The following is a 54,419-nucleotide window of genomic DNA, read 5'->3' on the forward strand; positions in this document are numbered from 1 at the left end:
ACGTGGGCGCACCAAATGAATGTCTGTGCCGTCTACCATGACTTCCGCAGGCCGTGGGCGGGTGTTGTACTGGCTGGACATGGTAAAGGCGTAAGCACCGGCCGACATAATCGCCAGTAAATCACCTTGGCGTAGCGCCAGTTGCCTATCGCGTGCCAGCCAGTCGCCACTTTCGCAAATAGGGCCTACGACGTCGTATTGGCGTACCGGCGTATCGCTGGCTGGTTTGACGACTTGTTCGACAGAGTGCCAGGCCTCGTACAATGTGGGGCGCAGCAAGTCGTTCATGGCGGCGTCGACCACGGCAAAGTTTTTGGCTTCGTTGTGCTTCAGGAATTCCACCGTAGTCAGCAACACCCCTGCGTTACCTACCAGTGAACGACCGGGTTCCAGCACAATTTGCAGCTTGCCATAACCACGTGCGTTCAGGCGCTCGAATACGGCGTCCAGCAGTTGCGTGGGGGTTAGCGGTGTTTCGTCCACGTAACGAATGCCAATGCCGCCGCCCAGATCCAGATGCTCGATGGTGATACCTAAATCTGCCAATTGGTCGATCAGGTTGATCAATTTTTCGAGGGCGTCCAGATAAGGCGAGACTTCCGTCAGCTGCGAACCGATGTGGCAGTCGACACCGACGATCTTCAAGCTGTTCAGTTGTTGCGCCCGTTGATAAACCTTGGGGGCCTCTTCGATGGCGATGCCGAATTTATTTTCTTTGAGGCCGGTGGAGATATACGGGTGCGTGTGAGCGTCAACGTCGGGGTTCACGCGCAGCGAAACACGTGCAATGGTGCCCATTTGTGCGGCAACTTCGGCTAAACGCTCGAGCTCGGCCTCGGATTCGACGTTAAAGCACTTGATGCCGGCTTGCAGGGCAGCCCGCATTTCCCATTCTTGCTTGCCTACGCCCGAAAACACGATTTTGGCGGGATCGGCGCCGATGGCCAAAGCGCGCGCCAGTTCGCCGCCGGAAACGATGTCAAAGCCCGAACCCAGGTTTTTGAACTCGTTGAGCACGGCCAGATTGGAGTTCGCCTTCATGCCAAAGCAGACCACCACGTCGCGGTCGCGCACGGCATCGGCGTAAGCTTGCCACGCATCGCGCAAGGCGCGGCGGGAATACACATACAAAGGCGTTCCGAAGCGCTCAGCCAGAGCGGTCAGGGGAACCTGCTCGGCATGCAAAACGTTGTCATGGAACTGGAATTGAGCGGCGACAGTCATGGAGTGCAACCTTGGGCAGCAGATAAGAAGAAAAAAGGGATGGGAAGCAGCTTAGTTGGCCGTGCCTGGGGCGGGGGCTTCAACAGGCATGCTGTTGGGGGGCATGACGGAAGCTTCGTCAGGCGGGGGCGGCGGCATGTGAAGTGGGCCTTTATAGCCACAAGCAGCCAATCCGGCAGTCAAGACAAAGCCCGCTACAATGCGGGACAAGCTGAAGGCATGTGCCGTGGGGCGCGATGCAAGCATGGTCGAGCAACTCCTAAGGATTCGAGTGATGAACGAGACGGAATTTTTAACCCGTAGCGAAGCGATTCTAGACAGTCTGGAACATCAGGCCGACGACTGGACTGCGCTGCACGATGTGGATATCGAGACAGAGCGCAGCGGTAATGTACTGACCATAGTCTTTAATAATACAGTATACATTATTGTCAATAGCCAAGCACCCATGAAAGAGATCTGGGTGGCTGCTCCCAGCGGTGGTTTCCACTATCGCCTAGAGGGTGATCGCTGGGAAGACACACGGGGGGGGCCTCATTTGGCTGAAGCCTTATCGCAGATTTTCTCGGAAGTTAGCGGGCAGCCTATTAAAGTCAGTATTTGAATAAAACAGCCGGGCTTTACGCCCGGCTGTTTTTAGAACTGTACACGATGGGTTTGTGCGGCGCCATCGCTTGGCACCGGCATGCTCAACTGATTGATCAGGTCGCCTATGCCGTCGCCGCCACCTTGTTGCGGATTGACTTGGCTACCATCGATATTGTCAGCGTTGAACAGTCGATCTCCGGCGACAGGCAAGCCCACACGCGCAATGGCTTTACCCGGCGGGAACTCGCTGAAATACAGATTGCTGCCTTCTTTTCTCAAACCGGAGGGAATTTCGGGCGGTGGGCTTTCGGGCACGCCTGCCAGCGCTGTTTGCATGTAGCGCATCCAGATAGGCAGCGAAGCGCCGCCACCGGTTTCGCGGGAACCCAGCGAACGAGGTTGGTCGAAGCCCATCCAGGCGATACCCACCAGTTGAGGCGTGTAGCCGGCGAACCAAGCATCACGGGAATCGTTGGTGGTGCCGGTTTTGCCCCCTACATCTTTGCGCTTGAGCGTGCCTGAGACCCGGGATGCCGTACCAATGGATGTGACGTCGCGCAGCATATCGTTCATGACATAGGCTGTGCGCGGGTCTATGGCGCGTGCTGCGGCATCGCCGGCCACTACCGGGCGGGATTGCATGATGACTTTGCCTTCGTTGTCGGTGACGCGGTCAATCAGGTAGGGCAAGACGCGGTAGCCGCCATTGGCGAACACGGCATAGCCACCTGCCAACTGCAATGGCGTGACGTCGCCTGAGCCCAAAGCCAGCGGCAGAACGGGCGGATTACGAGCAGGGTCAAAGCCAAAGCGCGTGATGTAGTCTTGCACCTGAGGTGGGCCGACAGCCTGCATGATGCGTATGGACACCATGTTCTTGGACTTATACAGCCCTTGGCGCAGCGTCAACATGGCCTCGTAATTATTGCCGTAGTTCTTTGGGTTCCACGGCTTGGAACCGGTTTGCTGCGCTGTCAGCATGAAGGGCTCATCCGAGACCTGGGTGCCGGGTGTCATGCCGCGTTCGAGCGCGGAGGCGTAAATGAAGGGCTTGAACGCCGAACCCGGTTGACGCCACGCTTGCGTCACGCGGTTGAATTGCTCTTGGAAGTCGAAACCGCCCACCATGGACAAAATGGCGCCGTCTTGGGGGCGCAGCGATACAAACGCCGCTTGTACGCTGGGGCGGTTGATGACCTCCCAGTGGTCGCCGTTCTGGTTAAGGTAGACCACTGCGCCGCGCTCGATCTTATGGGGCGCCTTGGCGTTCTTGCCCAGGCCACGCGCCACAATCTTGAGCGCATCTTTGTTTGTGACCTCGATGATTTCGTCTGCACTGCGCGCTACGACGATTTTCTCGGGGCTGGCAGACAAGACCACGCCCATCAACAGATTGTTGCGGTCGGGGTACTTCTCCTGAAGACCGTCGATGAGCGTATCAAACTGTATGGCATCGGCTTCGATACCTTCCGGCAGAGAAATGTTGTCTTCGGGACCGGGGTAAACGGCACGGCGAGTGTAGTCGAGGATGCCTTCGCGAACCGCGCTGTGAGCGGCTTCTTGGTCTTTGGAATGAATAGTGGTGTAGATGTTGAAGCCGCGCGAATAGACGTTGTCTTGGTAGACGTTGTACAACAACTGGCGTGCTAGTTCGGCTACATATTCGCCATGCACGGAATAGCCGCCGGCTGGCGTACCTGGGGCTGATTTCAGCACGATGGGCTGATTCATGGCCTCTTGGTATTCTTGCTCGTTAAGGTAGCCCAGCGTACGCATGCGGCCCAACACGTAAGCCTGGCGTGTTTTGGCACGAGGCATGTTGGCGATAGGGTTGAAGCGCGACGGCGCTTTGGGAATGCCGGCCAGCATGGCGGCTTCGGCCGTGGTGATTTCGGAAAGCGGCTTGCCGAAATAGGTGCGCGCCGCAGCGGCAAAACCGTAAGCCCTATGCCCCAGGTAGATCTGGTTCATGTACAGATCCAGAATCTGATCCTTGGTAAGGGTGGCCTCTATCTTGAAAGTCAGCAGCAGTTCGTAGAACTTGCGCATATAGGTTTTTTCAGACGACAGATAAAAATTGCGCGCTACCTGCATGGTGATGGTACTGGCGCCCTGCGTCTTGGACATGGCGGTGAGGTTGGCCAGCGTGGCACGCGCCACCCCTGCCCAATCTATGCCGCCATGCTGATAAAAACGGTCGTCTTCGGCTGATAAAATGGCCGACTTCATGACATCTGGAATTTCGTCAAAGCGCAGCACGTTGCGGCGCTCTTCGCCAAATTCGCCGATAAGCACGTTGTCGGCCGTATACACGCGCAGCGGCACGCGTGGCCGGTAGTCGATCATGGCAGACAGGTCGGGAAGATTGGGCCATGCCAGCGCAAGCGCCAGCGCGCCCAGCAAGGCCCCGCACAGACCCAGGCCGGCAAAGAAGACCGCCGACTTAACGACGAAACGGCCCAGCCAAGAACCGCGGGGCGTAGACTGGTCGGAAGGTTTGGAAGAGCTCATTGGAAGGATTGTAGATTCTGATGGGCGGACGCGGCAGCGCGACGGGGTGTCAGGTGTAACAAATCAATGCCGTCTTGTTGGGTCGATACCGCCACTGCAAGTGGGATAATACACAAATGAGTGAACCTTTACGCATACAGGATGAAGGCACAGGGGGCCTGAAAACGCTACCTGAGGCCGTTGCGACCCCCGCTGACCCAAACTACGAGCCATTGCCCAAGGGTTCTGGCGATCGCCCCATATTCTTGGTGGGAATGATGGGTGCCGGGAAAACAACAATAGGGCGCAGCTTGGCCAAAGAGCTAGGCCGGGGCTTCATAGACCTTGACCAAGCGCTGGAAGCACGCTGCGGCGTGCCTGTTACTGTGATCTTCGACATCGAAGGCGAGGCAGGGTTCCGCAAACGTGAAACGCAGTTGCTGGAAGAGCTCTCCCGTCAGCCCAGAATCGTGCTGGCCACGGGTGGCGGTGCCGTATTGGTAGATGAAAATCGCGCTTACTTAAAAGAGCGTGGCACTGTGGTTTATTTGCGCGCCGAGGCCGACGAACTCTATCGCCGCCTGGCGCGCGACAGGCAACGCCCTTTGTTGCAAACAGCCGACCCGCGCGCGCGGCTGGCCGAGTTGCTGGCCCTGCGCACCCCTTTATACGAAGAAGTCGCGCATCTGGCCTTTGATACCGGTACATTACCGGTGCTGCAAGCGGTTACCCGGTTGGCCGCCCAATTGAAAGCCTACGAGGAAAAAACATGAAAACGGTTCAAGTCGAGACGCCGGGCGGGAGTTATCCCATTCACATCGCCCCGGGCCAGTTGTCGACCATCGCGCAAAGTGTGCCGGCTGATGCAACGGCCATCGCCTTGATTACCAACCCTACCATCGCTACGCACTATGGCAGCCAAGTGCACGATGCTTTGGCCACTACGGGCAAGCCGGTGCTGCGCATCGAGCTGCCAGACGGCGAGGCCTACAAAGACTGGCAAACGCTTAACCTGATTTTCGACGCACTGCTGGCCTACCCCTGCGATCGCAAGGTGGTGTTGGTCGCCCTGGGCGGCGGCGTCATTGGCGACATGGTGGGGTTTGCGGCGGCCTGCTATATGCGCGGTGTGCGGTTCATTCAGGTTCCCACGACTTTGCTGGCCCAAGTGGACTCTTCCGTAGGGGGCAAAACCGCTATCAACCATCCGCTGGGCAAGAACATGGTGGGGGCGTTTTATCAGCCCGTCGCTGTGCAGATCGATACCGATGTGTTGCGCACGCTTCCCGCACGTGAAATCAGTGCCGGTTTGGCCGAAGTCATTAAATACGGTCTTATCATCGATGCGGAATTCTTTGCCTGGTGCGAAGAGAACGCCGCTGCACTGCGCGCGCTTGAGCCCCAAGCCATCAGCCATGCCATTCAACGCTCATGCGAACTCAAAGCGCATGTCGTAGGCCAAGACGAACGGGAATCGGGCTTGCGAGCCATCTTGAATTTCGGCCATACCTTTGGCCACGCGATCGAAGCCGGGCTGGGCTATGGCGAATGGCTACACGGCGAGGCGGTCGGGTGTGGCATGGTGTTGGCCGCCGAACTTTCCGCACGCATCCATGGCTTGCCTGCCTCTGATGTCGCACGGGTGCGTGCACTGGTCGAGGCCATAGGCTGTCCGGCTGTGCCGCCTTCTATGGACGTCGAGCGCTGGTTGTCGTTAATGCGGGTAGATAAAAAAACCGAAGGCGGGCAATTGCGATTCGTGTTGGTGCCTAGGGTGGGCGAGGCCGTGTGCCAAAACGTGCCCGACGACGAGGTGCGTGCTGTGCTGCAAGCCGTTGCAGCGGTCGACGTGGCCTGAAGGCGCGGCTGTGCTGGCGCCCTATGCTTGCGATCCCGCCCACACCCGCGGGCGTCCGCATCCCGAGGCGGCGCCCGAAGGGCGCACACACTTTCAGCGCGACCGAGACCGCATTGTTCATTGCAATGCCTTTCGTCTACTGGAATACAAAACGCAGGTTTTCATCAACCACGAAGGCGATCTTTTCCGTACCCGGTTAACGCACAGCATAGAGGTCGCCCAGATTGCCCGTACGCTGGCGCGCAACCTGCAGCTCAACGAAGACCTGATAGAAGCCATTTCCCTGGCGCACGACCTGGGTCATACCCCCTTCGGTCATGCCGGTCAGGACGAGCTGAACGCCTGCATGCGCGAGCGCGCACCCGAGGCGGGGGGCTTCGAGCACAATCTGCAAAGCTTGCGTGTGGTTGATACCCTGGAGGCAAGATATGCCTCTTTTGATGGCTTGAATCTGTGTTTCGAGACCCGCGAAGGCATACTTAAACATTGTTCCGCCCGCAACGCGCGCCAGTTGGGCGATGTAGGCGAGCGCTTTCTGAGGGGTTCACAACCCTCATTGGAAGCGCAGGTGGCCAATTTGGCCGACGAAATCGCCTACAACAACCACGATATAGACGATGGTTTACGCTCGGGGCTGATAAGCGTAGAACAGCTGCAAATGCTGGAGATCTTCGCCACCCACTATGCCGCCGTCATGCGTCGGTATCCCAACCTACCCCAAAGACGTGCGATTGCCGAAACCATCAGGGCAATGATCAACACCCTGGTGCAAGACCTCACCCGCACCACCTTGGTGAATATTCAGCGTTACCGTCCCGATAGCGCTGATGCCGTCAGGCAGATGCCTGTGCTGGCTGCGTTTTCCGTCTCTATCCGTGCCCAGGCAGATGCGCTTAAGCGCTTTCTCATGGCCAACCTCTACCGTCATACACGTGTGATGCGCATGACGACCAAGGCACGCCGTATTGTGCGCGAGCTCTTCAACGCCTTCATGGACGATCCCAGGCTATTGCCCAACGATTACCGGCGAGACGGTGAGCTTGAGCAAGCTCGCGCTATTGCAGACTACATCGCCGGCATGACCGACCGATTCGCCATACGCGAACACCGCGAACTGTTTCGGATGGATTAAGCCTGCTGTGCGGCCTGCTCCAACTGCTGTTTCAGTTCCGGCGCCAAGTTCAGTTGGCGTGCCAGCTCATCCAAATAGGCGCGCTCCATGAAGCTGTCGGCGTCGGTCACTAGCACGCTGGCCAGATAGATTTCAGCCCCTTGCTCGGGGGTGGCTGCCAGTTTTGCGATGGCAGCAGGGTCGGCAGGGCTGGCCAATTGCTGGGTGACCCATTGTTGATCTTGCGCCGAACCCTGCAATTTTTGGAATTCCACGTCTAGCAATTGCTGTTCTTCGGGGCCGATATGGCCGTCAGACTTGGCGGCGGCGATCATCGCGGCCAGCACATTGCGACTATGCTGCTCGATCTCGGGGGCGGGCAGTTGAGCAAAGGCCTGGGGCGTAACAGGCGCGGCGGCTTGCCCTTGTGCTGTTTGCGGTTGTTGCTTGTTCTGCGAGTTTTGATAAACCCGATAAGCCAAGGCGCCCAAAGCGGCGATGCCGCCGTAGGTGGCGACTTTACCCCCTATCTTGCGGAATTTCTTGTTGCCCATCAGCATGCCCAAGGCACCGCCGGCCAGCGCGCCGCCGGTAAAGCTCCCAAGCTTAGAACCCTTTGGTGGTGTGTCGGCAGGTTGGGCGGCATTATTGAGCATGCCTTGACCTGACTGAAGCAGCTGCTGCAGCATGGCTTGAATAGACATTTTTTATTCCTCGGTTAGATGAGCGGTAAGCTAAGTCTGACCGGGGATGCTCATAATGGTTCAGACCGCCAGCAAGGGCTTCAGATATTTTCCTGTGTGGCTGGCGGGGTTTTCGGCGATATCTTCCGGGGTGCCTTGAGCCACGATCACGCCTCCGCCCTGGCCGCCTTCCGGGCCCATGTCTATGACCCAATCCGCTGTTTTGATGACGTCCAGGTTGTGTTCGATGATAAGCACGGTATTGCCTTGGTCAACCAGGCGACGCAGTACTTCCAGCAGCAAGGCAATATCGTGAAAATGCAGGCCGGTAGTGGGTTCATCCAGCACGTACAAGGTACGGCCGGTGCCGCGCCGGGAGAGCTCTTGCGACAGCTTGACGCGTTGGGCCTCGCCGCCTGATAGCGTGGTGGCGCTTTGCCCCAGCCGCAGGTAAGAAAGCCCCACGTCTTGCAAGGTCTGCAGCTTGCGTGCAATGGTAGGCACGGCCTCGAAGTTATGCAGCGCTTGCTCTACGGTCAGCTCCAGCACTTCGCTGATGTTGCGGCCTCGGTAACGGATATCCAGGGTTTCGCGGTTGTAGCGTTTACCGCCACAGACGTCGCAGGGAATATACATATCCGGCAGGAAGTGCATTTCGACCTTGACTACCCCATCGCCTTGGCAGGCTTCGCAGCGCCCGCCTTTGACGTTGAAGGAGAAGCGTCCCGGGTCGTAGCCGCGTGCGCGGGATTCAGGTACCTCGGCGAACAGATCGCGTATGGGGCCGAACAAGCCGGTATAGGTGGCGGGGTTGCTACGGGGCGTGCGCCCGATGGGGCTTTGGTCGACGCTGATGATCTTGTCGAACAGCGAGAGCCCCTCGATGCTGGCGTAGGGGGCAGGTTCGGCCTGGCTGCGATGCAGAGCATGCGCCATGACGTTGACCAGCGTGTCATTGACCAAAGTAGACTTGCCTGAGCCCGATACACCCGCCACACAGACCAGCCTGCCAACGGGCACGGCCAGGTCCACAGACTTCAGGTTGTTGCCGGTGCAGCCCGTCAAACGCAGCCAGTCCCCTTCCGGCGTAACGGGACGGCGCTCGGGGATGGCGATGCGCAGGGCGCCGCCTAGATATCGCCCTGTGAGGGAATCGGGGTCGGCGGCCAATTGCTCGGGGGTGCCGTGGGCGACGATCTGTCCGCCGTGCTCTCCGGCGCCTGGGCCCATATCCACCACATAGTCGGCGCTGCGTATCATGTCTTCGTCATGCTCGACGACGATGACGCTGTTGCCAAGGTCGCGCAGGTGGCGCAAGGTGGCAATAAGCCTGTCGTTATCGCGCTGATGCAGGCCGATAGAGGGTTCGTCCAGAACGTACATGACCCCAGAAAGCCCTGAGCCTATCTGGCTGGCCAGTCTGATGCGCTGGGCTTCGCCGCCCGAGATCGTGTTGGCGCTGCGATCCAGCGAAAGATAGCCCAAGCCGACATTGTTCAAGAAAGAAAGCCGTGCTCGGATTTCGTGCACGATACGATCGGCAATCTCTTTGCGGGCGCCACTGAGCGACAGTTGCTCGAACCATCCCTGGCAGGCTTTCAGGGGCAGGGATTCAATCTGATAAATCGCCAAGCCCCGACGCTGACCCTGGCCGACTTCATCGCCTATCAAGACATTGCGGGCTTGAATGCGTAAACGCGTGCCATCGCAATCGGGGCAGCGGCGCGTGCTGCGCAACTTGCCTAATTCTTCGCGCACCGCGTGCGAGTCGGTTTCGCGCCAACGGCGCTCAAGATTGGGTATGACCCCTTCGAAGGGGTGTTGCTCTACCGCTTTTTGGCCTTTGCGACCAGGGTAGATGAAAGCAATGGATTCGTCCCCCGAGCCGTACAGCACCTTATGCTGAAGTTCGGGCGTTAGCTCGTTGAAGGGGGTTTCGAGGGTGAAGCCGTAATGGGCAGCCAAGCTGTTGAGCATGGCGTGCGTAAACTCGTTGCGTTTATCCCAACCCTGAATGGCGCCACTGCCTAAACCCAGTTCGGGGAAGGCAACAGTTTTGCGTGGGTCGAAGTAATCTTGGGTCCCCAGGCCGTCGCAGCTTGGGCAGGCGCCAGCCGGGTTGTTGAAGCTGAACAGTCGCGGCTCTAGCTCTTCAAGGCGGTAGTCGCATACCGGGCAGGCGTAATGCAGCGAGAAAGCCTGCTCTTTGCCGTTGTCCAGGTCCCAGGCCAACACGCGCCCATTTGCCAGAGCCAAAGCGGTTTCAAAGCTTTCAGCCAAGCGTTGAGTGGTGTCGGGGCGCACGCGCAGGCGGTCGACGACCACCGCCAAAGGGGTTTGTTGCGTAGGCAGTTCGGGCAGGGCGGCGGGCAGGGTGTCGATATCCATGATCTCGGTGCCGATGCGCAAGCGCACGAAGCCCTGGGCTTGCAGGCCGGCGCGTAAATCCGCCAACGAACCGCCCTCTGGCCACGCCAGAGGTGCCAGAATGGCCACGCGGGTTTCCGCCGGCCAGCCCTGTATGGTGTCTACCATCTGGCTGACGCTCTGGGCTTGCAGCGGTACGCCGTGCTCGGGGCAGTGAGGCGTGCCCACCCGTGCGTACAGCAGCCGCAGGTAGTCGTGAATCTCGGTCACGGTACCCACCGTGGAGCGAGGATTATGACTGGCGGACTTCTGCTCGATGGCGATGGCGGGAGACAAGCCTTCGATCAAATCGACGTCGGGTTTATCCATGCGTTGCAGAAACTGCCGGGCGTAGGCCGACAAACTTTCTACATATCGCCGCTGGCCTTCAGCGTAAAGCGTGTCGAACGCCAGAGACGATTTGCCTGAGCCTGATAGGCCGGTCATGACAATCAACTGCCGCCGAGGCAAATCGATGGAAACGTTTTTGAGATTGTGGGTGCGGGCACCCCGGATGCGGATGGCGTCCATCAAGTTCCTGAAAGCGGTTGGGCCCACATGCTGATATAGCGGGCTTGGCCCCGGATGCGCAAATGAAGCTTAACTTGTTACTATAGCGCGCTGAGCCCATTTTCAGGAATCTATGACGAGTCGACCGGCAGACCCTGCCGCTAACCAGCCTCTTAAGCTTAAGCTGACCGCCCAGGAACGCCACGCCAGCATGATGTTGGCGCTGTTGTTTGCTGCGCGCATGCTAGGCCTGTTTTTGCTGACGCCTGTTTTTGCCGTCGCGGCGCTGTCCATACCTGGCGGCGACGATGCCCTTAAGGTGGGGCTGGCGTTGGGTGCTTATGGGTTGGCGCAGGCTGTATTACAGATACCTTTGGGGATGGCCTCCGATCGCTACGGGCGCCGGGCGGTGGTGGTGGCCGGCATGGTGCTCTTTGTCGTGGGGGGCGCCGTGTGTGCATTGGCCCCAAATATCGAATGGGTCATTGCCGGGCGCGTCATACAGGGTTTGGGCGCGGTATCGGCGGCCATCACCGCTTGGGTCGCCGACGCCACTCGGCCCGAGGTGCGTACGCGTGCCATGGCCATGGTGGGCGGTTCCATAGGTTTGTCGTTTGCCGCATCGCTGGTGCTGTCGCCAGTGTTAACGGGTAAGTTCGGTCTGTCAGGCTTATTCTGGGCCATCACGCTGCTGGGCTTTGTTTGTTTGCTGATTGCCGCTTGGGTGGTTCCCGCCGTTCCGCGTACGCCCACCCCCATTGTTCAGGTGCGCTTGCGCGACGTTCTCACGCATGGCGACCTGCTGCGGCTGAATTTTGGGGTGTTCTGCCTGCACTTCATCTTGATGGCCATTTTCATGGTCGCGCCTGTCATGTTGGCCGAACGGGGTGCTTATCAAGCGGCGCAGCTATGGCAGGTGTATCTGCCCATTATTTTGATGTCCTTCGTTTTCATGGTGCCGGTGGTGTTTGTTACCGAAACCCGGCGCTGCCATCGCGGCACGCTACTCGTCTGTGTGGCAAGCTTGGTCGTTGTGCTGGCGGCCCTGGCTTATCCCATGGGCTTATGGGCCACCGTAGCCTGGCTAGTGGCCTTCTTCGTGGCTTTCAACGTGCTGGAAGCCTTGCAGCCTTCTTTGGTCTCACGTTTGGCGCCTCCTTCTTATAAAGGCTTGGCCCTGGGCCTTTACAACACCACCCAAGCGCTGGGCGTATTTGCGGGGGCGGCCATCGGCGGCCTGCTGGTGTCTCGCGGCTATGCCGCAGTGTTTTGGCTCACCGCCTGCCTGGCCCTGCTTTGGTATGTGGTGGGTCGTCGCATGGGCGCTGTGCAGGGCCCTTCCGCGGATAAGGCTTAAGGCTTCACGCGGTGCTTTTCGGCTCTCCGCGTGACCGAAAACTCCATCCGTATCATTACGCAACGACCTGCGCTAGGCCGCTAAATGTCCGATAATAGGCGGCATCGGTTTCATATTTCAGGAATACGCAAACATGGCATCCGTCAACAAAGTCATACTCGTAGGCAACCTGGGGCGCGACCCCGAAGTCCGCTACAGCCCCGATGGTGCCGCCATCTGCAACATCACGATTGCCACCAGTTCCCAATGGAAAGACAAGGCCTCGGGCGAACGCCGCGAAGAGACCGAGTGGCACCGCGTTGTGTTCTACAACCGCCTGGCCGAAATTGCCGGTGAATACCTGCGCAAAGGCCGCCCTGTGTATGTCGAAGGCCGCCTGAAAACGCGCAAATGGCAAGGTCAAGACGGTCAAGACCGCTACACCACAGAAATCGTCGCCGACCAGATGCAAATGCTGGGTGGCCGCGACAGCGGTGGCGATGCTTCCATGGGCGGCGGTGGCATGGGCGGTGGTTCTTCGTCCGACTTCAACTCGCCACCCCCTCAGCGTCAGCGTCCCGCTGCACCCGCACAGCGCCCCGCAGCGCCGCAAGCCCCCGCAGCCGCCAACCTGGCGGATTTGGACGACGATATTCCGTTCTAAACATTGGCCCCGCCTGTCGCAGGCGGGCCTCAAGGCACCTGCTGCTTACCTAGCTTGCGCGCCAATGTGCGGCGGTGCATACCCAAGCGTCGTGCGGTTTCCGAGATATTGAACCCTGTCTCAGCCAGGGTTTCATGTATGCGTTCCCACTCCAGCGTTTTAATGGATGAAGGCCTGGCATCAACGGCGACTTCAACATTGCCGGCGGAGCTCTGAAAGGCGGCTTCTATGTCGTCGGTATTAGAGGGCTTGGCCAAATAGTGGCAAGCCCCCAGCTTGACGGCTTCGACGGCGGTGGCAATGCTGGCAAAACCTGTCAGCACCACGATCAGCATCTTGGCATCATGCTCGTGCAAGGCTTGCACGCAGGCCAAGCCGGAAGCCTCGCCTTTCAACTTCAGATCGACCACGGCATGGCTGGGCGATACCTGCGCCAGCTTTTCGTGCATGTCTTCCAGGCTGTGGGCGCGGGTAACGCGATAGCCGCGCCGCTCGAACGACCGTCCCAAGGTACGTGCAAACGCGTCGTCGTCTTCGACGAGCAGTAATTCACGTGGGGGCTGGGTGGGGGCGGCCTCCTGGGGCACCAGCCTTTCGGGGGTATCGCTCATGTATGACTCCTGCTTCGCAAGGCTCATTATCTCCTACGGTGCTTGAGGGGGCGCTACGGTGGTACTTGCTATTGCCTCGGGCTGTGACTCGCTTAGGGACAGCGTAGAAAGCGGCAGCGTGATGGTGACGGCGGCGCCGCCATTCAGCAGATTTTGCGCACTAAGGCGGCCCCCGAGCGTACGCGCCACATTGAGGGAAAGGAACAAACCCAGGCCCCTGCCTGTTTGGCCCTTGCTGGACTGATAAGGCTTGCCCAATTGCGCCAATATATCGGGCGAAAAACCGGGGCCGGCATCCTGTATGGTTAGCATCAGTGTATCGTCTTGCCTATCCACGATCAGGCGCTGCCACGCAGGCGAGGCTTCCAATGCGTTGTCCAAGACGTTGCCCACCATCTGCTGCAGCGCCGAATCTGAAATAATGCGTACGTCCGGCCCGAAGTGGTTGTCATACACCAGCTTGGCAGCGCCATGCGTGGCGCGCCATTGCTCGACTACAAACTCAAGAAACTGGTGCACCGTGGTTTCTGTGGGTGAGTCGCCGCGTGTTTCGCCGGCTGACATCAAGATGCCGGTGACGATGGCTTTGCAGCGTGCCACTTGTATCTGCATCTCGCTGATTTCCTGACCCAGCTCGGGATCATCGGTAAATGGCGGCATGTGGCGCCAATCTCCCAAAATCACAGCAAGGGTGGACAAAGGCGTGCCTAGTTCATGCGCAGCCCCCGAGGCGAGCAAGCCCATGCGCACGATATGCTCTTCTTCGACGGCACGCTGGCGCAAGGCAGCCAGATGCTGATCGCGGTCGCGCAGATTGTGGTTGATGCGCGTAATGAACACGACCAATAATGCGGCGTTCAGCACAAAACATAGCAGCAGGCCTTGAATGTAAGGGCTGGTCAGGCCCATATCGTGATCCAAGGGTAGATCCAGGGGTTGGCTGGCCAAGGCAAGGCCCGCCACGCAGCAGGCGGTAACACCCACCACTACCCAGGTGGACCAAGGCTGAAGCAACACGGCCGCCAGCGCGGCTTGTAGCAAGAAAAGAAAGATAAAGGGGTTGGTGGTGCCACCGCTGCAATAAAGCAACGCTGTTAGTATCCCCACGTCTACCAGCAAGGCTACCAGTAGCTCCATATTGGTGACGGGGCGTCGCGCTTGCAACCTAAGCACGCTGATTGCGTTGAAGGCGGCCAGCGCCAACACCAGCGTCAGCATGATGTCTATGGGAAGCGGTATCTCAAACAGAAAATAGGCCGTCCCGATGGTGGCAATCTGCCCCAGCACGGCTATCCAGCGCAGCAAAATCAGCTGCTGCATATTTTTATAGCCGGCGGCGCCGTCTGGGTCTGGCAGTGTGATTTCTTGGCCGGCTGCGGTAGGCATCATCGTGGTTCTCATGAGCGTGCAGTGTAAACCTTGCGGTTCAGGTATGCCTCGCCCAGCTTTTCTTAGCGTGACCGACGCAGCCGATATTCTTCGCGTATGACGTAGGCAGAGGCTGCGGCCACCATGATTGCCAGCCCGAACCACGTCAGCATGTACATCAGATGGTTATCTGGAAATTTGATGACTGTCAGGCCCGCGACGGGGAGCATCTCGTTGGGCAGGCGGGTGGGAGGCTCTATCGTCAGCTCGGGCGGTACAGGCTTTTGAGCCTGTACATCAATAAAGTAGGGGGCAACGGGCTTCAGTCCCAGGTAAGAAGCCAGTTGCTCGACATCGCGCGAGTACCAAAGCCCCTGAGCGGGTTCGTTGCTACGTAAAAATGTCCCTTCGGGCTCGCTTAGGCGTAGCAGGCCGGTCAGCGACAGTGCTTGGGCAGGGGTGGGCGCGTCGCGCCATGAGTCGTTGGGCTGGGCTCGGGGGACAAAGCCCCGGTTGATGAAAACGATATCGTCTTCCGGGGTCTGCAAAGGCGTCATCACCCAGTAGCCTCTACCCAGCACGGTGTTGGCTTCTACCAGCGTGGTTTGATCGTAGCGTAACCTGCCCTCCAGCTTTACCCGCAGGTACTCGTAGTCTTGAGGGGCGGCGAGTACGTCGGCCCATGCGCTTTGCGCAGGTGCGGCGGTAGCTGGGGCCTGAATACGAGCTTCCACGCGTTCGACCAACTCGTGCTTCCAGACGCGCCGTTCGGCTTGCCATACGCCCAGGGCGATAAAGCCGCAGAACGCTGTCAGAGCCAGCAGGCCCCAAATGATCAGGGCCGTCATCCTCATCGGACGCCGGCCCCGGCCATCGGCCCGGGCGGCGGGCGACGATGCATTAGGTTTAAGCATGGGGAAGCCCCGTTACCTTGCCGCCTTGCTTACAGGATTTTCTGCATGTCGTGGATCATGTCAGGCATCATGTTGGTGTTCAAGTGGTACATCACCCACAGTGAGCCGGCCAGCGCGATAACCACAATGATGATCGTAAACACCAAGGCCAACATATTCCAGCCGCCTTCGGCGCTGGGGGACATATGCAAGAAGTACACCATGTGCACAACCATCTGTACGGCGCCGATCAGTAGAATGACCAGTGCGGTCGTGCCGGAGCTTTCGATCACGTTGTCCATGACCAGCCAGAACGGAATGACGGTAAGAATGACGGACAGGATAAAACCCGTCATGTAGCCACGGAAGGTGATTTCTCCGTGTCCGTCGTCATGGTGTTCGTGGTGCTCGTGATGGTCGTCGTGGTGTGCGAGATTTTGGTGAGTGCTCATGGCAGGACTCCCATCAGGTAGACGAAGGTAAAGACGGCAATCCAGATCAAGTCAAGGAAGTGCCAGAACATGGACAAGCACATCAGGCGGCGACGGTTGGCGGGAACAAGACCGTGCTTTTTCAATTGGAACAGCAGGGTTACCAGCCAGATGACGCCGAAGGTGACGTGCAGACCGTGAGTGCCAACCAAGGTAAAGAAGGCCGACAGGAAGGCGCTGCGCTGGGGCACGGCACCCAGATGAATCAGATGCGCAAACTCGTAGAGTTCAAGACCCAGGAAGGCCAGGCCGAACAAGCCGGTGACAGCCAACCAGCCCATGGCGGCGCGCAAGCGGTTGCGTTGAGCTTCCAGCATGCAAAAGCCGTAGGTGATGGAAGACAGCAACAGCATTGCCGTGTTCATCGCCACTAACTTCAGGTCGAAGAGGTCGGCGCCCGAAGGGCCGGCCGCATAGTTACGGCCCAGCACGGCATACACCGCGAACAAGATGGCGAAGATCAGGCAATCGCTCATCAGGTAGATCCAGAACCCCAAAGAGGTGCCGTGCTGAGGATGATGCTCTTTCTTCAGGAAGAAGGACATTTTCCCGGGCGCGCCGGAGGCGCCCGGATGATGAAGGGTAGTGGAATCAGACATGGTTGCTAGCGAGCTGACGTGTACGTTCGGCCTCGACGCTTTCGACTTCTTCAGCCGATATGTAGTAGTCGCGGTTGTAATTGAAGGTGTGGTAGACGGAGCCACCAATGACGGCCAGGAAGCTCAGTCCGGCCAACAGCCACATATGCCAGATCAGGGCAAAACCCATGACGGTGCACAGGCCCGCCAAGATAATGCCTGCACCGGTGTTCTTGGGCATGTGGATGGGCAAGAAACCTTTGGTCAGGCGTTCAGCACCGTGCTGCTTCATTTGCCACCAGGCGTCGCCTTCGTGTACCAGTGGTGTGAACGCAAAGTTATAGCTGGGAGGAGGAGAGGACGTTGCCCATTCCAGGGTACGGCCATCCCAAGGGTCGCCCGAGGTATCGCGCAGCGAGTCACGGCGCAGGTAGCTGACGACCAATTGGATGAGGAAGCAAGCAATACCCAGTGCAATCAACACGGCACCGCAAGCTGCAATCTGGAACCAGATTTGCAACGAGGGGTCGTCGAAGTGGCTGACGCGGCGCGTAACGCCCATGAAACCCAGCACGTACAAGGGCGCGAAGGCGACCCAGAAGCCGGTGACCCAGAACCAGAACGAGCATTTGCCCCAGAACGGATCAAGCTTGTAGCCAAAAGCCTTGGGGAACCAGTAGACGATGGCGGCAAAGATACCGAACACCACGCCACCGATAATGACGTTGTGGAAGTGGGCGATCAGGAAGAGGCTGTTGTGCAAGACGAAGTCGGCTGCCGGAATCGCCAGCATGACACCTGTCATACCGCCGATAACGAAGGTCAGCATGAAGGCAACAGTCCACATCATGGGCACTTCGAAGCGGATACGGCCCCGATACATGGTGAACAGCCAGTTGAATACCTTGGCCCCGGTCGGTATCGAGATGATCATGGTCGCGATGCCGAAGAAGGAGTTGACGCTGGCCCCCGACCCCATGGTAAAGAAGTGGTGCAGCCAAACCAGGTAAGACAGCACGGTAATGACCACGGAGGCATACACCATAGAGGTATAGCCAAACAGACGCTTGCCGCTATAGGTGGCAACAATCTCGGAGAACACGCCGAACAGCGGCAGAATCAGGATATAGACTTCGGGGTGGCCCCAGATCCAGATCAGGTTCACGTACATCATGGGGTTGCCACCCAGATCGTTCGTGAAGAAGTTCATGTCCAGATACCGGTCAAGGCTAAGCAGGGCCAAGACCGCAGTCAAGATGGGGAAGGTGGCCACGATCAGAACGTTGGCGCACAGCGACGTCCAGGTGAACACGGGCATCTTCATCATCTGCATGCCAGGGGCGCGCATCTTGATGATGGTAACGATAAGGTTGATGCCTGATAGCGTGGTACCCACGCCCGCTATCTGCAGCGCCCATATGTAGTAATCCACCCCTACGCTAGGGCTCTGTTCTGCGCCGGAAAGCGGCGGATAAGCCAGCCAGCCGGCCGTGGAGAATTCGCCCACGAACAGCGAGGCCATGACCAGTACGGCACCCGATGTCGTCATCCAGAAGCTGAAGTTGTTCAGGAAGGGGAAGGCCACGTCGCGCGCGCCGATTTGCAGGGGCACGACATAGTTCATCAGGCCCGTGATCAGCGGCATGGCTACGAAGAAGATCATGATGACGCCGTGCGCCGTAAAGATCTGGTCGTAGTGGTGCGGCGGCAAGTAACCCATGTTGTCGCCGAAAGCCATGGCCTGGTGTAGGCGCATCATGATGGCATCGGCAAAGCCGCGCAGCAGCATGATGATGCCCAGAATCATATACATGATCCCGATCTTCTTGTGGTCAATGCTGGTGAACCACTCGCTCCACAAGTAGCCCCAGACCTTGAAATAGGTCAGGGCGCCTAGCAGGGCGATACCGCCCAGCATGACAACCACGAAGGTCGAAAGAATAATGGGGTCGTGGAGTGGGAAGGAATCCCAGCCAAGGCGCCCCAGAAGTAGGGTATTCAAGTCCATGGGTCAGACAACGGCAAAACCGGGAACACTGGGTGGTGCTCCCTTGGTTGAAAAAAAGCCCCCACGCTACGCCTGCGGCATGCGGCCCGAAGGGCGGACTGCACGCCTGAACATCTCCCGCTAAGGGATGAAGCTTGGGCGACGCGCCGGCTTAGCGCACAGCGTTCATCAATTGCAGCGAAGCAAAGGCAGGGTCATCGATGGTGCAGATGGCGCTGACGTAGGTACGTTCAGGTGCGCTTTCAAGGCCCAACTTGCTACGCGTCAACGTATCCAGTGTGGCCAGGTGCACGGTGCCGGGCAAGCCCAGACCACCTTGAGCATCGACCGCCATAATGTCGCGCATGCACATACGATTCGGTTCTACGCAGCGGTTCAGGATGGCGTTGTAGAGCCCATCGGAGACGCTGGCGTAATAACGGATAGGTTCGCGCTCGCTAGGTGCTTCGAGCTGCAGGTAGGTGACGCGATCGAGGGTCAGGTCGCTTTGACGTACACGGTTAACCCATTGATCGAAGTCTGGCTGCGACAGTCCGTGGAACTTGAAATTCATCCAAGAGAAGCCGGCGCCGCTATAGTTGGCCGAAAAGCCTTTATAAATGCCTGCTTCGTTGATAACGGCATGCAATTGTGTCTGCATACCTGCCATCGTATAAATTTGGCCGGCCAGTGCGGGGATGTAGAAGGAGTTCATCACCGTAGAGGACGTCAGCTTGAACTGAATCGGCCTATCTACCGGTGCCGCCAGCTCGTTGACGGTAGCGATGTTGTATTCGGGATATAAAAAGAGCCATTTCCAGTCGAGTGAAACGACTTCCACGACCAGTGGCTTGACGTCGGCGGGCAGCGGTTCGGTGGCGGAAATGCGATCCAGAGGGCGATAAGGGTCTAGCTTGTGAGTCGTAACCCAGGTAATGGCGCCCAGCGCAATGATGATCAGCAGGGGTACGGACCAGACCACGAGCTCGATCAGGGTGGAGTGATGCCAGTCGGGTGCATATTTGGCCTCGGTGTTTGAAGCCCGATAGCGCCAGGCGAACCAGACCGTCAAGCACATGACCGGCACGATGACTATAAGCATCAGTGCGACGGAAATGTAGATGAGGTCGCGTTGCTGGATGGCAATGTCGCCCGAAGGAGACAGCACGACTGCCTTGCAGCCCGTAAGCAGGGCGGCAAGCGAGAAGAGGGAGAGAAGGCGTATAAGTTTGGAGCGAGGCATGCCGGGATGTTACGTGCTTGGTTGCCGATAAGGTTGGAGCATATACTTGAACAAGGCGGCGCGACATTGGACATTTTGTCCCAGTGGACAAAACCAGAGCAACTTAACAGCGCCGATTTTTTGCATAAGGAGACCCTATGTCACCCACATTGGCCCAGACTGGCTACTCGTCTACCGTGCCATCGACGCACGGGTCCATTGATCCTGTCCCCGTCGCCCCCAGCGAAATCGCTGTCGGCGTCATCATCGGACGAGCTTCCGAGTACTTCGATTTCTTTGTGTACGGCTTGGCCTCAGTGCTGGTGTTTCCAGCGCTGTTCTTTCCGTTTGTCGATCCGCTTACGGGCACATTGTACGCTTTTGCCATTTTTTCTCTGGCCTTTATAGCCAGGCCTTTTGGTACGTCGCTGTTCATGGCCATACAGCGCCATTGGGGGCGTGGCACCAAACTGACGGTTGCGCTGTTTCTTTTGGGCACCGCCACAGCGGGTATCGCCTTTTTGCCCACCTTCCAGTCCATGGGGGTGTTCGCCATCGTCTTGCTGGCTTTTTTCCGGGTACTGCAGGGCCTGGCATTTGGCGGCTCTTGGGACGGACTGCCTTCCTTGCTGGCGCTCAATGCACCCAAGGGGCGTAGGGGTTGGTACGCCATGCTTGGGCAACTGGGGGCCCCCATAGGGTTCATGGTTGCGGCTGGCTTGTTTCTGTACCTGCATCTCAACCTCAGCACCGAAGATTTTCTTAGCTGGGGATGGCGCTTTCCCTTCTTTGCGGCCATGGCCATCAACATTGTGGCCTTGTTTGCCCGCCTGCGCTTGGTAGCCACCGAAGAATACACGCAGCTGCTTGATGAGCGTGCCCTAGAGCCCATAGGCACACTTGAGATGCTGGGCAGCCAAGGCTACAACCTGTTCATTGGTGCTTTTGCTGCGCTGGCAAGCTACGCGCTCTTTCATCTGGTCACTATCTTCCCGCTTTCCTGGATAGCGCTCGAAGCCTCTCAGGAAATCCCGCAGGTACTCACCATACAGATCATAGGCGCGGGCTTGGCCATTATCGGTACGATACTGTCGGGCGTCATTGCCGATTACTTCGGTCGTCGCACCACCTTGGCTGCGCTGGCATTGTTGATTGCTGTGTTTGGTCTGTTTGCGCCTCGCATGCTGAGTGGCGGCGAGTTCGGCCAAGACGCCTTCATCTTGTTAGGCTTTGCCTTGCTGGGTCTTTCTTACGGCCAATCCACCGGTACGGTAACAGCCAAGTTCCTGCCACGTTACCGCTACACGGGGGCTGCGCTTACCTCGGATTTGGCTTGGCTGTTTGGAGCGGCTTTTGCGCCTCTGCTTGTGTTGGATCTTTCCGTGCGCTTCGGCTTGGTTGCCGTTAGCGGCTACCTGTTGTCAGGGGCGGCTTGCACGCTGTTGGCGCTCTGGATCAATCGCCACATCAAGCCTCTTACGCCCCGTAACTTGGCGCGCAAGGCTAGCTAAGTCTGTAAAGCCTTCGGCCTTCTGCTTGACGGCGGCTCCCCGCATTGGGGGGGCGCCGTTCTATTTATCGCAGCGTAAAAGTGGGCGTCTATTAGCTTGGTGGCTTGCTGTTCCCCGAGTCAGGCTAAGTATGGCCTGGCTGGTTCACCAGCATAGAACGTGCGGTGTCGCGCGTCTGGGTATTGGCGTGCAGCAAGTCGGCCAACAGTGTTTCATCGCCATGGTACGACTGGATCATCGCCGCTAAAAAGCGCTCGGGCGCAATCTGATGCCAGCTGATGTGATAGCCGCAAGCGTGGGCGAGCAAACCAAACATTTCTCGCATGCTGCGACCGTTTCCCTCGCGGAATGGGTGCAGCACATTCCATTCGGCTAAATAGTGTGCGGCGCGTTTGCAAAATGGGGCTATCGCCAAGCCACGTAGTTCGTGCTCGGCCTGAAAGGCCTGCGAGAGCAGTGCAGCCTGGGGCGCTATGCGTGCATGATGTGCGAAGCGGGTTGTACCTTTGGAAATATCCACGCTGCGTAGCTCGCCCGCCCATTCATACACGTCGCCAAATAAATGTTTATGGATGGCCTGCAGATGGGCAAGATCAAAGTGGCCCCCGATGGGTTTAAGTGCGAGTTGGGCTGCCCTTAACGCAAAAAGGCCCGATTCGACTCGGGCCAATTCGTGGGCGTCGTACAGATTGAAGCGGTTTTTTAATACACCGCTTTCGGCATGAGTGTAGCTGTCTGCATTAGCGCTGTACTTCATGGGTAACGTGTATCGAGCGCTTGAAGAGCTCGATGGCCTGCTCGGTGCTGAGCGCCTGGCTTTGCAGGGCCGACAAACATTGCCGCGCTGTGGTGTCGAGCTCTAGGCCCTCGATGCGAAGTGAACCTACGACGTTACGAACCTGCAATTGCAAATCAATTGCCCAATTATCCATGCTGCCCCCTTTAACCTATCAATTATAAACCAGAAGCATTTGATTTAAAAGGATAATGGCTGGTTCTGTGGTAGGTGTGCGGCAGATGGTGGCGCGGCGTTTGGATGATTAAGCTAATCGATAAACTCACCGGCCACATACTGCCAAACACCATTCACACGCTCGAACCGGCTGACTTCATGCAGTCTGTGTGCCCTTCCATGCAGGCGACTGCGGGCAACGAATTCCACCCGTGCATGGTTATCGTCCGTTTGATCGTGTGTTTTGATCTGCAGGCCCAGCCATTTCAGGCCAGGTGGATTGGGTTCCAGCTTGCTCGGTCGAGTGCTTAAGTGCCAGGTGTCCAGCAAGTAATCCAGTCTGTCCAGAACAAAGGCCGAGTAGCGCGAGCGCATGAGGGCGACAGCGGTGGGGGCCTGCAGATGCAAGGGGCCCTCATGCCAGGGGCCGCAACAACGATCGTAAGACTGACCGCTTTGGCAAGGGCAATTCATGGGTTGGGGGTCTTGAGAAAGTCGTGACGCTTGGCATGATACATGGCGTGGTTCACTTGGGTAATCCACTGCGGCAGAGCCTCTGGGGTCTACTGGTGTAACGGATGCGGCGCTCCTGCCGATATAATGGCGCGTGGCGTTGGCTCAGGCTCAGGTTTCAACCTGCCCGTCTTGGCCCGCCCGTTGCCAGCCGCTTGTCGTGGCAGGCGGCCTCTACCTTCCTTTTCACTTGTTCTGCGCCCAGACTTGTGCTGTCTGTTCGCCCGGAGTTGTGTGCCATGTCGCTTTCGCTCGACTCGCGTCGCCGCGTCGAAGGCTATGCCTTCTTGCTCGCTTTTACCCTTTGTGTACCGCTGGCTAACTGGATGATCCACCATATTGGGGTGGTATGCCCGCCGGGAGGGCCGTGTCTGATTCCCGTCGCGCCTGGCTTGATGGCACCCAGCGCAGTGCTGATGGCTGGCCTGGCCTTGGTACTGCGAGACTTGGTACAGCGGCGTCTGGGGGTGTCCTGGTCAGTGGTCGCCATCGTATTGGGTGGCGTGCTGTCGTGGTGGGTCGCCCCACCTGCACTGGTTTTTGCCTCGGTTTGCGCCTTTCTTTTCTCGGAGTTGGCGGATTTGCTGGTTTACACGCCGCTGCAACGGCGCCGCTTGGTGTTGGCCGTAGTCGCTTCCAGCGTGGTGGGTCTGTTTGTCGACACCGTGATTTTTCTGAGCCTGGCGTTTGGCGGCTTAGACTATATGTGGGGCCAGATAGTGGGTAAAAGCTGGATGGTGTTGCTGGCCATCCCGATTATTGCCTGGCTGCGCCGCCGCGACGATGCCTTGGGCATGCAGCCTGCCTAAGCGTAACGCTTACTCCCGTTTTTATTTTTTGTAGTGGAGCCTGCCATGACTTCCGATGCTTCTTCCCTGACTCAGCTGGGTCGCGATGTCGGTATTCCTACCGACCCGGACAACGCCCAACTGGAAAGAGTCCCTAATCCCCATCCCGACACCGCCTATGTGGCCCGCTTTACGGCGCCCGAATTTACGTCTTTGTGCCCGGTAACCGGGCAGCCCGACTTTGCCCACCTGGTTATCGACTACGTGCCCCAGGATTGGTTGGTAGAGTCTAAATCGCTCAAGCTTTATCTGACGTCGTTCCGTAATCATGGTGCGTTTCATGAGGATTGCACCGTCGGCATAGGCAAGCGCCTGGCATCGTTGTTAGAGCCGCGCTGGTTGCGCATTGCAGGCTATTGGTACCCGCGTGGCGGCATACCCATAGACGTCTTTTGGCAGACGGGGGCCGCACCTGAGGGTATATGGCTGCCCGATACGGGGGTTGCGCCTTATCGCGGGCGCGGTTGAACTAGCTGAATCTGCGTAGGCTGGCCTGTGTGCTTAAGCACAGGCGCGATAGCTTCTTGCCGCGCTGGTATCGCGCGGCAACTCGCCGAACCGTTCGCGGTAATAGGCGGAGAATCGGCCCAGATGGCCAAAACCGTGGTCTAGCGCAATGGTGGTGACATTGGCGTCGGGGCGCGACTGAAGCTTGCGGCGGACTTCGTCCAGACGGATGTTGCGCAGCAAAACCATGGGCGAAACCCCATGATAACGATGACATAAAACATTAAGCGAACGCGGGCTGAGGCCTGCCGCATTGGCCAGATCGACGAGAGAAATGGGGGCGCACAAGCGTTGATGGATATAAGACTCCATGCGCTCGAGCGGTGCGATAGCCGCGCGGGACGGCGGATTGATGGGCTGCGCGGGGCATGCGTCACAATCGATGACGGGCTCTTGGCCATCTTGGTGGGTTAAAAGGAACAACACCAGACTGCGTTCGAAATGGTCTAGCCATTCGCGGCTGAGCCGGCTATTGCCGTAGCCGTTGGAAAGATCTATGGCCTGTTGAACCAAGGAACACCATAACGAGGTTAGGCCGGGTTCGAGTTTGAATGCCGGGGCCTGAAACCCGGCGGTACTACAGGAAGAGGTTTCGCAGTTGTTGTGGCGCCGCAGCAAGTGGTGCGGAATTTTGACAATGACCTGTTCGCTGTTTTGCTGCCAATGGATGCCGATATCGCTGCGCGGCGAGAGAATGGCCACGTCGCCGGGCGCGAAGCTGTGCCGGCCACAGCCTGTGTCGACGTCAAAGCCGCCCCGCAGGGGCGTTTGAATCAGGGAAAAACCATCGAACGGCGCCGCCTTGACTGCGACTTCGGCACCATAAGTGAGCTTCATGATGCTGATGTCGTTGAGGCGGCATTCAAAAAGGGCGGTATTGACTGCGCCTTGGCCCAGCGCAAGATCGTGTTCGCTGAGCACGCCGCTAAGCCGCGTACGGACTTCGTAGGCCGATTCGGATTGGAAAATCAGATTGTCATAAAGCTTGGACACATCCAGCTTGGCCAGAGACTGCACGGAAAGGTTCTCCAGGATGAAGATGGATACGTTACGGCGCAAAGGCAAAGGCCGCGCCATTCACTGTAGGGGTGAATGGCGCGTATGGCTATCAGGGAGTTCCCGCAGCGCGGCCAGGCGCTTAGAGATCCAATACCAGGCGGGGGCCTTTGCAGCGCGATACACACGGGTGCATGATGTTGCCCGCCTGTTTCTCGCGTTCGGTAAGGATGTAGTCGCGATGATCGATCTCGCCCGAAAGCACGCCTGTGGCGCACACCCCGCATTCTCCGCGGTTGCAATCGTATAAAGGGTCCAGGCCGGCATCGTTCAGCACGTCCAGTATGCTTTTATCCCCTGGCACCTGCAGGACTTGCCCCGTGCTGGCGATTTCAACCTCGAAAGCCTGGTCGCCTTCTTCGGCGGGCGGGGCGTTGAATAATTCGAAATGCAGGTGGCTGCGAGGCCAGTTGTGTTGATCTGCTTGCGCAATAACCGCATCGATGAGCGGCAAGGGACCGCAGAAATACAGGTGATCGCCCTCGCGCAGTTCGTTTTTGAACAAGGCTGCAACGTCAAAAGGCCGGCCTTGCTCGTCGTCGGCATGCACATGCAGATTGGTGTCCAACAGGGTTTCCAGCTCGCTCATCAAAGCCATGCCGGTGCGGCTGCGGCCCGCATAATGCATAAGCACGGGGCGTTGACGTTGTAGGCATGAAGCCGCCATGCTGGCCAAGGGGGTTACCCCTATGCCCCCCGCCAGCAAGACAGCGCGGGAGGAGGATTCATCCAGGGGAAACTGATTGCGTGGTGCGCGCACTTCAATGATCTGGCCCGTTTGCAGCGCTTCGTGCACGAAGCGCGAGCCGCCTCGGCCTGTTTCTTCGCGCCTGACCGCAATCGTGTAGGAGGAGGGCGAGTCTGTGGCCTCTAGATGAATCAAAGAATACTCGCGCCAAGCGCTGCTGCCGTCGGGCAGTGTGACTTTTACGCAGATGTGCGCTCCCGGCTCGAAGCCGGGTAGCGCTTCGCCGCTGGCTGATTCCAGGCGTAGTTCGCGGATCTCGGGTGTCAGCATCCGGGCCGAGACCAAACGTAAGGACAGGATATCTTGTGCGGCGTTCATGCTTCAGTTTCTCTGGGTACGGCTCAGGAGGGTAGTTTCATGGGGCATTCCTGGGCGAAGGGGTCGTGCAGGTCTTTCATGACGGTGCCGACCAACTTGTTGCGCAGTTTGCCATTTTCATCCTCGACGATCTGGCGCATGTGAATGTCGTGGATGGGGTAGTGATTGTTGTTGAAACGGAAAGGGCCGCGCACAGACTCAAAGTTGGCTTGAGCCAGGGCTTTGCGGAAAGCTTCGCGGTCTTCGACTTTGCCCTTCACGTCTCGGACAGCACCATCGATCAGCATGGCGGCGTCATAGCCTTGCGAAGCGTACATGCTGGGCAGACGACCATATTCTTCCTGGAAGGCGGCGACAAATTTCTTGTTGGCCTCGTTGGGCAGGTCGTCGGCCCACTGCGAAGAGTTATAGGCGCCTAGAAGATCTTTGCCCAGTGCCTGGATGTTTTCAACATCGGCGGTAAAGCCCGGTGTCAGCAACGGCGCGTCTTTTTGCATGCCCGCGGCGTTGTACTGCTTGACGAAGTTGATGCCCATGCCGCCCGGCAAGAAATAAAACACGGCGTCGGGTTTTGAGGCACGGATGGTACCGATCTCGGGCGAGTAGTCCAGTTGGTTCATCTTGGTATAGATTTCTTCAACGATTTCGCCTTTGTATTGGCGCTTGAAGCCAAACAGCGACTCACGGCCACCCGGATAGTTGGGGGCGATCATCGCGACGCGCTTGTAACCGCGTTCGTTGGCAAAAGCCCCCATGGCTTGCGGGATGTCCTCGTTCTGCCAAGACACCACAAAGAAGTTGGGGTCGCATTTGGCGCCTGCGTAATCGGCTGGGCCGGTGTTGGTGCTGATGAAAACCGTGTCGTTTTCAAGAACGGTAGGCAGCACCGGCAGTACAACGCTGGAAAACACCATGCCCGTTACCACGTCCACCTTGTCGCGCTTGATATAGCGCTCAACGGTCTGGCGTGCGCTCACGGGGTTGGTCTGGTCGTCGGTGATGGTCATCTTGACGGGCAGGCCACCCAGCTTGCCGTCGTTCATCTTGATGGCCAGATTGAAGGCGTCGCGGATGTCCTGGCCGGTGCCGGCGCCCGGGCCCGACAGCGTGGTCAGAAAGCCGATCTTGAGCTCTTCGGCGCTATGAGCCGCTGGGGCGGCCATTAGCAGGGTCGCTGCGGCCAGCGTACATGCCAAGTTGGATGGTTTCATGCTGTACCCCCGGGGGTGAGTATGGGTTGAGGAATGTGATCAAGTCTAGGGAAAGCCGCTACGGTGCAATATCCGCAATCGGCAGAGCATCCCCGCCGCCTATCCGTTTTTAGCAGGCGGCCTGTACCGCCCGGCGCTTTGGCGCGTTTTTCGGATAGCGGGCCTGACCGGCGCTGCGTAGACTCGCCGTCACCAGAATCGACGCATACACATGAGGTAAGCCATGCACAAAACCGCCGTATTGGCCTTGCATTACCAGAACGAAGTGCTGCATCCGGAAGGGCGCATTCGCGTCGGTGTGGATGACGAAGCGGTGCGCGCACGCGTCATCGACGGCGCCACCCGCTTATTGGCAGGCGCCAGACAGCGACGCTTGCCGATTTACCACGTGCGCATTGCGTTTCGCCCTGATTACGCCGATTGTCCGGCCAACACCCCTATTTTTCGCCGCACCATAGAACTGGGCGCCGTCAAAGAGGGGGAATGGGGCGCTGAGTTTCTGACTGAGCTGCAACCCCAGCAGAACAGCGACGAATTCGTCGTGACCCACCAGCGCATCAGTGCGTTTGCGGGCACCTGCCTGGATAACCTTTTGCGCATCCGCCAGATCAGCCATCTGATTATCGCGGGTGTGGCTACCCACTCTGTCGTCGAACACACTGTGCGTGAAGCGGTAGACCGAGGTTACGAGGTCACCATTGCCGCCGATGCTTGTGCGGCGGGCTCGGCTGAATTCCACGACGCTGCTTTACGCAGCCTGGCCTTGGTTGCCGAGGTTGCCAATGTGGAAAGCGCCTGGCGCTTGTAAAAGCGCGGGGCTGAGCACCCCCCGTTATAGCGCCTAAACCCCCATATACCGCACCCACAGGCTGCGGTCTGCGTCCAGGGCGGCAGAAGTGCCGCTCCAAACCAGTTTGCCGCGCTCAAGTATCAGATGGCGGTCGGCGATTTGCACCAGCTTGTCTACGTATTTGTCTACCACCAGCGTGGTTTGGCCTTCACGTTTAAGCAGGCCCAGGCAACGCCAGATTTCTTCCCGGATAAGCGGTGCCAGGCCTTCGGTCGCCTCATCCAGAATCAGCAGTTTAGGGTTGGTCGACAGGGCGCGGCCTATGGCCAGCATCTGCTGCTCGCCCCCAGACAGTTGACTACCCAGATGGCGGCTGCGTTCCGCCAGGCGTGGAAACAGCTCGTAAATGCGTTTCAGTGTCCAGGGTGTGCTGTTGCCGTTGCGCCGGCTGGAAAAAGCGACCAAGTGCTCGCGTACCGTCAGGTTGGGAAAGCATTGACGCCCTTCGGGTACAACGGCCAGACCCAGCCTGGCGATAGCGTCAGGGGCCATCGTATTTAGCTTGTGGCCCTGCCATGTCAAGGTGCCGTCAAAGGGCTTGAGCACGCCCACCATGTTTTTGATGGTCGTGCTCTTGCCCATGCCATTGCGGCCCAGCAGGCCGATCACCTCGCCCTCATCAATGGCAAAATCCAGACCGAACAGAACTTGGCTGGCGCCGTAGCCGGCCGAGAGATTTTCACAGGTAAGCAGGCGCGTGGTCATGCAGTTTCCGTACCGAGATAGACTTCCTGGACGCGCGGGTTGCTGCGTATTTGCTCTACCGTGCCAGTGGCAAGGACTTTGCCGTAAACCAGCACCGAGATGCGGTCGGCCAGTTGAAACACGGCGTCCATGTCGTGTTCTATAAGCAGGACAGCCATGTCCTGGCGCAGCTTGCGTATCAGTTCGACGGTGCGGGCCGACTCGTCGGGGCCCATGCCCGCCATGGGTTCATCCAGCAGCAGCACTTTGGGGCGTGCGGCCAGCGCCAAGGCAATATCCAGTTGTCGTTGCGCCCCGTGCGGCAGACTGCCTGCAGGCGCCTGTAGCACGGCGTCACCCACCAGGCCGACGCGAGCACCCAATGCTATGGCTTGGGTGGTCAGTGCTTGCTCGGCGTCGCGTTTGCCGAACAGGCGAAAGTTATTGCCCTCGTGTGCCTGAATGGCCAAGCGCAGGTTGTCCAGCGTGCTGGACTGCTTGAACAGATTCGTGACCTGAAAGCAGCGCGATAGCCCCGCGCGTACCCGCTGATGCGCGCTCAGGCTGGTAATGTCGCGGCCATCCAGCACAATGCGACCGGCGTCTACGGGCAATAGCCCGGACAGCAGATTGACCAAGGTGCTTTTGCCTGCGCCATTAGGGCCGATCAGGGCGTGCACTTCGTTAGGCTTGACGTCAATATCGACATTGTCGGTTGCGCGCAACTCGTGGAACTGCTTGACCAGCCCGGTGGCGCTGAAAAGCGTTTTTCTCATGCCTGCCTCCGAAGCAAGGTAAACAGCGTGCCGTTCTTGTCTTCAGGTTTGCTGGAAAACAGTGCCGACAAACCATGGGGGGCGAACAAGATAATGGCGATGACAAGTACACCCATGGGCCAATGCCAGTATTCGGTGTATTGGGGCAAAAACTCTACCATCAGCCCCCAAAGGCCGGCGCCTATTACTGCTCCCCAGCGATAGCCCATGCCGCCTAAAGCCACCACCACCAACAGCTCGGCGGAATGGGTCCACTGAATAGTGGTTGGGCTGATGAAACCGTTTTGCGTCATCATCATGGCGCCGCCCAGGCCGGCCCAGGCAGAGCACATAACGAAGGCCTGCAAGCGCAGCCGGGTAGTGGGGTAGCCCAAGGCACGCATGCGCACCTCGTTGTCGCGTATGCCGATAATAGCCTTGCCGAAACGTGATTCGATCATGCTGAAAAACAGCCACAGGCTTAGCACGAACACGGCCAGCACAACGCCATACAGCATGTTGACATCGCCTGAATCGGCGCCGAAGCCAAATTGCAGTGGTGTGGCCAGAATATAGCCATCGTCGCCCCCGTACATGCGCAGTGAAACGGCGATGTAGTACACCATCTCGGCAAATGCCAAGGTAATCATCAAGAAGTACATGCCGCGCGTACGCAGCACGACCAAGCCGATAAGGCAGGCGGCGATGGCGGTTATCAGCGTGGCGCCGACCCACAGCAGCCAAACCGACTCTATGCCGGCCTCGACCAGCGCCACCATGGCGTAGGAACCTATACCAATGAAGCCGGCGTGGCCAAGCGCAATCATGCCGCCGTAGCCTGCCAAAAAATTCAGGCTGGTGGCGATCATCATGGCGATCATCAGCCGCATGACGAATCCGGTGTAGTAATCCAGACCTAGTGGCTCAGCCACAAAAGGAAAAGCAAACAGCGCACCCAGAAAAATGAAGGGCGCCAAGCGAGCAGGGGAAATCATGGATGCCTGTGTCATGGGGTTCAGCCTCGGGCGGGAAACAGGCCGGCAGGCTTGAAGCACAGCACACCTATCATCAACAGGTACATGAGTACGCTGGCCAGGGCAGGCCCGACGTCTGCCGCGATCACAGGAGAGGCAAGCTTGCTGAGCAGAGCAGGAATGAAAGCTCTACCGGCGGTATCGACGATGCCCACCAGCAGCGCTGCAATGAAAGCGCCACGTATCGAGCCTATGCCGCCTATGACAATGATGACCAAGGCGGGAATCAGCACGGCTTCGCCCATGCCGGTCTGCACCGAGGTAATCGGGCCCATCATGGCCCCGCCTATGCCCGCCAAGGCAGCGCCCAAGATGGCAATACTGGTAAAGACGCGACGCACGCGTATCCCCATGAGCTGGGTCATTTCGCGGTTGGACGCACCGGCCCGCACCAGCATGCCCAAGCGGGTATGCGCCATCATGAAATACAGCGCGATGGCCAAGGCGATGCCCACGGCGATGATCAACAGACGGAAGGCCGGGTACTCGAAGGCACCGAACAAGGTGACGGGGCCGCTGAGCGAAGGCGGCGTTGCCGCAAACAGTGGCGTAGGCCCCCAGAAGTACTTCACGACGTCATTGCAAATCAGGATAACGCCGAAGGTTGCGACGACCTGGTTCATATGACTGCGCTTGTACAGGCGGCGTATCAGGCTCATTTCCAGCAGCGCGCCGGCGATCATGGTAAGGATGACCGCGCACAGCAAAGCCAGTGGAAAGGATTCCAGCACGCGGTACGCGGTAGCCGCGAAATAGGCGCCCAGCATGAACAGCGTACCGTGCGCCAAGTTCATGGTGTCCATGACGCCGAAGACGATGGTCAGCCCAGCCGCCATAAGAAAGAGGACCAGGCCGAAGCCTATGCCGTTCATGAGCTGTTCAAGTAGGGAAAGGGTAGTCATGAAGATGTTTGCTGCCCGAAGAGATGTCGCGGCCCAATTCTTGTGGATATTGACCAGCGCGGCTATCCGAAATAGGCATCCAGGCCCGCAGCGTTATCCGAATCCAGCAGAAATCAGGGTAAAGCCGAAGGCGGGCGCCAGGTGCCTGCCAATAGCGGACAAGCCCTGCCAGTATTGGCTATTGCGGCTTTGGACTGCGTATTACAGTGCCTCGAAAGCGGCGTCATTGCAGCCCGCATACGGAGGATTCCATGAGCATCAACAATTCGGAAATTGCCCAGTTGGTTCAGCCCGACCGGGTTCATAAAAGCATTTATACCGACCCTGAGATTTTTGCGTTGGAAATGCAGCGCATCTATGGGCAGGCCTGGATCTACGTGGGTCATGAAAGCCAAGTTAAAAAACCTGGCGACTACCACACCACACGTATTGGTGACCAAGACGTTCTGATGCTGCGTGGCAGCGACGGCAAGGTCAACGTGGTGTACAACCGTTGCCCGCACAAGGGGGCCCAATTGGTGCCGCTTGGCGACGGCAATGTAGGCAAGTTTCTGCGCTGTCCCTACCATGCCTGGACGTTCAAGCTGGACGGCAGCTTGCTGTCGGTGCCCTTGCGTGGCGGCATGGAAGGCACGGCTTTCAATAAAGACGATCCCATGTTCTCGATGAGGCCGCTGGCTCGTGTCGACTCCTACCGTGGTTTCGTATTTGCCAGCCAATCCGAAGGCGGCCCTGACCTCGTTACCTTCTTGGGCGGTGCGGCAGGTTCCATCGACAACCTGTGTGATCGCTCGCCGGAAGGCGAGGTCGAAGTCGTGGGTGGGGTGTTCCAGGTGATGCAACAGTCAAACTGGAAGGTCTTCTACGAAAACCTGCATGACACCATGCACGCGCCCATCACGCACGAATCGTCGTTTATGGCGGCCCGCGAAGAGGCTGCCGAGCGCGGCGAGATGCCGTTCGAGCTGCTGATCATGGACGGCAATGGCGAACCCTACGAGTTTTGGGAAAAGCTTGAGCTGTGTGCGTATCCATACGGCCATGGCTATATGGAGGCCATTTTTGACCCGACCGCCGCCACTCGCGACCCCGTGTCGCGTGTGCACTTCGAGTCGCTTGCCAAAGTGCATGGCGAAGAGAAAGCGCGTGAAATTCTGGGTATGAACCGCCACAACACGGTCATTTACGGTAGCGGTTCACCGCACACGGTGTTTCAGCAATTTCGCGTGATACGGCCCATAGCGCCAGACCGCACGCTCATCGAAATCCAGACTTTCCGTCTGAAAGGTGCGCCGGAGGCTGTTTTTGATCGAGCACTCACCTATACCAACTTGATCAATTCGCCTTCTTCGAACGTCATGCCCGACGACGTCGAGCTATACCGGCGTTGCCAGCAGGGCAACCTGACAGCAGGGGGCGAATGGGTCAGTCATCACCGTTATGGTGGCACCGATAAACAGACGCCCGAGGGCATGGTGTCGACAAACGGCACCAGCGAGTTACCGATGCGCAACCAGTTTGCCGCATGGAAACAGTACATGCTGACTGATTGGAACCAGGAGAAAAAACATGTTGCTTGACCGTACTTTCGATCATTCCGTTGAGGCTGTTTCCAGCCCGGAGTTGTCTTTCGAGACCGTGCAGGGCATTCAGCAGTTTCTGTTCCACGAGGCCAGGCTCTTGGATGAGCGCCGACTGGACGAATGGTTGGCCTTGTGGACCCCGGATGGGCGTTACTGGGTACCTCGCATTCACGGGCAAGAGAACCCCTTCGAGCACGTTTCTTTGTTTTGGGAAGATGCCTTGCTACGCGAAGTGCGTGTACGGCGCTTGATGCACCCACGAAATTGGTCGCAACAGCCCGTCACGCGGGGCAATCGCTTGATCGGCAATATCAGCATAGAAGGTGCGGACGCAGCCGGCCACATCATCGTGCGTTCTTGCCTGCACCTGGTTGAAACCCGCCTGGACACGCGCTACTTTGGCGCCAGCGTGTTCCACAAGCTGGCTGCGACCGAGCAAGGCGGGTGGGCCATACAGTTGAAACGGGTCAACCTGACCAACTGTGAAGGCGTGCTGGGCATGCTGGATATGCACATTTGAACGTCCAGGCCTCCAGGAGAAACGGATTGGATAAGAGCGCATGCGCAAGCAGCTTGCAAGGTAAGACCGCCATTGTCACGGGCGCCTCGCAGGGGCTGGGCGCCGACATTGCCGCAGTATTGGCGGGGCAAGGTGCCAACGTTGTCTTGGTGGGAAGAGGCCGTGAAGCCGGCCAGGCCGTTGCCGATGGCATAGGCAAGGGTGCGGTGTTTCATGAAACCGACGTCACCAGCGATGACGCCATAGACGCATGCGTAGATTTCACGGTCAGTCGTTTTGGCAGCATAGACCTATTGGTCAACAATGCCTGCAGTTACGCCGACGAAGGCTTGGCTTCCTCGCGCGAGTTGTGGTTTCAAACGCTGAACGTCAATCTTGTTTCCGCCGCCATCTTCACCCAGAAAGCCACTGCGCACATGCCGCGTGGGGGCGTAGTGATTAATATGGGCAGTACGGGCGGCAAGTTCGGCGCAGCAGGGCGGGCTATTTACCCGGCCTCCAAGGCGGCCATGCTGCAAATCACCCGCAACTTTGCGGTAACGCTGGCGCCTGCCGGCATCCGTGTGCTGGCGGTATCACCGGCCTGGACATGGTCGCCCTCTACTGAGCGTATGAGCGGCGGTTCAATCGAACGAGCCGACAAAGTGGGGGCGCATTTTCATCCCCTGGGGCGTGTCGGTCGAGGCGAAGAGATAGGTCAAGTCGTCGCGTTTTTGGCCAGCGACGCCGCCTCGTGGATGACCGGTGTCGATGTGCCCGTGGATGGCGGGTTCTCCATGTTGGGGCCCGATCAAGGCATTTCGCCACGCGAATGGTTTGCCCGCCTGGGCGCCGACTAAGCGATCAAGCACACAGCATGGGGCGGCACACCCTGAAGCCCATGCTGTGTCGCGTCTTCAGAAGGCTGCCGAAATAGCGAACTCGACTCTTGAGCCCGCCAAGCCAGGAAACATGCGCTTGGCTTTCGCATCGCTGACATGATAGGTAAGCCGTGCTTCGAAAGGGGCTTGAAACGCCCAGCTGACGCCTACCGAACCATGGGTATAGCTGTCGCCATAGGCTTTTTCAAGAAAATATCGTGATACCGAGCCCTCCAGGCTGAATTGATCGTTCAGCGGATAACGTGCGCCCAATTGCAGGTAAGTGCCTCGGTAACCGCTGCCCATGGCATTGGTAGAGTGCGCGATGGCCAGCCAGTAGTTTTCGCGCCATGTCAGGCTGGCGTTGATTTCGTTCCAGTTCAGATCGTCATCGGCTGCGGGGTATTGGTAACGCAGGCCGTAAACGTCCAGCGCCCAGTCTGGGGCAATGTTGCCGCTCCAACCCGCCACAAAGTTGAATTCGGTGCGGGCCCCGTTGTCCGGCACAAACTTCACGCTAGAGCCCCAAACCGAGGCGTATAGACCGCTTTCATGGCTGTATTGCAAACCGGCTTGAACGGCGGGCTTGCGATCGGATTGTGAAACGCCACGCCACATGTAGTTGGTGGTCAAGGTGGCATTGCCGCTGAATTCCGCATGAGCTTGAGGGGCCAAGCCAAAAAGCAGGCTTGCCGCACCGCAGCTAGCGACGCGACGGAAGGTGGAAAGTGGTTTGAGGCACGCGACTTTGCTGGACATGAACTTTCTCCTGGATACATGGCGGGTTGCCAATACCTAATTATTTATAATATTCTGTATACAGTCTACTGATTTGTGCTGCGACGCCGCAAATTTTTCCGTTTCATAGGTTTATAGTGGGGAAAAACCAATGTCGTTAAGGACGATAGAAATGTGGAAACCCATTCTTGCGGTTGCGGCAGGTTCCGCAGCCGGCGGATTGTTGCGCTGGGGGCTCAGTCAAAAGCTCAACGGTCTGTGGGTTCAGCTCCCGCCTGGTACTTTGGTCTCGAACCTGATCGCCGGCTATATCGTGGGGCTGGCCGTGGCGTGGTTGATGAGTGCGCCGGCTTTGTCCCCAGAGTGGCGTTTGCTGATCATTACGGGCTTCTGCGGCGGGCTCTCCACCTTTTCGACGTTCTCGGTCGAGATCCTTGCGTTATTGCAGCGTGGCCATTATTTTTTAGCCCTGGGCGGTGTCGCCTTGCATCTATTTGGCTCCTTAGCCATGACCGCTGCGGGAATTGCCACGACGGTATGGTTGCGTAGCCCGTAATAAGCAAAGAAAAGACGGTATGATTATTGCTAGGCGCCACTGTAAAGGCGCTGCAAATCCGGTGCGGTTTCTCCACACCTTTCCAAAAAGACACCACATCAGCCCTTATTGGGCAAAGGCGGAACTAACCATGGTGAAAGCACGTATCGTCATTGCCTTGATCGGCATGGGGGCCTTGGCCGCCTGCCAGTCTCCTTATGGTTCAGGCAAGCAGCATGGCTCCAGTAATTCCGAGTTCAACTGCATAGCCGGCACTGTCGGGGGCGCCATCGTGGGCGGCCTGTTAGGTAGCGCCATTGGTGGGGGCAGAGGAAACACCGTTGCAACGGCAGTCGGCATCGGCGGGGGTGGTTATCTTGGCAACAGAATGGGCTGCGATTGAAGGAGTACCAAGCCATGAAGAAATACTTACCACTTACCATCGCCCTGGCGCTTTCGGCGCCTGTCTTGGCCTTCGCCCAAGAGGGCGGTGCTCAAATGATGACCCAAGAGCACTTCGAGCAACTGGATACCGATAAAAGTGGCAGCGTCAGCCGGGCCGAATACCAAACGTTCATGGAAGGTGCTTTTACCAAGATTGATACGGATGGTAATGGCGTACTTACTCAGACAGAAGCCATCACCGTGTTAACGCCCGAGCAAATCAGCAGCGTAGACACCAATAAGGACGGTCAAATCAGCCGCGAAGAGTTCATGACTCAAGTCATGAGCGACTTCAGCCGCCACGACCGTAACGGCGACGGCCAACTCCAGCACCCATAAAAAAAGCACGCCCTTTTTAGGGGCGTGCCTTGGTCTTCCAGAACGCGGCAGTTTTTTACTTTGCAGCGTTCTGAATCGACTCGCCGCCGCGTTCAACGTCTTTGCCGAAGCCCTCAACGGTATGGCATCCGGCTAGCAGGCCGGTCATCAGCAGTGAAACAGCGGCAAGCAGCCAGGAAGCTTTTTTCATTGGTATCTCCTAATGTCCCCTAATGGGGGGTGTTGATGTACCCGAAAAGAATACCTGAGTTTCTCCCCTTAGTGTCGCGGCATAAGCGTAGGATTTTCTGCTAGGCTTGTGCCATGCAACATGGTATACTGAATAAAGTTGATGTGCCGTGGTGTCATACCCGCATCAGCCTAGTACTTTCTCTATCGTGGCTTGTGCGGCTACACCCGCCTGCCAGTCGCCTGACAAAGTTCGCTCACCGTAGCGCACTGTGCGCTACCCGCAATTGAATCGCCGCTTTTACCCCTCGCTTTAAAGTCGGCATCAAAGGAATCACTCTTGTATTTACCCCTACAGGTTGGAAAATACCTGGTTTCACCGTTGGTCCGTCGCGACCTCCAAGGCCATTTCACTGCTTCGGTTTCTATACGCAGCGGTCGGCTTAATACCTCGCATGATCGCCTGATGCGATTCACCCCGCTTTTCGACTCCGCTGCCGAGGCTGCCCAATACGCCACGGGGCAGGCGCTCGATTACATCAAAGTCCAGTCGCGGGACATGCGTGTGAAACAATTTGACTAAGGAGGCCGTATGGCAAAAGAAGAACTGTTAGAGATGCGCGGTATTGTTGACGAAGTGCTGCCTGATTCACGTTTTCGCGTCACCCTGCAAAATGGGCACGCCTTGATCGCCTACACGGGCGGCAAGATGCGCAAGCACCACATTCGTATTTTGGCGGGTGACGATGTGTCGCTCGAGTTGTCGCCCTATGATCTGACAAAAGGGCGTATTACTTTCCGCCACTTAAAAGAACGCGGGCCCAGTAGTGGTCCGGTGCGCCAGAATCGGCGCTAAAGTAAGACTTGATCATGTGATCAATCAAGAGCCTGGTTTCGGTCTTTGTACCGTCGCCAGGTTTTTTTTGGCTTATCGATTACGTTGTGAGTAACGAATCTCGGAGGCACAACACATGGTGTTATTGAACGGACAAGTTTGGGAAGTTCTGGAGCAGGTGCGGTTGCGGCAGGTACTGTGGCATCGCAGGGCGACTATTTTTTCCACTCTGGAAGCAGCGGGCTTGCTCAAAGCGATGCCCCAGACAACAGTGGCCATGACTGGTCGTCCGGTACCCAATATTGCTACGCTTACTGAGGTCGGTAAACGCGAGATCCGGCGTTTGGCCAGTTGCCGCCGCGACGAAGTCTGGGAGCCCGAAAAAACGAGCAAGTCGGTATTGACGGATCGTAGGCCCGTAGAGCAGACGGCTGCGGTTTCGGCGCAAGGCTAAGTGCGCCGACCCCTTTGCAGGGCCGGCGCGTAAGCACTTAGGCGAAGTTGATCACTGAACGGATCGACTTACCTTCGTGCATCAGGTCGAAAGCCTCGTTGATTTCAGTCAGCGGCATGGTGTGCGTGACGAAGGGCTCGAGTTGAATCTTGCCGCTCATGGCGTCTTCGACCATGCCAGGCAATTCGCTGCGACCTTTAACGCCACCAAAAGCCGTGCCCAGCCACTTGCGCCCGGTAACCAGTTGGAAGGGGCGGGTGCTGATCTCTTGTCCGGCACCGGCTACACCGATGACAACACTTTGGCCCCAGCCGCGATGCGCACACTCAAGTGCAGCGCGCATGACGTTGACGTTGCCGATGCATTCAAAGCTGTGGTCTACGCCCCAACCCGTCATTTCGACGATGACTTGCTGGATAGGCTGGTCGTAATCTTTGGGGTTGATGCAGTCGGTGGCACCAAAGGTGCGAGCCAAATCGAATTTGCCGGGGTTGGTGTCAATGGCGATGATGCGACCGGCCTTGGCCAGCTTGGCACCTTGTATGACAGCCAAGCCGATGCCGCCCAAGCCGAACACTGCCACGCTGTCGCCCTCTTGCACCTTGGCGGTGTTCTTCACAGCACCCAGACCCGTGGTAACGCCGCAGCCCAGCAGGCAGACTTGTTCGGGGTTGGCATCGGGGTTCACCTTGGCCAGCGAGACTTCGGCGACAACGGTGTATTCGCTGAACGTCGAGCAGCCCATGTAGTGGTAAATGGGCTGGCCGTTGTAGCTGAAGCGCGTGGTGCCGTCAGGCATCAGGCCTTTGCCCTGCGTGGCGCGCACGGCAACGCACAGGTTGGTCTTGCCCGATTTGCAGAACAAGCACTCGCCGCATTCAGCCGTATAAAGAGGGATCACATGGTCGCCCGGCTTCAGGCTGGTGACGCCTTCGCCGACTTCGACGACGATACCGGCGCCTTCATGACCCAACACGGCGGGAAACACCCCTTCAGGGTCGGCACCCGACAGCGTGAAAGCGTCGGTATGGCACACACCGGTGTGGGTGATTTTGACCAGAACTTCGCCCTTGCGGGGTGGTTCGACGTCGATCTCGACGATTTGCAGGGGTTTGCCTGCTTCGAAGGCTACGGCAGCACGAGATTTCATGACAGTCCTTGTGGATGAAAAGTAAGGGTTGGTGGGCGGTCGGTTTGAGTGCCGCCGCAAAGCTTTAACGAAGATAAGAACGGATCAGCGAGACAATGTCATCGACGGATTCGGAAGGTGGAGCTCCATCTTGTTCGATGGAAATGAAAGTTTCGCGTAAGTGGCTTTCAAGGACACCGGCCATCAAGCCGTTGATGCCGCCACGGACGGCAGCGATTTGCTGCAAGATGGGGCCGCAGTCAGTCCCTTCTTCAAGCGCGCGCTCCAGCGCGTCTATTTGACCGCGCACTCGCCGCACGCGGGCCAGCACACGTTTCTTTTCTTCTGGAGAATGGGGCATACCTGTCTCGATGAGAATACTACCAGGGAGTATATAAAAATACCCCCGGGGAGTACAAGTCGAATGCTTTGGGGATAACCCCCATTCTGGCCTATTACTCTTCCAAGCTGCGCTTGACCGCGTCTTCATGCAAGGATTCGTTGAGCTGATCGATGATCGTCGTCCACTCACCGTCTATGGCCAGTTTTTCCGCAATGAACTGGCGCTGACCTTCATTCCAATACGGTGCTTCGGAGATCCTGACGTCGGTCGGCAACTGGTGTTTGCCTATGAATTCGGCAATGGACTTGTCATCGGCATCTAGGCCCAGTTGCAAGAAAAGGGTAGACATGGTGGGGATAGTAGGGATGGTATTCATGGGTGCCTCCTTTCTGTGGGGGAATGCTCGCGGGATTGTTTGAGGGATTCTGCCTTCATTCGCATCAGCAGGGCATGCAGCATCTCGGTAGAGAGCCCGTGTAATACGAGTCTATACCCTGCGCGCAAAGTCGACATGGGCACAAGTGGATGCTTGTTATTCAGCAGGATCAGATGCTGAGGGGCCTGCAGAATCTGCGCAGTATAGATGCCTATGGTTTCGTCCAACTGCAAAGAGTTTGCGGCGCGCCAGAAGTCGTTGTCTGTCAGTAGTAACTGATAAACCGGTGTAAAAAATTCTATGGCGCTTTGCAGGTCTACCACGTTGGCGCGCCCTTGGGGCATCTCTTGCAGGGCCAGTGGGGGCTCTTCCAGCATGGAAAAATCCACAGACTGCGGGGCTTGCATTTCTTGGCCCGCCTCTCGCAGAGCCTGGTTCAAACGAATCACAAAGTTGAAGAGGTTGATGTCATGTTTCACAAAGACATGATCTTTCAGTTCGTCAATATTGGCCGGCGTCAGTGGTGACGTGTCGATAGGAACCGGGGAGTTGGCGGCAATAAAAGCCAGTATCTGCGAACCTAGGTGAAAATGCCGCAAAATCAGCCAGTTGGCCTGAGGGCTGACGTAGCGTTTCAAGCCCCAGACCAGTAAGCGATGCAGCAGCGTCGAGTGCGACCAGCGTTTTGGCATCAAGGTCTTGACGACCTGTATGACAATGATCAGCGCTCGGCACAGCGGGCGCAGGAAAGGGAGCAGGTACTGGCGTGATTTCGAGCTAGAGTCTTGTAACCATGCTGTTTTGACATGATCGGGAAGCGGCGTGCTGCGATCCAGATATAAGGCCAGCCATGGGCTAGGGTCTTCCGGGTCGTGATGGTCATAACGAAAATCAGCAGCGGGTTTGCTCATGCGTCGTACTCTTTGACATATTGAAATTGCATCAGGTAAAGCGCGGCGGTGCGTCGGGCTGTGTCCATGATGGCGCGTTCCGCTCGCTGTTGGTCGTCGCATTCCAGCGCCAGGCCCACCGCAGTCAGCCAGCGAGCCAAGTGATTTTCGTCATTGTGCCCATGGTATTCCAAGAATCTGAACGCATCGGGCGGCAGTGGCAGGCTGGCTTTTAAAAGGGGTAGCAGGGCAGGCACTATGCGTTGACCCGTTCCTTCGATGATGTAAATGGCACCCAGCAAGCCTATGGGGTCACGTGTGGCGGCCAGGGCGTGCAAATAGGCGTTCAGGGCTTCGCCACCTGGGTTGCGTTGCAGGTCTTCCACGCGGGCTGCCGTGCCTCCCGCTTGCTGATAGTCTTTGAACAGGATGTTGAAGTCATCTTGTTCTTCGCCTGCATGCAGGTTGATCAGTGCGGCAAGCGGGGCGTAGGTATCAGAGAGCGACGCGGTGGCTTCACGCATCCATTTGGCGCCCTCGCGCACTTGCGGTATCCAGTTCGACATCCAGCGGATGTAGTCTTGCGTATGAAAGTGCCCTTCTCTAAGCGTATGCACTAGTGGGGTACGCCATACGCGTGAACGGTAGTCGTGCCAAATTGCGGCAAGTTCTGTTAGCAGCGGCCCCAGGCCCTGAGGCGCGTGCGCCGGGTCATGTGGTGGGGCGATGGTATCGGCATACGAAGTAGAGCTTGTCGAGAGGGTTTCCTGCACCGGGCCCAGACGATCAGCAGGCAAGGCGCTAGGGGAGGAATCGTCTTCTACCTCTAGCAGCATATAAGTGGTGGTGAAACGGCCGGACTCTGGTACATAGCAAAGTATCTGATCGCCGGCCTTTACGCTGCGGGTCTGTAGAAACTCGGCCAACATGATCATGATGGATGCGGCGCCGGTATTGCCTCGCCAAGATAAATTGCTGAACCAGTAAGGCTTGGGTATAGACAGGCCAGCCTTGTCCAGCAAGTCCTCGACCACAGGCATGAATTTTTCCGACGAGTAATGGCACAGAAAGTGGCGGACGCGGCTGGGGTCCACCCATTTCTCGCGTACCAGTTGAGCAAACTCGTGTATGCCGATGTCGAACAGGTGCGGCAGCAGGCGTATGTCTTGGCGCAATGATAAGGCGCCGTCCGCTTCGGCTTCTGCCCACGAGGGGTAATCCAGGTGGCTGCGTTTGCGATCTTGTGTCAGGCCTAGTTGCATGCAAACAGGGTAGTCACCGGAAAACGACTTTTGGTGAATCCAACGTAAACGTACGCGCAAGCCTGGCAGCATGTCGCCGGGCGCTTCTCGATTTCCCAGTGTGACAGCGCCCGCACCGTCCGAGAGCATCCAACGCAAAAAATGCGCATCGAAGTCTGCTTCGTAGTTGCGCGCTGCAAACCGAGAGCGTTTGAAAAGCCGGGAGGGCATCTCGCTGGCTACCGCCAGCCCTAGGGTGTGGCCACCTAATTCAATGCCCTGCGCGACAGACTGTATGGCACCGACGCCAGCGGCACAAATGCCGTGAACCGACACCGTTTCCATTGGGGGCGCTGCCAGTTCGCCTTGAATCATGTTGGCAAAGCCCGGCATGAGCGCATCCGCCCCTGACGAGCCGCTCGCCAGCATAGACACTTGTCCGATGTCCAGGCCGCCTTGCTCCAAGCAACTACGTATGGCGTGCGCCGCCATGGCCGCATTGCTAAGTGTCGTGTTGCCTTGCTCATCAACTGCGTAATAGCGCTGCTTGATGCCGTTTTCAGCCAGAATCCTTTGTTTGATTCGGCTGGACAGGCGATTCAGCGGTGCGATGAAGGCGTCCATGGCAGTGTTATCGACAGGTTCGCCAGGCAGATGGTAGCCGGCGCTTTTCAGGTAGACGCGCTCAAAGGCGATAGGCATGGACTCAACTCTCCGAAATAAAGAATAAGGCTGCGCAAGTGATAGGGGTTAGGGTCCAAAGACGCGTCATGAGGAAGACTTGCGCGCCCTGGTCGCTGCTTGTGAAAAGTGGCGGTCGATGTGCGGCTGGGCAGCGTCGGCGTTCAGGCGCGTGCGAAACAAGCGATCCATGAAGGTGAACTGGAAGCCGAAGTTGCCGTGGTAGCAAGCGTGGTGCAGATGATGACGACGACTGGCGGCAAACCAGTGTGAATAAGACACTTGAGGCCAGAGGTCGTAATTGGCGTGGCCTATGCAATTGAAGAACAAGCTAAACACAGGCACCGATGCCAAAGACCAAAAGCTGAAGTCATGCACGACCATGGGCAGCAAAATTACATTGCCCAGCATCAAGGCTTCTACGGGATGGAAGGCGTAAGTCGCAAAGGGAGTTGTGACGACTGAGCGATGGTGGGGTAAATGAAAACGCTTGAGCAAGCGGGTATGCAATAGACGATGGTTGATCCAAAAGTGGACGTCGTTCCAGATCATCAGGGCCAGGATTTCGAGCGCGATGCGACCGGCGCTGGCATGGGGGGTGAGCGTTGCCCAACCTAGTTGCACTAAGCCCCACGGGAAAATCATGCCGGTGCCGAAAATCAGTATCGAGACAGCCGACAAGCTAAATTCGCGGCGCAGCTGGCCCGGAGCCAGGGGGCGCGGGTCCAGTATGCGACCTATGCCCAGCCAAGGCAAAAGGTGCCGAGTCAACAGCCAAGTCAACCCGCCAAACACCAGGTAAATACTGGCAAAGAAAACCAGCCCCCATGCCATGACCTCTATGGCGGATAGCGATGCGAACGTGGCTCCCAATTTTCCCTCCCAAACCTCAGGCCGGTCTGGCCTGGGGGCGCTATCCTAGCATGGCAAGCTTTGCTTTCAGGGTAAGGATGCCTGCCCGCGCCATGCTTGCCCAGCGTTTCATGCGCTTTGGTTTCGAATCGATTCTTTTTGTTTCATAAGCGTAAATAAAAAACTATCGATTCCTCTCGGCTGATCTTTTTTAGAGTCTTCCCGCCCTACAGGAACTCCCTGCAGTAGTCGTTATATACTACGAAATATAGCGTGTTGGGGTAGGCCAAAAATGGGAGCAATGTTGCTGCTCTTTAGACAAGAGGTCTCGAGATATCCGCCTAAAGCAATAAACTTAATCAAAGGAAGAGAGAAGTGAAAATTCGACAGACTCGGCTCAGTCGGGATTTGAGCCTGGCCGGCCTCTGTGCCCTAATGGTTGCAGGCAATCCTGCTATGGCGCAGCAAGCCAGTAGGCCGGCAGACAGTGTCTTTACATTGGGCACGGTCAATGTTTCGGGGGCGCAAGAAAGCGATGCGCAAAAAGCGGAAAGCCGTATCGACCGTGAGCAAATCCAGCTGTTAGAGCTCAATGACGTTGGTCAAGCCCTGCAACTGGTGCCCGGCGTTCAGTACATGGCGCCCGGCGGCAGCGGAGGCAATCCCAACCGACACGAATCGCAAATCAAGCTGCGTGGCTTCAGCTTGCGTGAAGTGCCTATCTTCATGGATGGCGTGCCAGTCTATATTCCCTATGACGGATATTCAGACCTTGGCCGCTTCACCACGGCAGACGTTTCATCGATTCAAGTCGCCAAAGGCTACAGTTCCGTCATGTACGGCCACAACACCATGGGCGGTGTTATCAATATTGTCAGCATGAGGCCGCGCTCGGAATTAGACGTAGATGCGATGGCCGGCTTTGGCAGCGGCGGCATGCAGGAACTGAGCGCCAACGTGGGCACCTTGCAAGATAGATGGTATTTGCAGGCCGGTGTGTCTTATCGCAAGCGCGAATACCCTGTAACTTCGGGGTAAATGAATGTGACGGGGGCGCCCTTGTCTATCACGGGCTTGGCGAAGAAATCCTTGATGACGCTAAGCGCCACTTTCCCTTGGGCCAGGGCGCTCATATCGTTGGGTGCTTCGTTGCTGGCGGGACTGTCAGATCAGACCAGCGCGTTGGCTTGAGCAAACCCTTGTCTTGCAAACGTTCGGTATTGACGGCAAAACCGAATCCGGCGATTTCAGCGGCGGCGTACAGTTGATCGGGGTCGGAAATTGGAAAGCCGCCGACTTTCCCGGGTAGGCCGCTCATATCTACAGGTAAGCGTTGGAAGGCGCCCTCGGCGGCCAGCCTAGCGAAAGTGCGTTGCGAGGGCGTCCAATAGACGTCCACGTAAGCCGGATGGTCTTTCAAGTAGCGCATCGCATCGCCCGAGCGCCGCCAGATGATCTCAATTCTTGCCCCTGGGTGCGCTTTCTCGTAACCGGCTTCGACGAGCGAGACAAGCTCTTCTGGATAGCTGGTCATGACGACCACGTCCTTGCTCGGCGTTTGCGCTCCTGCGCTAGCCATGCAAAGCGTCAGTGCCGCGAACTTTGGAAGAAGGGAGAGCAGGGAGGATGCAAAATTACGCTTCACGTTCAGCCATTTACACGAGTTCAGTTCGATATATTCTAGTATATATAGCGAAGCTGGCGCGGCCCTGATCGCGGCGTGGTCTAGGGGCTCTCCGAGTGAGCGGATAAGGCGGCGTCTTCGATTTCCTCGGCTAAAAAACCGCCGCTTTGATGGCGCCATAGCCGAGCATAGATACCGTTTTTTTCCAGCAGTTCCGCATGAGTGCCCTGCTCGACGATGCTTCCGCGATCCATCACGATCAGGCGATCCATGGCGGCGATAGTAGAAAGTCGGTGGGCAATGGCAATGACGGTTTTGTCCTGCATCATCTCGTTCAGGCTTTCCTGAATGGCGATTTCCACTTCGGAATCCAGGGCGCTGGTGGCTTCGTCCAGTAGCAGAATGGGGGCGTTCTTGAGCATAACGCGTGCAATGGCAATGCGTTGACGCTGGCCACCCGACAGCTTGACGCCGCGCTCGCCCACCAGGGTGTCGTAAGCGCTGCGGCCATGTGAATCGTTGAGTTGCTGAATGAACTCATCGGCTTGCGCACGCACAGCGGCGGCATGGATTTCGGCGTCGGTGGCATCGGGCCGGCCATAGCCGATGTTGTCCCGAATGGAGCGATGCAGCAGGGAGGTATCTTGCGTAACCATGCCTATGGCCCCCCGCAGACTTTCCTGGGTAACTTGAGAGATGTCTTGGCCGTCTATGAGTATTTTTCCTTTGTTGACGTCGTAAAAACGCAGAAGCAAATTGATGAGGGTGGATTTACCGGCCCCCGAGCGCCCCACCAGGCCTATTTTTTCACCAGGTTTCACGGTCAGGCTCAGGCCATCCAGAACCTGGCGTTCGCCGTTGTAATTGAAGCTGACGTTGTCGAAAGTGACCTCGCCTTGGGGTACTTGCAGCCGACTGGCATGGGGCACGTCTTGCACCTTGACCTTGCGCGTCAGGGTGGCAATGCCGTCCTGCACAGTACCTATGCTTTCAAACAGCGAGGCCATCTGCCACATGATCCAGTGCGACATGCCATTCACACGCAAGGCCATGGCAATGACGGCGGCGACCGCGCCGGTACCGATTTCGGCTGCATGCCATAGCCACAGGGCATACCCTCCAGAAGAGGCAATCAGGCCCACCACCAATATTTGGTTGACGATTTCAAACTGGCTGACCAATCGCATTTGGCGATAGCCTGTTATTTTGAAGTCCTCCATGGCGGCACGGGCGAACTGGGCCTCGCGCTTGGTATGGGAAAACAATTTAACAGTGGTGATGTTGGAGTAGGCGTCGGTGACACGGCCCGTCATGGAGGAGCGTGCGTGCGCTTGTTCTTTGCCCACCTTACCCAGGCGCGGCACGAAGAACAGCATGGCCGCTCCAAACAAGGTGATCCAGGCGATGAACGGCAACATAAGCCGTATGTCGAAACCGGCAGCCAATGCCAGAATGGTGATGAAGTACACCCCGATGCCCAGCACGATCTCAGAGAACGTCATCAGGACTTCACGCGCCGAGAGCGCGGTTTGCATGACCTTGGTGGTGACGCGCCCGGCAAATTCGTCAGAGAAAAAAGACAGGCTTTGCCTGAGCATGAGGCGGTGAAAGTCCCAGCGCAGACGCAGGGGCAGGTTGATGGCCAATACCTGATGTTGCATGATGGTACGCAGCGCCACCAAACCTATGCTGAACACCATCACGATACCTATGCCCCACAGCACGCGGCGCTCGTGGTCGGCGGCGGCCGCGCCGGTCTGCCAAGCAGAGAGCAGGTCGACTACCTGACCCAAGAAGGCAAATAGCCAAGCTTCGTAAATGGATACGCTGGCGCTGAGTAAAGCCAGCAAGGCCAGGTAGCGGCGTGATCCGCGCGTGCAGGCCCACAGGAAGGCAAACAGGCCGGTGGGCAGCGGCGGCGTTTCTTCGGGTGGGAAGGGGTTGAGTAAGCGTTCGAACCAGCGCAGCAAGCGAAGGCCTCCGGGAGAGGATTGAGGCAAGCAAATCATTGCCCTGAAAAGTATAGCGGTAAGGGGGCGGAACAGCTCGCACCGGCAGAGTGAAAACCGGTGTTTTTGTCACAAGTTCTTAAGGCAGCAATACAAGAGGCTTGTGTATCATGCCCGCAAGAGCATTGCTTACGCGAGAGAGATATGACTAAGGCAGCGGGACGCACCCCTTTTGCAATGACGCTGGCAGCAGCACTGACGGCAAGTTTGCTACCGTGGCATGAAGCAGGCGCGCAAAACAGCGATCGCATTACTTCCTTCATTTTATCTTCCGGCGGGCTCGCACAGATAGAGCGCCAAGTGCGCGTAGCGGACCAGGAGGCGGCACAGTTGCCGGTGCCGATTGAGCAAGTCGACGATGTGCTCAAAAGCCTGGTGGTTCACGACCCCGCAGGGCACGTTACCAGCATCGTGCTAGATGGCGAGGCGCCTGTGCAAGAAGCGTTCTCGCGTCTTCCTTTTGGGCCCGAAGATCTGGCTTCCGCCGCCACGCTGGCATCATCGTTGCAAGGCGTGCCGGTGCGAGCCGCTTCTGGTGGGCGCACCGTTCAAGGGACCGTGTTGGGCGTGCAAATCTCCCAGCACGAGAACGATGAGCAGGCGGTGCTTACGGTCATGTCGCCCGAAGGCCTGATTCAAACCTTGCGTTTAGGGGCAGACACGGTGCTGGAGATGATGGACGAGGCCATGCGTGCGCGCCTTCAAGAGGCTTTGCAGGCTAGCGCCCAGCGGCAGTCTGACACCATGCGGCTACTGAATGTCAGCCTGAGTGGCCAAGGCGAGCGCGACGTAGGCTTTACCTATGTCGTGCCTGCGCCGGTATGGAAAAGCGCTTATCGCCTGGCTGCCGGCAAAGACGGCAAGGCGCGTTTGCAAGCCTGGGCGGTGCTGGAAAACGCCAGCGGGCAAGATTGGAAAGATGTTCAAGTCACCTTGGTTTCTGGTGCGCCTGTCACCCTTTCCCAAAAACTGTATCAGCGCTATTGGCACAATAGGCCCGAACTGCCCGTGGCAGTGGGGGCAGCCGAGCCGCCGCGTGTTGATACCTCGGCCATGACGGACATGATGGTCGAAGCAGCGCCTTCCGCACCTGTGGCTGCTGCCGCTAACGCGCAGATGCGCATGGCTGCGCGCCAACGTCCTCTTGCCTTGCCTGCTCCGGCGCCTCAGGAGGTCGTAGCCCCTCGCGAGGGCCAGACCAGCGTGTACTATCAACTGCCCCATCCCGTCTCGGTAGCGGCCGGGCAAACGGTATCTTTACCCTTTATCGATACCGAGGTTCAGGCCGAACAAGTGTCGGTATTCCAGCCTCAGCGTGGCAGTATCCACCCCGTTGCCGCAGTGTGGCTGAAGAACAATACCTCGGGTAGCTTGCCACCGGGCATCCTGACGGTTTACGACGAAACGTCCGGGCATCTGGGTGACGCGCAGCTGGCTTCTATCCCCGTGGGCGAAAGTCGCTTCTTGTACTTCGCCGAAGACGGCAAGGTAGAAGTCAGGTCAGAGCAGCAGCCCCAAGAGCGCTTGTCTGAGCTCAGCATCAGCCAAGGCGTGCTGCGTGCGCAACGCACCTTGCGCCAAGACACTCAATACACCGTAAAAGGGGCGCCAGACGCCCCGCGCACGGTGCTCATCGAGCAGCCGCGCCGCGCGGGCTGGAAATTCGAATCCAAGGAATTGGCTGGAGAGACCGCCACCCATTACCGCATGAAGGTGAATGTGCCCGCAGGAGGCAGCGCCACTGTGCATGCCTTGATGACGCGCCAAGAGCCCCAGACCGTGGCTTTACTGGACGCTGATGAGCAGACACTCGCGGCATGGAGCACCCATGTGGCTGACGAACATACTCGCCGCCAATTAGAGCGTCTGGCACAACTGCGTCAGGCGCTATCAGAGGCGCAAAGACAAGAGCAGGCTCTGGACAGCGAATTAAGCAGTGCCGAGCAAAACCAAGCCCGCATTCGGGACAATCTTGCCGCAGTCCCCGCCGACAGTACGCTAGGCCAACGTTATCTGAACATGCTTGAAAAAGAGGAGGATGGCTTGCAAGCCTTACGCCAGCGTAAGCAGGCGGCTCAGCAAGAGACCGCAAGCAGGCGTCGGGCGATGGAGCAAGCTTTAAGCCCGGCTTGAGGTAGTGGGGCGCGGCGGGTGTGGCGCTTGCTTGCGATGCGCCCCGCGCTCAGGCTATAGGCAAGCCGACGTGCGCATGTCACAATGGTTTGACCTGAGCTGTTCCGGTCAGCGGCTGGAGCAGTGCAGATGTTTCTTCAACCATGTCAGGAGATACGCGATGTCCAATGCTCATGTTTACAAGAAAATCGAACTTGTAGGTTCGTCTACCAAGTCTTCCGACGATGCCATTCAGCAGGCTATCGCTCGCGCCTCCGAAACCTTGCGCAATCTGGATTGGTTCGAGGTCGTCGAAACGCGCGGCCACATCCAAAATGGCAAAATTGCCCATTGGCAGGTCACCTTAAGAATCGGTATCCGTCTGGAAGCCGAAGGCTGATTTTTGGCCTAATGCGTTTATAGAACGGTTTTACGGTGCGGGCCATTGCCCCCACCAGGAAAGCTTAGGCCAAGGGGCGATAAATGGCCGGCTTTAGCATCAGGGCCAACCCCGCGCCGCGTAAGCCGTTGAATATCAAGAATGACACCCACAGCCCGTGGTTTCCCCAGTGCGGCATCAAGGCCAGTGTCAAGCCCAGAAAGACCAATGCGCACACCAGCATAATGTGCATCAGGGGACGTGTGCGAGTGGTACCTATAAACACGCCGTCAAATAAATAGGCCGGCATAGAAACAAGGGGCGCAAGAATCGCCCATATCAAGTAGTCGCCAGCCAGCTTGGCGATGTCTGCCTGGTCTGTCAGCAGCCCTATCAGTGCTGTACCCGCCAGGCTGTAGACCCCCATATAGGCTAGCGAACCCACAAGCCCCCAGGTCATGCAGATACGAATCACGCGTGTCAGCCGGGAGGCGCTGCGTTGACCTACCGCCGCGCCGCTGAGGGTTTCGGCTGCATGGGCAAAGCCGTCCAGGCCGTATGAGGTGAAACTTAAAAAATTTAACAAGATGGCATTGGCCGCCAACAAGGCATCGCCTTGCTGCGCACCCAAATGGGTAAACCAGGCCATGGACGCCAGCAAACAGGCGGTGCGCACGAAAATGTGGCTGTTGATTTGCACCAGGCGGCGCATCGCCGTGGCTTCAATTAGCGCTTTCCAATCTAGGGCCATGATCTGCAAGCGATAGCTGCGCCAAAGCAAGCAAGCGCCGGCAAGTGCCCCACTCAAATCAGCGACAGCTGTGGCAAGGCCTATGCCACGCACCCCCCATTCCAAACCATAGACAAACCCCAGGACCGCCAGCAGATTGACGAGGTTGATGAGCAACTGGATACCCAGGGCGACACGAACGCGTTGACAACCAAGCAGCCAGCCCAGCACGACATAATTGAGCAAGGTGAAAGGTGCAGACCATATGCGCCCGCCGGCATACAAATGGGCTTGCTCGGCGGCCTCTTGTGAGGCGCCCAGCAAGGCCAGACCTGCGCCGATAAGCGGCGTTTGCAGCAGCAAGATGGCAAGACCGATGCCAAGACCCATCAGGGCGGCTCGGCCTACCGTTAGTACAAGGGCGGCGTTATTGCCGGCACCAAAGTACTGAGCCACCACTCCCGTGGTGCCCATGCGCAAAAAACCGAATACCCAGAACAACAAATTGAAGAAAAGCGCCCCCAGCGCCACCCCGGCCAAGTGTTCGGCGCCTGGTAAATGGCCGGCTACTGCCGTATCAACAGCGGAAATAAGCGGCTGGGTCAGGTTGGCCAGAATGATGGGAATGGCCAGGAACAGCACTTGTCGATAGCTAACGGGGGAGGCGGCGGTGTTAACCATGAAAAACAGAAATAGAGCGGACGAGCTTGAATCTTTGGTCGCGAGGGTGGCTCATGTGGTTAGCACGACCTTGCCAAGTTGTTGATTGGACTCAAGGTACTGATAGAGCCTGTACAACATCGAGCCGCCTTTGAGTCGGCCCTTGATTTTAGAAGTCGATGACGACGGAGGGAGCGCTGCGCACGGCTTCTCCATGGTAGACCACTTCGATGTTGTTGCCGTCGGGGTCGATGATGAAGGCGGCGTAATAAGCAGGGTGATAGGGTCGTTCGCCGGGCGCGCCGTTATCTTTACCGCCGTGGGCTAGCGCGGCATGGTACACGGCATGCACGGTTTCACGATTCTTGGCTTGAAAAGCCAGGTGATGGCGCCCGGTCAGCAAGCCCGATGCAGCCACGCTGTCTGCCGAGGAGACGACAAGCTCATCTGCCCAGAAATAACCATCGGTGCTGCCGACGATAGGAATTTCAAGCTCGTTCAGCACAGCGGTGTAAAAGTCTTGACTGGCCTTCAGATCGCGCACTACCAGCTGAATGTGATCAATGAGCCGTCCGCGATGCAATTGATGGGTTTCCATGGTGGTTCTCCAGGTGGAAGTCGAGAGCTTTTCGATGCTATCACCAATCTTTGTTTTTTACGGCCCTGTTTGAACGAAGACTGGGCATGGGTATAAACACTGAGGGTGCAGGCACTCATTGCCCAGTGGATATCAAACTGGATTACGTTACGTTCAAGATAGAGTCAGTTGATAGAGCAGCGGCCAGTTTGTGATTTGTTTATTGGTAACGGAGAAAGCGGCTTGCCCGGCGCTTTTCTAGCGTGCTTTGGTGCAGGCCATTGAAGATCGTGGGTCGCCGTTGAAAACCAGGTCGATCTGCGGCTTGCCTGTGTTTTTGATCGCGAATTTGCCCACTGCGTTCGAAAGGGTGCCGGTAAAGCTAATGGCCCCTGAGCCCGCCAATTGATAGTTGCCGCTTTTATCGCCTACTGAGTATCGGCTGGCGTCGTGGATAACGACATCTGTGTAAGCGTAATTTAATTGGCCGGCATCGAAGGTATAGCAGCTGTACTTGCCAGGCGGCACTGTGTTTGAGGCGGTTTTGGCGGGTGTGTCAGTGGGGGGCGCTGTCGTGCTGGGGGCTGCGGGAGGGTGTCTTAGGTTGACCCCGGTTTCTGCTTGAATAGCTTGTATCCAAGCGCTTTCAAGGTCGTTTAATGAACGCTGGATGCTCTCGCGTACATCAGCTGGGCAAGGCTTGCCCGCCAAAGCCTCTGCGGTGTTGGCGCGGACTTTTTTACGTTTGGCTTGTGTGTGGGCCAGCACCGTTTCGATGTCGGCGCTAGACAAGCCTAAATGCCCTAATCCACCCGTAAAAAGCTCGATCAGCTTTTGGCTGTTTCCGCCGCAGTAATCGGCGGCACCCAAGACCGACGCCAGATTAAGGCCGATATCAGTGAACTTGCCTTGATCGTGCGCGGGTGTGGCTGCCAGCGTTGTTGAGCAAAAAAAAGTTGCCAGAAGGGCGAGGTATTTGTGCATACGCTGCTCCTTTCAGGAAGGTGTGGATCAGGCCGCTTAAAAGGCCGTGGGCGGGTTTGCTTTCACACACATGGGTAGAAAGATACATAATAAACTATTCTGAATAAAATGGTTACTTTTTGATGTGCAAGCTCGTAAGAATAGGATCGCAGCTTGTGAGGGGGGAGGGATACGGTTGAGGGCAAACAACAGCAGCCCCCAACCGCATAGCTTTTAGGAGGCTTGAACCACTTCAACGCGCTGTTGATTAAGCGCCTCGAAAATGGGGGTGTCACTAAAGCGGAACAAATCGAGCGAAGCTTGGCCGGCATCAGCCTTGGCCTGGAAAGTCACCCAGGAAGGCACAACGAACATGTCGCCGCGCCGCACTTGCCAAGAGCGCTCGCCCACCGTGACACAGCCTTCGCCGTCGAAAACCTGGAATACCGAAGAGCCGACTTCGCGACGCGCCAGGGTACTGGCGCCGGCGCGGACACGGTGCATTTCAGTGCGAATGGTGGGCAAGACATCGCGACCATTGGTGGGGTTGGTGTAGCGTACGGCTGCATGACCGGGGCTTACCGTTGCGGCATGGCCTTCGTCTTCCAGCGCCAACTGCTCGCTGAGCGCACGGTCGGTATCCACCCAGCGGTAAGCCAGCAGTGGCGAGGCTGGCGTGGATTCCAGCTGCGAAAGTGGACGCAAGCCTGGGTGGCCCCACAAGCGCTCGGAGCGCGAAAACTGGGGGGCGACTCGTTCGGCAGCCGTGAGCTCGTCGCGGCCGAATTCGAAGAATTGCGATTCCGTGTAATAGGCAAATGGGATGTCCAGGCCGTCGATCCAGGCCATGGGCTTGCTGGCGGCATTGTGGTGGGCATGCCAGTTCCAGCCGCCCTGGGGCAGGAAGTCGCCGCGCGACATGCGGATTTCATCGCCGTTGACGACGGTCCACACGCCTTCGCCTTCGACCACGAAACGGAAGGCATGTTGAGTATGGCGGTGTTCGGGGGCGTCTTCGCCCGGCATGAGGTACTGAATTGCCGCCCATAGCGTTGGCGTGGCATAGGGGCGACCACCCAAAGAGGGGTTGGCCAGCGCAATGGCTCTACGCTCGCCGCCTCGACCCACGGGCACGATGCGACCTGCCTCGTCGGCCAGTTCCAGCAGGCGGTCCCAGCGCCACAGATGGGGGCTGGCTTTGCTTTGAGGGGCAAGTGGCATCAAACCGCCGATTTCTGTCCAGAGCGGCACCAGCAATTCTTGCTCGAAGCCACGATACAGTTTTTCCAGCGCAGGCGTGGGTTCGGGTTGGCCGGGTGCAGCAACGGCAGAAAGGCGTACGGGAGAAGGAACAGTATCTATCACGGCCATGACGATCTCTTAATAATGGGTTGTGACGCGGCGAGGCTTGTTCGTTAAAGCCCCGCGAGTATACGGAAGGGGTTCATAACGGTGCTGCGTTTGAAAA

At 57.7% G+C, this 54,419-nt stretch carries 58 protein-coding genes (1 of these 58 running past the window's edge); 22 read left to right on the forward strand and 36 right to left on the reverse strand.

From position 1 onward, the window contains the following. Positions 1-1,224: the 5' portion of a diaminopimelate decarboxylase gene (gene lysA / locus H0484_RS13100; RefSeq protein WP_226955089.1), read on the reverse strand. Its footprint begins 45 nt before the window's first position; the window shows 1,224 of its 1,269 coding nt (coding positions 1-1,224); it begins with the start codon at positions 1,222-1,224; its stop codon lies beyond the left edge, outside the window. A 51-nt stretch (positions 1,225-1,275) separates the two neighbouring features. Continuing rightward, positions 1,276-1,470 carry an LPS translocon maturation chaperone LptM gene (lptM, locus tag H0484_RS13105; protein ID WP_226955090.1) on the reverse strand — a complete coding sequence of 65 codons (195 nt, stop codon included), beginning with the start codon at positions 1,468-1,470 and terminating at the stop codon, positions 1,276-1,278. Positions 1,471-1,498: 28 nt separating this feature from the next. Between lptM and cyaY the strand changes: the two genes are divergently transcribed. Further along, a complete protein-coding gene (cyaY, locus tag H0484_RS13110; RefSeq protein WP_226955091.1) occupies positions 1,499-1,828 on the forward strand; it encodes an iron donor protein CyaY in 330 nt (109 codons plus the stop codon). A gap of 32 nt (positions 1,829-1,860) precedes the next feature. Here the strand turns inward: cyaY and H0484_RS13115 are convergent, their stop codons facing one another. Beyond that, positions 1,861-4,323, reverse strand: a complete 2,463-nt coding sequence (locus H0484_RS13115) for a penicillin-binding protein 1A (protein WP_226955092.1) — start codon at positions 4,321-4,323, stop codon at positions 1,861-1,863. 116 nt (positions 4,324-4,439) lie between these two features. Here H0484_RS13115 and H0484_RS13120 point away from each other — a divergent pair, with 116 nt between their 5' ends. Genes H0484_RS13120 through H0484_RS13130 form a run of 3 tightly spaced genes read left to right on the forward strand, consistent with a single transcriptional unit; the run spans position 4,440 to position 7,292 of the window. Beyond that, complete coding sequence (locus H0484_RS13120; RefSeq protein WP_255645185.1) at positions 4,440-5,075, forward strand: shikimate kinase; 636 nt, start codon at positions 4,440-4,442, stop codon at positions 5,073-5,075. Then, on the forward strand, positions 5,072-6,160 hold the full coding sequence (gene aroB, locus H0484_RS13125) for a 3-dehydroquinate synthase (protein WP_226955093.1): 1,089 nt from the start codon (positions 5,072-5,074) through the stop codon (positions 6,158-6,160). The genes H0484_RS13120 and aroB overlap by 4 nt, the downstream gene beginning before the upstream one ends. 10 nt (positions 6,161-6,170) lie before the next feature. Further along, a complete protein-coding gene (locus tag H0484_RS13130) occupies positions 6,171-7,292 on the forward strand; it encodes a deoxyguanosinetriphosphate triphosphohydrolase (RefSeq protein ID WP_315859977.1) in 1,122 nt (373 codons plus the stop codon). Here H0484_RS13130 and H0484_RS13135 read toward each other — a convergent pair. Together H0484_RS13135 and uvrA are read right to left on the reverse strand one after the other, a co-directional pair. Then, positions 7,289-7,975: a tellurite resistance TerB family protein gene (locus tag H0484_RS13135; protein WP_226955095.1), complete on the reverse strand. Its 687-nt coding sequence runs from the start codon at positions 7,973-7,975 to the stop codon at positions 7,289-7,291. The genes H0484_RS13130 and H0484_RS13135 overlap by 4 nt on opposite strands. Positions 7,976-8,035: 60 nt before the next feature. Next, positions 8,036-10,891, reverse strand: coding sequence for an excinuclease ABC subunit UvrA (gene uvrA, locus H0484_RS13140; protein WP_226955096.1), 2,856 nt, complete (start codon positions 10,889-10,891; stop codon positions 8,036-8,038). 112 nt (positions 10,892-11,003) lie between these two features. Here uvrA and H0484_RS13145 point away from each other — a divergent pair, with 112 nt between their 5' ends. Together H0484_RS13145 and ssb are read left to right on the forward strand one after the other, a co-directional pair. Next, complete coding sequence (locus H0484_RS13145) at positions 11,004-12,227, forward strand: MFS transporter (RefSeq protein WP_226955097.1); 1,224 nt, start codon at positions 11,004-11,006, stop codon at positions 12,225-12,227. Between the two features lie 133 nt (positions 12,228-12,360). Next, positions 12,361-12,870, forward strand: a complete 510-nt coding sequence (gene ssb / locus H0484_RS13150) for a single-stranded DNA-binding protein (protein ID WP_226955098.1) — start codon at positions 12,361-12,363, stop codon at positions 12,868-12,870. A 29-nt stretch (positions 12,871-12,899) separates the two neighbouring features. Here ssb and H0484_RS13155 read toward each other — a convergent pair whose 3' ends face one another. The 7 genes from H0484_RS13155 to cyoA form a co-directional block, all read right to left on the reverse strand. Next, positions 12,900-13,481 carry a response regulator transcription factor gene (locus H0484_RS13155; RefSeq protein ID WP_226955099.1) on the reverse strand — a complete coding sequence of 194 codons (582 nt, stop codon included), beginning with the start codon at positions 13,479-13,481 and terminating at the stop codon, positions 12,900-12,902. A gap of 33 nt (positions 13,482-13,514) precedes the next feature. Further along, complete coding sequence (locus H0484_RS13160; RefSeq protein ID WP_226955100.1) at positions 13,515-14,882, reverse strand: ATP-binding protein; 1,368 nt, start codon at positions 14,880-14,882, stop codon at positions 13,515-13,517. Between the two features lie 50 nt (positions 14,883-14,932). Beyond that, positions 14,933-15,763 carry an SURF1 family protein gene (locus tag H0484_RS13165; protein ID WP_226955101.1) on the reverse strand — a complete coding sequence of 277 codons (831 nt, stop codon included), beginning with the start codon at positions 15,761-15,763 and terminating at the stop codon, positions 14,933-14,935. Positions 15,764-15,792: 29 nt separating this feature from the next. Beyond that, positions 15,793-16,194, reverse strand: coding sequence for a cytochrome o ubiquinol oxidase subunit IV (cyoD, locus tag H0484_RS13170; RefSeq protein WP_226955102.1), 402 nt, complete (start codon positions 16,192-16,194; stop codon positions 15,793-15,795). Beyond that, positions 16,191-16,832 (reverse strand): cytochrome o ubiquinol oxidase subunit III, encoded by a 642-nt coding sequence (gene cyoC, locus H0484_RS13175; RefSeq protein ID WP_226955103.1) that lies wholly within the window; start codon positions 16,830-16,832, stop codon positions 16,191-16,193. The genes cyoD and cyoC overlap by 4 nt, the downstream gene beginning before the upstream one ends. After that, a complete protein-coding gene (gene cyoB / locus H0484_RS13180; RefSeq protein ID WP_226955104.1) occupies positions 16,825-18,819 on the reverse strand; it encodes a cytochrome o ubiquinol oxidase subunit I in 1,995 nt (664 codons plus the stop codon). The genes cyoC and cyoB overlap by 8 nt, the downstream gene beginning before the upstream one ends. Positions 18,820-18,970: 151 nt before the next feature. Next, on the reverse strand, positions 18,971-20,041 hold the full coding sequence (gene cyoA / locus H0484_RS13185; RefSeq protein WP_226955105.1) for a ubiquinol oxidase subunit II: 1,071 nt from the start codon (positions 20,039-20,041) through the stop codon (positions 18,971-18,973). A 137-nt stretch (positions 20,042-20,178) separates the two neighbouring features. Between cyoA and H0484_RS13190 the strand changes: the two genes are divergently transcribed. Further along, positions 20,179-21,531: an MFS transporter gene (locus tag H0484_RS13190; RefSeq protein WP_226955106.1), complete on the forward strand. Its 1,353-nt coding sequence runs from the start codon at positions 20,179-20,181 to the stop codon at positions 21,529-21,531. Between the two features lie 124 nt (positions 21,532-21,655). Here H0484_RS13190 and H0484_RS13195 read toward each other — a convergent pair whose 3' ends face one another. From H0484_RS13195 to H0484_RS13205, 3 genes are all read right to left on the reverse strand, one after another. Further along, positions 21,656-22,288, reverse strand: coding sequence for a Fic/DOC family protein (locus tag H0484_RS13195; RefSeq protein ID WP_226955107.1), 633 nt, complete (start codon positions 22,286-22,288; stop codon positions 21,656-21,658). Next, the gene (locus H0484_RS13200) at positions 22,272-22,463 is read right to left on the reverse strand and encodes a hypothetical protein (RefSeq protein WP_226955108.1); all 192 of its coding nucleotides are present in this window, start codon (positions 22,461-22,463) and stop codon (positions 22,272-22,274) included. Before H0484_RS13200 ends, H0484_RS13195 begins: the two co-directional genes overlap by 17 nt. A 113-nt stretch (positions 22,464-22,576) precedes the next feature. Further along, complete coding sequence (locus H0484_RS13205; protein ID WP_226955109.1) at positions 22,577-22,957, reverse strand: YchJ family protein; 381 nt, start codon at positions 22,955-22,957, stop codon at positions 22,577-22,579. A gap of 278 nt (positions 22,958-23,235) precedes the next feature. Here H0484_RS13205 and H0484_RS13210 point away from each other — a divergent pair, with 278 nt between their 5' ends. Further along, positions 23,236-23,805: a VUT family protein gene (locus tag H0484_RS13210; RefSeq protein ID WP_226955110.1), complete on the forward strand. Its 570-nt coding sequence runs from the start codon at positions 23,236-23,238 to the stop codon at positions 23,803-23,805. Between the two features lie 45 nt (positions 23,806-23,850). After that, positions 23,851-24,312: a preQ(1) synthase gene (gene queF / locus H0484_RS15200; protein ID WP_255645203.1), complete on the forward strand. Its 462-nt coding sequence runs from the start codon at positions 23,851-23,853 to the stop codon at positions 24,310-24,312. A gap of 33 nt (positions 24,313-24,345) precedes the next feature. Here the strand turns inward: queF and H0484_RS13220 are convergent, their stop codons facing one another. The 3 genes from H0484_RS13220 to H0484_RS13230 all read right to left on the reverse strand — a co-directional run bounded on the left by H0484_RS13220 (position 24,346) and on the right by H0484_RS13230 (position 27,684). Further along, entirely contained in the window at positions 24,346-25,428 is a 1,083-nt protein-coding gene (locus H0484_RS13220; protein ID WP_226955111.1) for an AraC family transcriptional regulator, read from the reverse strand. Between the two features lie 61 nt (positions 25,429-25,489). After that, the gene (locus H0484_RS13225; protein WP_226955112.1) at positions 25,490-26,473 is read right to left on the reverse strand and encodes a PDR/VanB family oxidoreductase; all 984 of its coding nucleotides are present in this window, start codon (positions 26,471-26,473) and stop codon (positions 25,490-25,492) included. Between the two features lie 23 nt (positions 26,474-26,496). Further along, a complete protein-coding gene (locus H0484_RS13230) occupies positions 26,497-27,684 on the reverse strand; it encodes an ABC transporter substrate-binding protein (protein ID WP_226955113.1) in 1,188 nt (395 codons plus the stop codon). Between the two features lie 223 nt (positions 27,685-27,907). On the opposite strand from H0484_RS13230, the gene H0484_RS13235 reads away from it, so the two are divergent. After that, entirely contained in the window at positions 27,908-28,492 is a 585-nt protein-coding gene (locus H0484_RS13235; RefSeq protein WP_226955114.1) for a cysteine hydrolase, read from the forward strand. Positions 28,493-28,525: 33 nt separating this feature from the next. Here H0484_RS13235 and H0484_RS13240 read toward each other — a convergent pair whose 3' ends face one another. From H0484_RS13240 to H0484_RS13255, 4 genes are read right to left on the reverse strand one after another with little or no spacing between them, the layout of a single operon-like run. Continuing rightward, a complete protein-coding gene (locus H0484_RS13240) occupies positions 28,526-29,239 on the reverse strand; it encodes an ABC transporter ATP-binding protein (protein ID WP_226955115.1) in 714 nt (237 codons plus the stop codon). Continuing rightward, positions 29,236-29,994 carry an ABC transporter ATP-binding protein gene (locus tag H0484_RS13245; RefSeq protein WP_226955116.1) on the reverse strand — a complete coding sequence of 253 codons (759 nt, stop codon included), beginning with the start codon at positions 29,992-29,994 and terminating at the stop codon, positions 29,236-29,238. The genes H0484_RS13240 and H0484_RS13245 overlap by 4 nt, the downstream gene beginning before the upstream one ends. After that, positions 29,991-30,983, reverse strand: coding sequence for a branched-chain amino acid ABC transporter permease (locus tag H0484_RS13250; RefSeq protein ID WP_226955117.1), 993 nt, complete (start codon positions 30,981-30,983; stop codon positions 29,991-29,993). Before H0484_RS13250 ends, H0484_RS13245 begins: the two co-directional genes overlap by 4 nt. 5 nt (positions 30,984-30,988) lie before the next feature. Next, a complete protein-coding gene (locus H0484_RS13255; protein WP_226955118.1) occupies positions 30,989-31,909 on the reverse strand; it encodes a branched-chain amino acid ABC transporter permease in 921 nt (306 codons plus the stop codon). Between the two features lie 251 nt (positions 31,910-32,160). Here H0484_RS13255 and H0484_RS13260 point away from each other — a divergent pair, with 251 nt between their 5' ends. Genes H0484_RS13260 through H0484_RS13270 form a run of 3 tightly spaced genes read left to right on the forward strand, consistent with a single transcriptional unit; the run spans position 32,161 to position 34,851 of the window. Continuing rightward, positions 32,161-33,489: an aromatic ring-hydroxylating dioxygenase subunit alpha gene (locus H0484_RS13260; protein ID WP_226955119.1), complete on the forward strand. Its 1,329-nt coding sequence runs from the start codon at positions 32,161-32,163 to the stop codon at positions 33,487-33,489. Then, positions 33,479-34,012, forward strand: a complete 534-nt coding sequence (locus H0484_RS13265; protein WP_226955120.1) for an aromatic-ring-hydroxylating dioxygenase subunit beta — start codon at positions 33,479-33,481, stop codon at positions 34,010-34,012. The genes H0484_RS13260 and H0484_RS13265 overlap by 11 nt, the downstream gene beginning before the upstream one ends. A gap of 26 nt (positions 34,013-34,038) precedes the next feature. After that, positions 34,039-34,851 (forward strand): SDR family oxidoreductase, encoded by an 813-nt coding sequence (locus tag H0484_RS13270; protein WP_226955121.1) that lies wholly within the window; start codon positions 34,039-34,041, stop codon positions 34,849-34,851. A gap of 57 nt (positions 34,852-34,908) precedes the next feature. Here the strand turns inward: H0484_RS13270 and H0484_RS13275 are convergent, their stop codons facing one another. Then, entirely contained in the window at positions 34,909-35,631 is a 723-nt protein-coding gene (locus H0484_RS13275) for a TorF family putative porin (protein WP_226955122.1), read from the reverse strand. Positions 35,632-35,782: 151 nt separating this feature from the next. Here H0484_RS13275 and crcB point away from each other — a divergent pair, with 151 nt between their 5' ends. The 3 genes from crcB (at position 35,783) to H0484_RS13290 (ending at position 36,928) form a co-directional block, all read left to right on the forward strand. Further along, positions 35,783-36,166: a fluoride efflux transporter CrcB gene (gene crcB / locus H0484_RS13280; RefSeq protein WP_226955123.1), complete on the forward strand. Its 384-nt coding sequence runs from the start codon at positions 35,783-35,785 to the stop codon at positions 36,164-36,166. A 130-nt stretch (positions 36,167-36,296) separates the two neighbouring features. After that, entirely contained in the window at positions 36,297-36,548 is a 252-nt protein-coding gene (locus H0484_RS13285) for a hypothetical protein (protein ID WP_226955124.1), read from the forward strand. Between the two features lie 14 nt (positions 36,549-36,562). Beyond that, positions 36,563-36,928 carry an EF-hand domain-containing protein gene (locus H0484_RS13290; protein WP_226955125.1) on the forward strand — a complete coding sequence of 122 codons (366 nt, stop codon included), beginning with the start codon at positions 36,563-36,565 and terminating at the stop codon, positions 36,926-36,928. Between the two features lie 55 nt (positions 36,929-36,983). Here the strand turns inward: H0484_RS13290 and H0484_RS13295 are convergent, their stop codons facing one another. Further along, positions 36,984-37,118 (reverse strand): entericidin A/B family lipoprotein, encoded by a 135-nt coding sequence (locus H0484_RS13295; protein WP_226955126.1) that lies wholly within the window; start codon positions 37,116-37,118, stop codon positions 36,984-36,986. A gap of 318 nt (positions 37,119-37,436) precedes the next feature. Between H0484_RS13295 and H0484_RS13300 the strand changes: the two genes are divergently transcribed. From H0484_RS13300 to H0484_RS13310, 3 genes are all read left to right on the forward strand, one after another. Next, the gene (locus H0484_RS13300) at positions 37,437-37,679 is read left to right on the forward strand and encodes a hypothetical protein (RefSeq protein ID WP_226955127.1); all 243 of its coding nucleotides are present in this window, start codon (positions 37,437-37,439) and stop codon (positions 37,677-37,679) included. Positions 37,680-37,688: 9 nt separating this feature from the next. Beyond that, complete coding sequence (gene infA / locus H0484_RS13305) at positions 37,689-37,952, forward strand: translation initiation factor IF-1 (protein WP_226955128.1); 264 nt, start codon at positions 37,689-37,691, stop codon at positions 37,950-37,952. Positions 37,953-38,067: 115 nt separating this feature from the next. Continuing rightward, on the forward strand, positions 38,068-38,385 hold the full coding sequence (locus tag H0484_RS13310; RefSeq protein WP_226955129.1) for a hypothetical protein: 318 nt from the start codon (positions 38,068-38,070) through the stop codon (positions 38,383-38,385). 37 nt (positions 38,386-38,422) lie between these two features. Here the strand turns inward: H0484_RS13310 and H0484_RS13315 are convergent, their stop codons facing one another. The 6 genes from H0484_RS13315 to H0484_RS13340 all read right to left on the reverse strand — a co-directional run bounded on the left by H0484_RS13315 (position 38,423) and on the right by H0484_RS13340 (position 43,918). Beyond that, complete coding sequence (locus tag H0484_RS13315) at positions 38,423-39,535, reverse strand: S-(hydroxymethyl)glutathione dehydrogenase/class III alcohol dehydrogenase (protein WP_226955130.1); 1,113 nt, start codon at positions 39,533-39,535, stop codon at positions 38,423-38,425. 64 nt (positions 39,536-39,599) lie between these two features. Beyond that, positions 39,600-39,875 carry a formaldehyde-responsive transcriptional repressor FrmR gene (gene frmR / locus H0484_RS13320; RefSeq protein WP_226955131.1) on the reverse strand — a complete coding sequence of 92 codons (276 nt, stop codon included), beginning with the start codon at positions 39,873-39,875 and terminating at the stop codon, positions 39,600-39,602. A gap of 94 nt (positions 39,876-39,969) precedes the next feature. Next, positions 39,970-40,233 (reverse strand): DUF2789 domain-containing protein, encoded by a 264-nt coding sequence (locus tag H0484_RS13325; protein WP_226955132.1) that lies wholly within the window; start codon positions 40,231-40,233, stop codon positions 39,970-39,972. Then, a complete protein-coding gene (locus tag H0484_RS13330; protein WP_226955133.1) occupies positions 40,230-41,144 on the reverse strand; it encodes a DUF6999 family protein in 915 nt (304 codons plus the stop codon). Before H0484_RS13330 ends, H0484_RS13325 begins: the two co-directional genes overlap by 4 nt. Next, a complete protein-coding gene (locus tag H0484_RS13335; protein ID WP_226955134.1) occupies positions 41,141-43,066 on the reverse strand; it encodes an iron-containing redox enzyme family protein in 1,926 nt (641 codons plus the stop codon). Before H0484_RS13335 ends, H0484_RS13330 begins: the two co-directional genes overlap by 4 nt. Before the next feature lie 66 nt (positions 43,067-43,132). Next, positions 43,133-43,918 (reverse strand): sterol desaturase family protein, encoded by a 786-nt coding sequence (locus tag H0484_RS13340; protein ID WP_226955135.1) that lies wholly within the window; start codon positions 43,916-43,918, stop codon positions 43,133-43,135. A 354-nt stretch (positions 43,919-44,272) separates the two neighbouring features. Here H0484_RS13340 and H0484_RS13345 point away from each other — a divergent pair, with 354 nt between their 5' ends. After that, positions 44,273-44,935 (forward strand): TonB-dependent receptor plug domain-containing protein, encoded by a 663-nt coding sequence (locus H0484_RS13345; protein ID WP_226955136.1) that lies wholly within the window; start codon positions 44,273-44,275, stop codon positions 44,933-44,935. Positions 44,936-45,026: 91 nt separating this feature from the next. Here the strand turns inward: H0484_RS13345 and H0484_RS13350 are convergent, their stop codons facing one another. Further along, on the reverse strand, positions 45,027-45,476 hold the full coding sequence (locus H0484_RS13350) for an extracellular solute-binding protein (RefSeq protein ID WP_226955137.1): 450 nt from the start codon (positions 45,474-45,476) through the stop codon (positions 45,027-45,029). A gap of 146 nt (positions 45,477-45,622) precedes the next feature. Then, positions 45,623-47,491, reverse strand: coding sequence for an ABC transporter ATP-binding protein (locus tag H0484_RS13355; protein WP_226955138.1), 1,869 nt, complete (start codon positions 47,489-47,491; stop codon positions 45,623-45,625). A 183-nt stretch (positions 47,492-47,674) separates the two neighbouring features. Here H0484_RS13355 and H0484_RS13360 point away from each other — a divergent pair, with 183 nt between their 5' ends. Then, the gene (locus tag H0484_RS13360; protein ID WP_226955139.1) at positions 47,675-49,663 is read left to right on the forward strand and encodes a DUF4139 domain-containing protein; all 1,989 of its coding nucleotides are present in this window, start codon (positions 47,675-47,677) and stop codon (positions 49,661-49,663) included. Positions 49,664-49,823: 160 nt separating this feature from the next. Continuing rightward, the gene (locus H0484_RS13365; protein WP_226955140.1) at positions 49,824-50,042 is read left to right on the forward strand and encodes a dodecin; all 219 of its coding nucleotides are present in this window, start codon (positions 49,824-49,826) and stop codon (positions 50,040-50,042) included. Between the two features lie 64 nt (positions 50,043-50,106). Here the strand turns inward: H0484_RS13365 and H0484_RS13370 are convergent, their stop codons facing one another. From H0484_RS13370 to H0484_RS13385, 4 genes are all read right to left on the reverse strand, one after another. Continuing rightward, positions 50,107-51,432 (reverse strand): MATE family efflux transporter, encoded by a 1,326-nt coding sequence (locus tag H0484_RS13370; RefSeq protein ID WP_226955141.1) that lies wholly within the window; start codon positions 51,430-51,432, stop codon positions 50,107-50,109. A 148-nt stretch (positions 51,433-51,580) separates the two neighbouring features. Then, positions 51,581-52,009: a VOC family protein gene (locus H0484_RS13375; RefSeq protein WP_226955142.1), complete on the reverse strand. Its 429-nt coding sequence runs from the start codon at positions 52,007-52,009 to the stop codon at positions 51,581-51,583. Positions 52,010-52,246: 237 nt separating this feature from the next. Next, on the reverse strand, positions 52,247-52,972 hold the full coding sequence (locus H0484_RS13380) for a hypothetical protein (protein WP_226955143.1): 726 nt from the start codon (positions 52,970-52,972) through the stop codon (positions 52,247-52,249). A 213-nt stretch (positions 52,973-53,185) separates the two neighbouring features. Further along, positions 53,186-54,322, reverse strand: a complete 1,137-nt coding sequence (locus H0484_RS13385) for a cupin domain-containing protein (protein WP_226955144.1) — start codon at positions 54,320-54,322, stop codon at positions 53,186-53,188. Between the last annotated feature and the right edge of the window lie 97 nt (positions 54,323-54,419).

The organism is Mesopusillimonas faecipullorum (assembly GCF_020539505.1).
Classification (GTDB): domain Bacteria; phylum Pseudomonadota; class Gammaproteobacteria; order Burkholderiales; family Burkholderiaceae_B; genus Mesopusillimonas; species Mesopusillimonas faecipullorum.

What these genes read in the sequence shown, in the direction of transcription:
- lptM (WP_226955090.1), bottom strand. Translation starts at nt 1,470, where the DNA reads ATGCTTGCATCGCGCCCCACGGCACATGCCTTCAGCTTGTCCCGCATT.
- H0484_RS13240 (WP_226955115.1), bottom strand. Translation starts at nt 29,239, where the DNA reads ATGACCACGCGCCTGCTTACCTGTGAAAATCTCTCGGCCGGCTACGGC.
- H0484_RS13155 (WP_226955099.1), bottom strand. Translation starts at nt 13,481, where the DNA reads ATGAGCGATACCCCCGAAAGGCTGGTGCCCCAGGAGGCCGCCCCCACC.
- H0484_RS13165 (WP_226955101.1), bottom strand. Translation starts at nt 15,763, where the DNA reads ATGCTTAAACCTAATGCATCGTCGCCCGCCGCCCGGGCCGATGGCCGG.
- H0484_RS13370 (WP_226955141.1), bottom strand. Translation starts at nt 51,432, where the DNA reads ATGGTTAACACCGCCGCCTCCCCCGTTAGCTATCGACAAGTGCTGTTC.
- H0484_RS13255 (WP_226955118.1), bottom strand. Translation starts at nt 31,909, where the DNA reads ATGACTACCCTTTCCCTACTTGAACAGCTCATGAACGGCATAGGCTTC.
- H0484_RS13250 (WP_226955117.1), bottom strand. Translation starts at nt 30,983, where the DNA reads ATGACACAGGCATCCATGATTTCCCCTGCTCGCTTGGCGCCCTTCATT.
- cyoC (WP_226955103.1), bottom strand. Translation starts at nt 16,832, where the DNA reads ATGTCTGATTCCACTACCCTTCATCATCCGGGCGCCTCCGGCGCGCCC.
- H0484_RS13325 (WP_226955132.1), bottom strand. Translation starts at nt 40,233, where the DNA reads ATGAATACCATCCCTACTATCCCCACCATGTCTACCCTTTTCTTGCAA.
- H0484_RS13210 (WP_226955110.1), top strand. Translation starts at nt 23,236, where the DNA reads ATGTCGCTTTCGCTCGACTCGCGTCGCCGCGTCGAAGGCTATGCCTTC.
- H0484_RS13135 (WP_226955095.1), bottom strand. Translation starts at nt 7,975, where the DNA reads ATGTCTATTCAAGCCATGCTGCAGCAGCTGCTTCAGTCAGGTCAAGGC.
- H0484_RS13220 (WP_226955111.1), bottom strand. Translation starts at nt 25,428, where the DNA reads ATGGCGCGGCCTTTGCCTTTGCGCCGTAACGTATCCATCTTCATCCTG.
- H0484_RS13265 (WP_226955120.1), top strand. Translation starts at nt 33,479, where the DNA reads ATGTTGCTTGACCGTACTTTCGATCATTCCGTTGAGGCTGTTTCCAGC.
- H0484_RS13160 (WP_226955100.1), bottom strand. Translation starts at nt 14,882, where the DNA reads ATGAGAACCACGATGATGCCTACCGCAGCCGGCCAAGAAATCACACTG.
- H0484_RS13310 (WP_226955129.1), top strand. Translation starts at nt 38,068, where the DNA reads ATGGTGTTATTGAACGGACAAGTTTGGGAAGTTCTGGAGCAGGTGCGG.
- aroB (WP_226955093.1), top strand. Translation starts at nt 5,072, where the DNA reads ATGAAAACGGTTCAAGTCGAGACGCCGGGCGGGAGTTATCCCATTCAC.
- H0484_RS13330 (WP_226955133.1), bottom strand. Translation starts at nt 41,144, where the DNA reads ATGAGCAAACCCGCTGCTGATTTTCGTTATGACCATCACGACCCGGAA.
- H0484_RS13350 (WP_226955137.1), bottom strand. Translation starts at nt 45,476, where the DNA reads ATGGCTAGCGCAGGAGCGCAAACGCCGAGCAAGGACGTGGTCGTCATG.
- infA (WP_226955128.1), top strand. Translation starts at nt 37,689, where the DNA reads ATGGCAAAAGAAGAACTGTTAGAGATGCGCGGTATTGTTGACGAAGTG.
- cyoA (WP_226955105.1), bottom strand. Translation starts at nt 20,041, where the DNA reads ATGCCTCGCTCCAAACTTATACGCCTTCTCTCCCTCTTCTCGCTTGCC.
- H0484_RS13275 (WP_226955122.1), bottom strand. Translation starts at nt 35,631, where the DNA reads ATGTCCAGCAAAGTCGCGTGCCTCAAACCACTTTCCACCTTCCGTCGC.
- H0484_RS13205 (WP_226955109.1), bottom strand. Translation starts at nt 22,957, where the DNA reads ATGAATTGCCCTTGCCAAAGCGGTCAGTCTTACGATCGTTGTTGCGGC.
- cyoB (WP_226955104.1), bottom strand. Translation starts at nt 18,819, where the DNA reads ATGGACTTGAATACCCTACTTCTGGGGCGCCTTGGCTGGGATTCCTTC.
- H0484_RS13145 (WP_226955097.1), top strand. Translation starts at nt 11,004, where the DNA reads ATGACGAGTCGACCGGCAGACCCTGCCGCTAACCAGCCTCTTAAGCTT.
- uvrA (WP_226955096.1), bottom strand. Translation starts at nt 10,891, where the DNA reads ATGGACGCCATCCGCATCCGGGGTGCCCGCACCCACAATCTCAAAAAC.
- H0484_RS13190 (WP_226955106.1), top strand. Translation starts at nt 20,179, where the DNA reads ATGTCACCCACATTGGCCCAGACTGGCTACTCGTCTACCGTGCCATCG.
- frmR (WP_226955131.1), bottom strand. Translation starts at nt 39,875, where the DNA reads ATGCCCCATTCTCCAGAAGAAAAGAAACGTGTGCTGGCCCGCGTGCGG.
- H0484_RS13375 (WP_226955142.1), bottom strand. Translation starts at nt 52,009, where the DNA reads ATGGAAACCCATCAATTGCATCGCGGACGGCTCATTGATCACATTCAG.
- H0484_RS13235 (WP_226955114.1), top strand. Translation starts at nt 27,908, where the DNA reads ATGCACAAAACCGCCGTATTGGCCTTGCATTACCAGAACGAAGTGCTG.
- H0484_RS13245 (WP_226955116.1), bottom strand. Translation starts at nt 29,994, where the DNA reads ATGAGAAAAACGCTTTTCAGCGCCACCGGGCTGGTCAAGCAGTTCCAC.
- H0484_RS13335 (WP_226955134.1), bottom strand. Translation starts at nt 43,066, where the DNA reads ATGCCTATCGCCTTTGAGCGCGTCTACCTGAAAAGCGCCGGCTACCAT.
- H0484_RS13285 (WP_226955124.1), top strand. Translation starts at nt 36,297, where the DNA reads ATGGTGAAAGCACGTATCGTCATTGCCTTGATCGGCATGGGGGCCTTG.
- cyoD (WP_226955102.1), bottom strand. Translation starts at nt 16,194, where the DNA reads ATGAGCACTCACCAAAATCTCGCACACCACGACGACCATCACGAGCAC.
- H0484_RS13360 (WP_226955139.1), top strand. Translation starts at nt 47,675, where the DNA reads ATGACTAAGGCAGCGGGACGCACCCCTTTTGCAATGACGCTGGCAGCA.
- H0484_RS13230 (WP_226955113.1), bottom strand. Translation starts at nt 27,684, where the DNA reads ATGAAACCATCCAACTTGGCATGTACGCTGGCCGCAGCGACCCTGCTA.
- cyaY (WP_226955091.1), top strand. Translation starts at nt 1,499, where the DNA reads ATGAACGAGACGGAATTTTTAACCCGTAGCGAAGCGATTCTAGACAGT.
- H0484_RS13315 (WP_226955130.1), bottom strand. Translation starts at nt 39,535, where the DNA reads ATGAAATCTCGTGCTGCCGTAGCCTTCGAAGCAGGCAAACCCCTGCAA.
- H0484_RS13120 (WP_255645185.1), top strand. Translation starts at nt 4,440, where the DNA reads ATGAGTGAACCTTTACGCATACAGGATGAAGGCACAGGGGGCCTGAAA.
- H0484_RS13295 (WP_226955126.1), bottom strand. Translation starts at nt 37,118, where the DNA reads ATGAAAAAAGCTTCCTGGCTGCTTGCCGCTGTTTCACTGCTGATGACC.
- H0484_RS13380 (WP_226955143.1), bottom strand. Translation starts at nt 52,972, where the DNA reads ATGCACAAATACCTCGCCCTTCTGGCAACTTTTTTTTGCTCAACAACG.
- H0484_RS13225 (WP_226955112.1), bottom strand. Translation starts at nt 26,473, where the DNA reads ATGAACGCCGCACAAGATATCCTGTCCTTACGTTTGGTCTCGGCCCGG.
- H0484_RS13115 (WP_226955092.1), bottom strand. Translation starts at nt 4,323, where the DNA reads ATGAGCTCTTCCAAACCTTCCGACCAGTCTACGCCCCGCGGTTCTTGG.
- queF (WP_255645203.1), top strand. Translation starts at nt 23,851, where the DNA reads ATGACTTCCGATGCTTCTTCCCTGACTCAGCTGGGTCGCGATGTCGGT.
- H0484_RS13290 (WP_226955125.1), top strand. Translation starts at nt 36,563, where the DNA reads ATGAAGAAATACTTACCACTTACCATCGCCCTGGCGCTTTCGGCGCCT.
- H0484_RS13260 (WP_226955119.1), top strand. Translation starts at nt 32,161, where the DNA reads ATGAGCATCAACAATTCGGAAATTGCCCAGTTGGTTCAGCCCGACCGG.
- H0484_RS13200 (WP_226955108.1), bottom strand. Translation starts at nt 22,463, where the DNA reads ATGGATAATTGGGCAATTGATTTGCAATTGCAGGTTCGTAACGTCGTA.
- H0484_RS13195 (WP_226955107.1), bottom strand. Translation starts at nt 22,288, where the DNA reads ATGAAGTACAGCGCTAATGCAGACAGCTACACTCATGCCGAAAGCGGT.
- crcB (WP_226955123.1), top strand. Translation starts at nt 35,783, where the DNA reads ATGTGGAAACCCATTCTTGCGGTTGCGGCAGGTTCCGCAGCCGGCGGA.
- ssb (WP_226955098.1), top strand. Translation starts at nt 12,361, where the DNA reads ATGGCATCCGTCAACAAAGTCATACTCGTAGGCAACCTGGGGCGCGAC.
- H0484_RS13365 (WP_226955140.1), top strand. Translation starts at nt 49,824, where the DNA reads ATGTCCAATGCTCATGTTTACAAGAAAATCGAACTTGTAGGTTCGTCT.
- H0484_RS13385 (WP_226955144.1), bottom strand. Translation starts at nt 54,322, where the DNA reads ATGGCCGTGATAGATACTGTTCCTTCTCCCGTACGCCTTTCTGCCGTT.